This is a genomic window from Nocardia sp. NPDC058633, from assembly GCF_042717045.1.
Lineage (GTDB): Bacteria > Actinomycetota > Actinomycetes > Mycobacteriales > Mycobacteriaceae > Nocardia.
This window is the reverse complement of sequence record NZ_JBHXRA010000007.1, coordinates 249,523-307,193: the sequence shown is the minus strand read 5'-3', so window position 1 is coordinate 307,193 and position 57,671 is coordinate 249,523. Positions and strand designations below refer to the sequence as shown.

Genomic DNA, 57,671 nt, shown 5'->3' with positions numbered 1-57,671 from the left:
ATCACCAGCACGGCGCCGGTCGCGGTGAGGCCGATCGCGTTGATCACCCTCGACCGCATCATCTGTCGACGCTGCGTCGGGTCGGTCTCGGTGCGTAGCAACCGCGTCCAGTGCCGCAGCATGCCGGTCTGGCTCAGCACGAACGAGACGAACACGCCCACGATGTAGAGCTGGATGAGCTTGGTCACCTCGGCGCCGAAGAGCACCACGAACGCGATCGCCGCGCCCGACAGGAACAGGATGCCGTTGGAGAACGCGAGCCGGTCGCCGCGAGTGTGCAGCTGACGAGGCAGGTAGCGGTCCTGGGCCAGGATCGAACCGAGTACGGGGAACCCGTTGAACGCGGTGTTGGCGGCCAGCACCAGGATCAGCGCGGTGACGAGGGTGATGAAGAAGAAGCCGATCGGGAAGCCGTGGAACACCGCCTCGGCGATCTGCGCGATCAGCGTCTTCTGGTGGTAGTCGGCGGGCGCGCCGACCAGATTCGCCGGGTCGTGGGCATAGACGACACGAATCTTCTGGGCCAGGATGATGATGCCCATCAGCAGCACGATCGCGATGGTGCCCAGCAGCAGCAGGGTGGTCGCCGCGTTGCGCGACTTGGGCTTACGGAACGCGGGCACGCCGTTGCTGATAGCCTCGACACCGGTCAGCGCCGCACAGCCGGAGGAGAAGGCGCGCGCGATCAGGAAGGCGAACGCCAGGCCGTAGAGGTGCTCGTCTTCGGCGTTGAGCCCGAAACCGGCGGACTCTGCCTGGATGTCCTCGCCCATCACATAGGTGCGAAACAGGCCCCAGACCAGCATCGCGACCATGCCGAGAATGAAGGCGTAGGTCGGAATCGCGAAGGCGGTACCGGATTCGCGCACACCACGCAGATTGATCGCGGTCAGGATCGCGATCGCCACCACCGCGAACAACACCTTGTGCGTGGCGACGAACGGAATGGCCGAGCCGATGTTCGACGCCGCCGAGGAGATCGACACCGCGACGGTGAGCACATAGTCGACCAGCAGCGCGCTGCCGACCGTCAACCCAGCGTTGGGTCCGATGTTCTTGGTGGCGACCTCGTAATCACCGCCACCGGAGGGATAGGCGTGCACGTTCTGCCGGTAGCTGGCGACAACCACCGCCATCACCAAGGCGACAGCCACGCCGACCCACGGCGCGTACACATAGGCCGAGATGCCCGCCGCCGACAGCACCAGGAAGATCTCCTCCGGGGCATACGCCACCGACGACATCGCGTCGGAGGCGAAGACCGGAAGAGCGATACGCTTGGGCAACAACGTGTGGCCGAGCGAATCGCTACGGAACGGCCTGCCCAGCAGCACACGCTTGGCTGCCGTCGTCATCTTGGACACCGGGCTGAGCATAGAGCAGTTCACCAGCGCCTTCGCGCGCACGTTCGTCGGCTCCACGGCGGTGTCGGGATTGTTTGCCCCGCGTCGACGCGGGGAAAATGGGCGATGGGAGCATCCGGCGGGTACGGTCCTTGCCGGACGCCACGGGTAGGCCAGGAACGAGGGTGCACGGTGTACGTAGTGATCATGGGGTGCGGGCGGGTCGGCTCGTCACTGGCGCGTGCGCTGACCCGGGTGGGTCACGAGGTCACGGTCATCGACCGCGATCCCTCCGCGTTCCGCCGCCTCGGTGAGGGCTTCACCGGACAGCAGGTGATCGGCGTCGGATTCGACCGTGAGGTGCTGACCCGCGCGGGAATCGAGCGCGCCGACGCGTTCGCCGCGGTGAGCTCCGGTGACAACTCCAACATCATCTCGGCCAGGGTGGCCAGGGAGATGTTCGGCGTCGAACGTGTCGTCGCTCGCATCTACGACGCCAAGCGCGCCGAAGTGTACGAACGGCTCGGCATCCCGACCATCGCGACCGTGCCGTGGACCACCGACCGGTTCCTGCGCACCCTCATCGGCGACAACTCGACCACCACCTGGCGCGACCCCACCGGTGCGGTCGCGGTGACCCAGCTGACCCTGCACGAGGACTGGTCCGGACGCACCGTGCGCGATCTGGAACGCGATCTGAAGGTGCGAGTGGCGTTCGTCCTGCGCTTCGGCCAGGGCCTGCTTCCCGAATCCAAGACCATCGTCCAGGCCGACGATGTCGTCTATGTCGCGGCCACGTCCGGCACTGTCGGCGAGGCGATCGCCCTGGCCGCCAAGGCCCCACTGAGCGAGGACTGAACATCATGAAGGTCGCCATCGCCGGAGCGGGCGCGGTCGGGCGCTCGATCGCCAGGGAACTGCTGCGCGGCGGGCATCGCGTGATGCTGCTCGAACGCCAGCTCGACCACATCGACCCCGCCGCCATTCCCGACGCCGTGTGGGTGCACGCCGACGCCTGCGAGCTGTCGCTGCTGGAGAACGCCGACCTCGAGACCTACGAGGTGGTCATCGCGGCCACCGGTGACGACAAGGCGAATCTGGTCCACGCCCTGCTCGCCAAGACAGAGTTCGGCGTGCGCCGGGTGGTGGCGCGGGTCAACGATCCACGCAACGAATGGCTGTTCAACGAGTCGTGGGGCGTCGATGTCGCGGTGTCGACCCCGCGGCTGCTCGCCTCGCTCGTCGAGGAGGCCGTGTCGGTCGGTGATCTGGTGCGACTGATGACGCTGCGCCAGGGGCAGGCCAATCTGGTCGAGATCACCCTGCCCGCCGATACCCAGCTGGCGGGCAAGCCGGTGCGCACGCTGTCGATGCCGCGCGATACGGCACTGGTGACGATCCTGCGCGGCGGCCGGGTGATCGTGCCCCAACCCGACGATCCGTTCGAGGGCGACGACGAACTGTTGTTCGTCACCTCGGTCGAGGCCGAAGAGGATCTGCGGCTGACCCTGGCGACGCACGGCGTGCGACCGTAAGCCCTTACGCCACCTTCAGTTCCGCGCGCAGCTTGTTGAGCGCGCGATGCTGCATCACCCGGACCACGCCCGGGCTGGTGCCGATGGCTTCGGCGGTCTGCGCCGCACTCCAGCCGAGCACGATCCGCATCACCAGCACCTCGCGGTGATTCGGCGCGAGCACCTTCATCAGTTCGTGGGTGGCGGCGCGGCGTTCGAAGGCCAGTACCCAATCCTCCGGGCCCGCAGAGGTACTCGCGGTGTCGGGGAGCTCGGCCGTGGGGTAGGCGGTGTGCTTGCCGCGACGGAAGGCGTCGGACACCTTGTTGGCGGCGATGCCGTAGACGAAGGCCAGAAACGACTTGCCCTGATCGCGGTAGCGCGGAATCGCGGTGACCGTGGCGATCAGGACCTCCTGGGTGACATCGTCGGCGGTGACCGTGAGATGGCCGGTGGCGCCCATGCGCGCCGAGCAGTAGCGGCGCACCAGCGGGTGCACCAACCGCAGGATCTCGGCGACGGCGTCGCGGTCACCGCGCGCGGCCGGGCCGATCAGGGCGTCGAGTTCGGCGCCGATGCGCTTGCTCTCCGACAGCACCGGCGCCGGGGTCTTGGACGCTTCGCGGCGGGCTGTGGTGGCCGGTCGCTCATTTCGGTGCTCGGTTGCCATCATGGTCGCCGGTCCTCTCACGATCATCGCGTATTTTTCCTACGCATTGATCGTGCGACGAACGGCCGGTCGCAACCAGGCACCCCAGGGTGGGTACTTGCCCACCTCCGGCGGCGCGCCACCCACCCTATGCGGGCACGGATTCCGTTCCGGCCCCGGACTTGTCGGACTTGTCGGACTTGTCGACGGGCAGATGCCCCGCGCGGCGCACCGCCCACACGGTGACGACCAGGGCGACCGCGGTGAGCGGCCACCCCATACCGATCCGCGCCACCGCCAGCCAGGTGGTGTGGTCGGTGTCGTAGAGCTGCGACTGCACGAGGTAGCGGGCGCCGAAGACGACCACCCAGACGACGGTGGCCAGATCGTAGAGCTTGCGGATGCGCTTGTCGGTCCGCCAGCGATGGCCGTGACCGTTGAGCGCACCCCAGATCACCCCCACCAGCGGTCTGCGCACCAGGATCGACAGCGCGAACACGCCCGCGTACACCAGGCTGGTGTAGATGCCGAACAGGAAGAAGCCCTTGGCCTCACCCACCCGCGCGGCGATGAGCGCGCACAGGCCGACACCGAAGAAACCGGAGATCGCCGGCTGGATGGGGCTGTGCTGCACGAGCCGCCAGACGAGGATGGCCGCGGCGACGCCGAGGGCGGCCCAGATGGCCACGGTGAGGCCCGCGACGGTGTTCACCGGAACGAACACCAGGACGGGGAGGGTGGAATAGATCAGGCCGCTGAGACCGCCGAGCTGTTCGAGCAAGGTCTGTTCGGCCTTGTCGACCTCGGCATCGACCTGCGGGTCGACCGTGTCATCGGTGACCACGGGCAACGCCACGGTGGCTTCGGGGTCCGCGGCAGTGCGGTACTCGTCGCTGGAGGGCATACGTCAGCTGTTCCCGCGCAATTCGTAGTAGGGGTTGAAGATCACTTTGCGGCCGTCGCGGTCGCCCACCCGGCCACGGACCAGAATGCGCCTGCCCGGTTCGATACCGGGAATGCGCCTGCGCCCGATCCACACCAGGGTGATGGCGTCGGTGCCGTCGAAGAACTCGGCCTGCACGGTGGCGCCTGCCGCCTTCGGACACGCCTCGACACTGCGGAGCCTACCCAGAATCGTCGCCTCTTCGCCGCGACAGCAATCCTTCGCGCGCCGGGCACCGGAGGCGTCGGCCGTCTCCGCCAATTCCTCGGCGTCGAGCTGATCGATATCGGCGGTGAGTCGGCGGCCGAGTCGTCGAAAATATCCTGAATCCGGGCCCGATCCCGACTTGTGTCCGCCCGTGGATGACGACATGGCACGCTTCTCCCGCTAGTTGGCCGTACACCGCCACTGTAGATGGGCTGGGGCCCGGCCGCTACGCTCGGTCGGTGTTGCGCACCCCACCCCAGGTCACCGTGGTCGCCCTGCCCGGGACCGGCTCAGACGCCGATTTCGCCGCCCGTGCGTTCGGGCCTGCCGCCCAGGCACACGGACTGGCGTTCCACGCCGTCGAACCGGACCCGCAGGCCGTGATCGGCAGCTGCACCACGGCGTTGGACGCGGCCGCGCAGCGCGGTCCGGTCTTGGCCGCGGGCATCTCCCTCGGCGCCGCGATCGCACTCGACTGGGCAGCCGAGCACCGAAGCGCGGTGGTCGGTGTCATCACAGCATTACCCGCCTGGACCGGTGCCGAAACCGCCACGTGCCCAGCCGCATCGAGCGCCTCGGTTACCGCCGAGCAACTGCGAGCCGACGGCTTGGAGGCGGTGATCGCGCGCATGCGGGCGTCGAGTCCGCGATGGCTGGCCGAGGCGTTGACACAGTCGTGGCGTCGTCAGTGGCCACACCTGCCCGCGGCGCTGGACGAGGCCGCCCGGTACGCGTGGCCCTCGCTGGAAGCGTTGGCAGGCAACGACGTGCCGGTCGCGGTGATCGGGGCGAGCGACGATCCGGTGCACCCGATCGCCGTCGCCGAACAGTGGGCCCACACTTTGCCCTCGGCGCGGCTGCATCGGGTGACTCTCGCCGAGCTGGGCGCCGACCCCGCGGTGCTGGGACACACCGGGTTCGCCGAGCTCGCGGCACTGACCGGACCGATACGCGAACTGCCCGCTGCGAGATAGGCAGCGGGCAGCGTCGCGGGCGGCTAGTTCAGGCCCAGCTGTTGCATCGCCGAACCGTCGGCGCCGCGCCGCGGCTCGTCGGGCAGTTTCGGCGGAAGGGCCGACGGCGGCGGCGCGGCGGCCGCGGCCGCCTGGGCCTCGAGGGCTTCCTGCTGGGCCTGGACCTGCTGCTGATGGGCGGCGGCCAGCTGTTCGGCCAGTTCCTGGGGCAGGACCACCGGCAGCGGGTCGCGCACCGGGAGCGGGTCGGTGCCGCGGCGGACCACGGCGTCGGCCAGGACCGCGCGGGCCGCGGTGATCAGCGGGCTGCGGTCGTCGACAGCGCCCTTGGGGCCCGCGGCGACCAGACGGATCATCCAGCGCGGGCCGTCGACGCCGATGAAGCGCAGATCGGCGCCCTCGGTGATCGCCTTGACCTCGCGTCCCCACGGGCCCTTCTCGACGGCCACGCTCGCGCCGTCACCGCGCAGCGACTCGGCCAGATCCGCGGCCACGGTGCGCCACTGGCCCGCCGACTTCGGCGCGGCGTAGGCGGCGACGGTGAGCCTGCCGTGCTCGGTGGCCAGATGCACCGCCTGCGGGGTGCCGTCGGGGCTCATCTCCACCTGCAACTGCCCGCCGTCGGGCACCGGAATGAGAACCGAACCCAGATCGAGGCGCCGGGAGATGGCCTCGTCGGACACCTCGCTGACGTCGTAAGGGCCGGCGGCGGCATCAGGGGCGTGGTCGAAATTGCCGTAGATGCGCTCATCGGTCGGAGCGTCGTCGAAATCGAGGCGCGCGAAGTCGGGACGCGGGAACTCGTCGGTGTCGTACTCGTCGGAGTCCGCGTCCAAGTCGTAGTCCGCCTCGTCGTAGCCGACCTCGTCGTATTCGACGTAGTCGTCCTCGCGCGCGCGCTTCTTCTTACCGAACAGACCCATCACGCCTCCTTGTCGGCCAGGCTGGCATGCCCGCCGCTCGACCCGTACCCGCCGGTGCCGCGGGCGGTGTCGTCCAGATCCTCGACCTCGGCGAAATCGACCAACTCGACCCGCTGCACCAGCAACTGGGCGATGCGGTCGCCGCGTCGCAGCTCGATCGCGGTGCGCGGGTCGTGGTTGATCAGGCACACCTTGATCTCACCGCGGTAGCCCGCGTCGACCGTGCCGGGCGTGTTGACCACCGACAGGCCCGCTTTCGCGGCCAAGCCCGAACGGGGATGGATCAAGCCGACCGTGCCCATCGGCAGCGCGATCGCGATCCCGGTGCCGACCAGCACCCGCTCGCCCGGTTCGATGATCACATCCTCGGTGGTACAGAGGTCGACGCCCGCGTCACCCGGATGGGCACGCGTCGGCACAGGGATGCCGGGATCGAGCCGCCGCAGCGGAATCGGTGCAAGTGCGTTCACATCGGTCGAGACTACGCGGTCGAGGCCGGACCTTCTCGTCGCAGCCCTCGTGCCGTGACCTAGTGTTGAGGGGTGCCCGACCAGCCCCATTCACCGACGACCGCGACCACAGACACCGACCACCGCGCGCCGAGCGCGCAGGGTCCGTCGCCCTACTCCGAGCGCCTGTGGGTGCCGCTGTGGTGGTGGCCCGTCGGCTTCGGGATCGCGGGACTGCTCGCGGCCGAGATCCACATGGGCGCGCCGGGGCTACGAGCCTGGCTGCCGTATGCGTTGCTGGCGCCGGTCCCGATATGGATCCTGTTGTGGATGAGCAGGCATCGCCTGGACGTCACCGTGGCAGGCGACGGTACGGCGGAACTGCGCGTCGACCGCGCCCACCTGCCGGTGAGCTTCGTCGCGCGCGCGGCGGCCGTCGCGCCGACGGCCAAGAGCGCGGCGCTGGGTCGTCAACTCGACCCCGCCGCCTACGTGCAACACCGGGCCTGGATCGGCCCGATGGCATTGCTGGTTCTGAACGATCCGGACGACCCGACGCCGTACTGGTTGGTCAGTACGCGCAGGCCGGACCTGGTCTTGGCCGCGCTCGGACTCCCGAGCGCGGGCTGACCCTTCCTCGTCGATCCGCCCAGCGGATCAGAGTGCCCCGCTAGAGAGCGCAGTCCATGCAGATCAATTGACCACCCTTCTCGGTGGCCAGTCGGCTGCGGTGATGCACGAGGAAACAGCTCGAGCAGGTGAACTCGTCGGCCTGCTTCGGGACCACCCGAACGCTGAGTACCTCGTCGGACAAGTCCGCGCCGGGAAGCTCGAACGATTCCGCTGTATCGGATTCGTCGATGTCCACGACGGCGGACTGCGCCTCGTTGCGGCGGGCCTTCAGCTCCTCGAGCGAATCCTCCGACACCTCGTCGGATTCGGTGCGCCGCGGTGCGTCATAGTCGGTTGCCATGTCGTCTTCCCCTCAGTCCTTACTCCGTATATCCCGGATCAGTCGATTGCCGTAACCCCCGCAGGGGTCCGGCGTTCGTACCGCCCCGCCGGTGGTGCACCTCACACGTGCACCGGTCGTCTATCAGGTTCGATCGACCAGCGATCAACTCCGACAGCGTTCGGTAAACGCAGGACATGCCCTTGTTGTTCCCGCGACCGAGCACCGTTTCACCGGTAAATATTCGATCTGGGCGGGCAGACAATAGCGGACCTGCGGACGAAAGTCGCAATCAAACCCGCGCCGAGCCGAAACCGACGACGAATCGTCACCTGCCGGGAAACTCGCCGAGACCTCCCCGACTCGCGCGGCGCCGTCGGCCTCGTAGAGTGAGCGCGTGGTTTCACTGATCACCGAAGGCAGCGCGACTGATCGCGACGGCAAACCCTTTCCGCGGCGGCGGCCCGAGCTCTGGCTCGCGCTCGTCCTCGTGCTGGCTCTGGTGAGCCTGTTCGTCTGGATAACGGCGTTCCGTACCCGTGACGACAGCAACGAACCGATGGCGTGCAACGCGCCGAGCACGCCGACCGCCACCAACGCCCCGCAACCGGCGGCACTGGGCTCGCGGGTGGGTCCGACACGGCTCGAGGACGTCGACCCCGCCGCGCTCTCGGAGTCGAAGGTCCGGGTGTTCAACGCCAACGGCAAGAGCGGCCAAGCGGGCAACATCGCCTCGGCGCTGGCCGACCTCGGCTTCGCCGGCGCGCCGGGGACACAGGTCGGTAACGATCCGGTCTATGTCAGCGGCGACCTCACCTGCACCGGGCAGATCCGGTTCGGCGTGAACGGCCGACCGGCCGCCGCCTCGGTGCAGCTGGTCGCACCCTGCGCCGAGCTGATCGAGGACCCGCGCACCGACGACACGGTCGACCTCGTCCTCGGCCAGGCGTTCGGCGAATCGCTGCGCCCCGGCGCCGACGCCGAGGCCGTCCTGCGGTCGCTGAAGAACCTGGCCCCCGGAGCGAGCTCGTCGTCGATCGACCCCGCGTTGCTGGACGCCGCCCGCGAAGTGAAGTGCTGAGATATCGGCGGCTGGCGCCGCGGGTTTTCGGCCTGTTCCCTCGATCTTCCTGAATCTTCGGCGGCTGGCGCCGCGGGTTTTCGGCCTGTTCCCTCGATCTTCCCTCCCTACGGGCACTCCTTCGTCGCACCCTTCGGTCAGTCCAGATCGAGGCGGCCGAAAACCTGACTCAGTCCGGGAGGGCTGTCGGGGCTCCTACGCGGTCGAGTAGGTCGTTGAGGTCCTCGGCGATGCCGGGGGCCGCGACGACGGTCAGCTCGCCGGCGGCGCCGCCGACGGTGACCGGCGGGACGTGGACGACCGCGCCCGCTTCGGCGGCGATGAGGGCGCCCGCGGCCCAGTCCCAGGCGTTGAGGCCGTGTTCGTAGTAGGCCTCCAGCCTGCCCGCGGCGACATGGCACAGGTCCATCGCGGCGGCGCCGAGTCGGCGGATGTCGCGGATGCGCGGCAGGATCTCGGTGAGCAGTTGCGCCTGGCGGGCACGGCGCGCGCTCCCGTAGGCGAAGCCGGTGGCCACAAGGGCCACCGACAGCGAATCCTCGCTGCTGCAGCGCAGTGTCACCCGGGTGCCGTCGGGGCGCACAGCGTGCGATCCAGCGCCCAGTGCGGCGCTGTAGGTGGTCGCGGCGGCGACGTCGACCACCGCGCCCGCCACGGGCTTGCCGTCGATCACCGCACCGACCGAGACGGCGTAGCCGGGTAGCCCGTAGAGGAAGTTCACGGTGCCGTCGATCGGGTCAACGACCCAGGTGACGGTGCCGGGCGCGGTGGCGCCGACATCGCCGCCGCCCTCCTCGCCGAGAATCGCGTCGGCGGGTCTGCGCTCGGCGAGCAGTCCACGGATCAACTGTTCGGATTCGGTGTCGACGATCGTGACCGGATCGGTCTCGTGCCCCTTGGTGGCCACGGCGCCCGCCACCGGTCCGCCGTCGGCGAACACCTCGGGTCTGCGGGCGCGCACATGCGCGGCGGCCGCTTCGGCGAACTCCACGGCGAGACACCGCAGCTGCTCGTAGTCGGCGGATGTGTCGGGGGCGGTGACGGTCTCGGGCTCGGTGTATTCGGGCACCTCCCCATCGCATCACATGCGGTGGCTCGTCGCGCGCGGGATGACTACCGCTACTCTTCCTCGTGGTGTCTGTCAGGCACATCGACCGCGTCAGCAAGGGGTTGAACCATGTCCGATCGGGGGCACGCATTCGGTATCGATATCGGTGGCAGCGGGGTGAAGGGCGCCGAGGTCGACCTGGCCACCGGCCGACTCGCCCATGAGCGCATCAAGATCGCGACACCGCAGCCGGCGACGCCAGAGGCCGTCGCCGCCGCGGTGGCCGGGCTGGTGGCGCAGGCGGGCTGGGAGGGTCCCGTCGGCATCACCATGCCGTGCGTGGTGCTCGACGGTCACACCAGAACCGCGGCCAATATCGACAAGGCATGGATCGGCACCGACGCCCGCAAGCTGTTCGCGCAGGCGCTGGGCGGACGGGCCGTCACCGTGCTCAACGACGCCGACGCCGCGGGCTTGGCCGAGGACTTCTACGGCACCGCTCGCGGCCTCGACGGGTTGACCCTGCTGCTCACTTTCGGCACCGGCATCGGCTCCGCGCTGCTCTACAACCGCGTGCTGGTTCCCAACTCCGAACTCGGCCATCTCCAGATCGACGGGCGCGACGCCGAGGATCTGGCCGCGGCCTCGGTCAAGGACAACGAGAACCTCACCTACCCCGAGTGGGCGCAGCGGGTGAGTCACGTGCTGGGTCACATCGAGGATCTGTTCTGGCCGAAGGTGATCGTGGCGGGCGGCGGCATCAGCCGTGATCACGAACAATGGATACCCTTGCTCACCAACCGAACTCCCGTGATTCCGGCCGTACTGAAGAACACCGCGGGTATCGTCGGCGCGGCGATGGCCATCGATGCGGGCATCGCGCCGTAGCCCGGCGCGGCGGGTGACGCAACGCCTGGGTGGCATCGTGCCATGAGTACCCTGGTTGGATCGTTACAATGGAACACGTCCGGCGGTGAGCCGGTGAAACCTTCCGGCCGCGGCCGGTCGCGAGAAGGTCGGTGAACGAGCGCCGACTTCCCCCGGCCGACGCATCGCCGGTGCAACCCGACCGACCGCTCCGCCGGAAAACCACTCTGGCGTGACGCCGCACGAGACCGTCACGAAAGGGCGTACGTGGTAGCCACGAATACCCGTCAGACCGCCGACTCGGCCTCCGACGCCGATGCCGACGACGCCGTAACCCCGGCCAAGAAGGTGCCGGCCAAGAAGACCGCCGCCAAAAAGGCGCCGGCCAAGAAAGCCGTAGCGAAAAAGGCGCCGGCGAAGAAGGCTGCCGCCAAGAAGGCTCCGGCCAAGAAGACCGCCGCGAAGAAGGCGACCTCGGGCGAGGGCGGTGACGAGCAGCTCGACGACGAGTCGGTCGAAGTCGACGACCTCGGTGATCTCGAGGTCGCCGAAGACGAACTCGTCGGCGAGGAAGTCGTCGTCGAAGACGTCGCCGAGGAAACCGCTGAGGTCGCCGAAACCGCGGAGCCGTCCGAGAAGGACAAGGCTTCCGGCGATTTCGTCTGGGACGAGGAGGAGTCCGAAGCGCTGCGTCAAGCACGCAAGGACGCCGAACTCACCGCCTCCGCCGACTCGGTGCGCGCCTACCTCAAGCAGATCGGCAAGGTCGCGCTGCTCAACGCGGAAGAGGAGGTCGAACTCGCCAAACGGATCGAGGCCGGCCTGTTCGCCGCGGAGAAGATGCGCGAGTTCGCCGAAGCGGGCGAAAAGCTCTCGGTCACCACACGCCGCGATTTCAACTGGATCGTGCGCGACGGCAACCGGGCCAAGAACCACCTGCTCGAGGCCAACCTGCGACTGGTCGTCTCCCTGGCCAAGCGCTACACCGGCCGCGGCATGGCCTTCCTCGATCTCATCCAGGAAGGCAACCTGGGCCTGATCCGCGCGGTCGAGAAGTTCGACTACACCAAGGGTTACAAGTTCTCGACCTACGCCACGTGGTGGATCCGTCAGGCGATCACCCGCGCCATGGCCGATCAGGCCCGCACCATCCGTATCCCGGTGCACATGGTCGAAGTGATCAACAAGCTCGGGCGCATCCAGCGTGAGCTGCTCCAGGACCTGGGCCGTGAGCCCACGCCGGAGGAGCTCGCCAAGGAAATGGACATCACGCCGGAGAAGGTCCTCGAGATCCAGCAGTACGCGCGTGAGCCGATCTCGCTCGACCAGACCATCGGCGACGAGGGCGACAGCCAGCTCGGTGACTTCATCGAAGACTCCGAGGCGGTCGTCGCGGTCGACGCGGTGAGCTTCACCCTGCTGCAGGATCAGCTGCAGTCGGTGCTGGAGACGCTGTCCGAACGTGAGGCGGGCGTGGTGCGATTGCGCTTCGGTCTCACCGATGGTCAGCCGCGCACACTCGACGAGATCGGTCAGGTCTACGGCGTCACGCGTGAGCGCATCCGCCAGATCGAATCGAAGACGATGAGCAAGCTGCGACACCCGAGCCGTTCGCAGGTTCTGCGCGACTATCTCGACTAGTCGTCCTACGACGCGAGGCCCGTATCACCGAATCGGTGGTGCGGGCCTCGTCGTCGTTTTCGACCGCTACATCCCTAACGGTCTGTTTATTCGGCAAACCGGCGAGTAATCGTTTCGTGATCAACCCCACACTGGTGGATTGCACTGTGGAGGACACGGATTGGCGATCTTCACCGTATCGTCACGTTCAGCTTTTCGTTCTACCGCCTCAATTCGCGGTATCGGCATTGAGGGTTTTTCGCGCGTGCTCGACATCTATCACTTCAGCTACGGCTGGATCACCCCTGTTCTCGCCTATTTCATGTCCGTGACGGGCAGCTTGCTCGGGCTGCAGTGCGCGGCCCGCGGTCGCAACGCCGCCGAAGGACGAACCGGTTGGCTCATCGGCGCCGCGATCGCGATCGGCGGAACCGGTATCTGGGTCATGCATTTCATCGCGATGCTCGGCTTCACCATCCGCGGTGCCGACATTCGCTACGACATCCCGCTGACCCTGTTCAGCGCGATCACCGCGATGGTGGTGGTGGGGATCGGGCTGTTCATGGTGAACAAGCCGCAGCCGACTCTGCGCTCCCTGCTCTCCGGCGGCATCATCACCGGCCTCGGTGTCGGGACCATGCACTACACCGGCATGTTCGCGATGAAGTCCAGCGCCACCGTGCGGTACGACCCGGCGCTCGTGGCACTGTCGATGGTGATCGCGGTGGTGGCTTCGGTCGTGGCGCTGTGGTTCACATTGCGCGTCAAGGGTTTTCTGGCCACCGTGGGCGCGGCGCTGATCATGGGCGTGGCCGTGTGCGGCATGCACTACACCGGGATGGCGTCGATGCACGCCCATGCCGGGCATCAAGGCCCGCCCGCCTCCGGCGCCGAGGCGATGCAACTGCTGGCGCCGCTGATCGGAGTGAGCAGCATCGTCACCATGCTCGTGTTGATCAGCGTGAGCCTCACCGAGATCGAGAACGAGGAAGCGCTGCCGCGCATGTGGCTGACCTCGCGGCACCGCCCGCGCCCGCGGCCTGCCACCAAGACCGCACCGGGCGCGCAGGTCACACCGACCACCGCACCGACCGCACCGACCGCACAGCACGACTACCGCACCGAGGAACTGAGTTACGACGGTGTCGGCGCCTGGCCGCGCCGGGTCGTCGACTGATCAGCTCGTCGCGACACCGGAACGGCGCCGGACGAATTCGACCACCGGTTCGACGACCCGCGCCGCGATCGGCCCGAGGATCGCCATCAACAGCACGTAGGCCGAGGCCAGCGCGGCCAGATTCGCGTCGGCCTTGCCGTAGGCGACCGCCAATCCGGCGATGACGATGGAGAACTCGCCGCGCGCCACCAGCGCGGCGCCCGCCCGCGCGCGACCCATCCGCCGGATGCCCTGCTTGCTCGCCGCCCACCAGCCGACCGCGATCTTGGTGCCGGTGGTCACCACCGCCAACCCGACCGCCCAGGCGAAGACCGGCGGGATCGCGGCCGGGTCGATCGAGAGCCCGAAGGCGACGAAGAAGATCGCGGCGAACAGATCACGCAGCGGCTCCAGCAATTTCGCGGCTTCGTGCGCGGTGGAACCCGAGATCGCGATGCCGAGCAGGAACGCCCCCACCGCGGCCGAGACGTTGAGCGCCGAAGCCGCACCGGCCACGAGCAGGGCGGCGCCGAGCAGTTGGAGCAAGAACACCTCGCGATCGGCGCTGTCGAGCACCGCCGAGACCACCCGCCCGAAACGCAGTGCCACCACGAGCACCACGGTGATGGTCGCGAGCGCGACAGCGAGGGAGATCAGGCCGTTCAGCAGGCTCAACCCGGCCAGCATCATGGTCAGAATAGGCAGGTACACCGCCATCGCGAGGTCCTCGAACACCAGGATCGACAGGACCACCGGGGTCTCGCGGTTACCGAGGCGCCCCAGATCGTCGAGTACCTTGGCCACGATCCCCGACGACGAGATGTAGGTGACGCCGCCGAGCACGACGGCGCCGAGCACGCCCCAGCCCAGGATCAGCGCCACCGCCGCCCCGGGCAGCGCGTTGGCCACCAGATCGAGCACTCCGGCCCCCCAGGAGCGCCGCAGACCGGTCATCAGCTCGGGGGCGGTGTACTCGAGCCCGAGCAGCAACAGCAGCAGCACGACCCCGATCTCGCCGGCCAGGTGCCCGAACTCGGTGGCGGCGTGGACTTCGATGAAGCCGCCCTGGCCGAACGCGAGCCCGCCCAGCAGATACAGCGGAATCGGCGACATGCCGAACCTGCCCGCCACCCGCCCGCAGATCCCCAGCGCGAACAAGATCACGCCGAGCTCGAGCAGCGCCAAGGCCTGCGAGGTCACGGCGGGTCAGCCGTGCACGAGAATCTTCGCGGCCGCTTCCAGGCCGTCCGGGGTGCCGACGACCACGAGCAGATCACCCTCGGTGAAGGTGAAGTCCGGGCCCGGCGACGGGTGGAGCTGACCGGCGCGCATCACGGCGACGATCGAGGTCTTGGTGCGGGTCCGCATCCCGGTTTCGCCGAGAGTACGTCCCGCATAGGGTGATTCGTCGACGATGGCGAGCTGGCGGGTGGTGATGCCGGGCAGGTCGCGATGGTCGTCGTTGAGCTTGGCGACCAGTTGCGGCGCGCCGAGCAGATTCGCCAGCACCGACGCCTCGTCGGTGGACAGCGGCACCTGGGCGGCGATCGCGTCCGGGTCGTCGGATTTGGACACGATCAGGTCGATGTCGCCGTCGCGATGGGCGACCACTCCCACGCGACGCCCGGACCTGACTTCGAAATCCTTGCGCACTCCGATGCCCGGTAGCGCTGTGACGTCGACGTTCATCCCATCCACAGTAGACGCGCCCGGCTCCGATTGTGGCCTACGCCACTCCGTCTCGGCGCGGTGTGGTGAACACGCCGTCGGGGCCGGGCAGGTAGGGCTGCGCGGCCGACACCGCGGCGACCGGCAGCGGGGCGTAGAGGTGCGGGAACAGCATCGACGAGGGATCGCTCGGCACGCCAGGCTCCCACTTCACCTCACCGGTGAACGCGGACGGGTCCAGCCACAGCACGACCATGTCGACGCGCCCGGCGAAGAGGCGATTGGCGGGCAAGTGCACCTGCTCCGGGGTGGACAGGTGTACGAAGCCGGCGGCCGCCAGCGAGGGCGGTCTGCGCTCGCCCGTTTCGCGAGCCTGTTCCCATTCTTGGGAAGAACACAGGTGAACAAGGGTGTGAGTGTCGGATGTCACGGGTAATCTCCGGGTAGACAACAGGTTCGGACGGTCAAGACCCTGTCACAACTCGATCGTGTTCGGCTCGGTTCGGTGTTGCGTCCCATACGTAACGAGCAACACCGCAGCGAGCGACATATCGGTGAGCGACAGGATCGAGTGGGAGGTGGCATCAGCGCTTCGCGGGTGATCGGTGGGTGCTCGAAACCGACGACCGGCGGGTGTTCGCTTTCAGCGAAACCGCAGGTCTGTTATCGAAAACACAAAGATTCACTTCCGGGAACAAAGCCTGAACCCCGAACGTCTGACAGAGTAGTCGTACCACTGCTGGGAAGTAGCGGACGCGAGCCGCGTGGAGTGACCACGAGGCCCACACCTAGGCGAACGGCCACGCAGCGCCGGGAGCCGGGACGGAGGAGTCATGCCAGGAACCCTGACCAGCACCCCACTGACCGCACTCGATCGTTGCGATCGCTGCGGGGCGGCTGCCCGAGTGCGTGCCGTGCTTCCCGCGGGTGGCGAGTTGCTCTTCTGCCAGCACCACGCGAATGAACACATGGACCGCTTGCGCGAACTGGAAGCCGTGATCAACACGGACGAAGCTCCCGCGATCTGACTCCCCCTCGCGTCCGAAACAACCACATCTGACAACAGAAAACCCCGACAGCGGGCGACCCGGACAGGGCGCCCGCTGTCGCTGTCCGCGGGTATCGCCACTGGTCAGGCGTGCCTGCGCTGCGGGTCCGGTCGTTCGCGTGCGCCCATCAGGCGTCGGCGAGCAGGCCATCGACGAGGGTGGCCACCCCGTAGTCGAACGCGCCGTCCGGGTCGGCGGGGGCCTGGTAGTACTCGCCCACGGCGGTGCCAACGCGCCCGGCGAGCGGGAATTCGTCGGCGGGCATCACGCGAGCCAGCAAGGGGCCGTTGACCTCCCACCACTGCGCGTCACTGAGCTGGGCGGCGGCTGCCGCGGCCGCGACGGCGAGGCGAGCGTTGCCGGTGGCGAAGTCGGTGAGCACCGCGATGGCGCGGTCCATGGCCAGATCGCTCAGGCCCATGCCGTCGATCGCCGCCAGTTGACGTTCGTAGCGGCGCATCCTCGCCGGGCCGAGAACCTGGCGCCACGGCGACACCTCGAGCAGCCAGGGATGGTCGATCAGTTCCGCCCTGAGCTGGGTGGCGATGGCGATCATCCGTTCTCTGACCGGGAGGTCGGCCGGGATCGGGGCATCCGCGGCGGCGACAGCGTCGACCATGAGCACGATCAGGGCTTCTTTGCTGGGGACGTAGGTGTAGAGGCTCATCGCGCGCAGACCCAGTTCCGTGGCCACCGCGCGGATCGTGAGCTTGTCGAGGCCGTCTCGATCGGCCAGAGCGATGCCCGCCGCCACCACGTTGTCGACGGTGAGACCGGGCTTGGGCCCCCGGGCGCCGGGCTTAACGGGCAGGGCATGCCGCCACAGCAGCTCGAGGATCCGAGTGGCCTGCGCGGTCTTGTCGTCACCGTCGGTCGGCACGGGCCCTCCCACTTTCCGGCGCTCGGGAACAAACTCAGTACACTGTACGTTATTCGATTGCCCCTTGCCCGATCAATCGCCCATTGCCCGATCAGAGGAGAACGCTCTGCCCGCCATCCAGGCCACCTACCTGCCCGACCGTCACCTGTTCGCCCTGTGGACGTGGACCGGGCACGACGCCGGGCCCGCACCGACGGGAATCGGCGATCCGGAACAGCTCGCGCTCGCGCTGCCCGTCGGTGAACGCGGCGCGATCGAACCCGTCGAGGTGGCGACCGCCGTGGTCACCCCTGCCGAACTGGCCGACGTGGCCGTCGACGACCTCGCCCCGTCCGCTCTCGCCTGGCGCGCCTCGATGACCGGCGCGCGGCCCCGCGAGTGGCCCGCCGCCGCGCACGCGGTGCCCGATGCGGTCGGAACCGCGATCGTGTCCGCCGAGCGGGCGGCGCGAGTGTTGCGCGAGACCCAGGAGCTCGACGGGGAGCTCGCGGGGGTTCTCGACGCCACGCTGCGCCCGTATCAGGTGCGGGGGGTGGGGTGGTTGCGCGAGACCGTCTCGGCCTACGGAGGGGCGGTGCTGGCCGACGAGATGGGCCTCGGGAAAACAGTGCAGACGATCGGGTTCCTGCAGGGTCGCGCCGACGGGCCCCAGTTGGTGGTGTGTCCGACCTCGCTGGTCGGCAACTGGGTCCACGAGATCGAACGGTTCGCGCGGGGGATGAAGCCGGTCTCGTGGCGTGGCGGCGCGGTTCCCGCCGGGGCCGGGACGGTGATCGTCACCGGGTATCCGACCTTGCGGCTGCACGGGGCGGCGTTGATCGCCGAGCAGTGGTCCACCGTGGTGTTCGACGAGGCGCAGGCGTTGAAGAATCCGCGCACCCAGGTAGCGCGGGCGGCGCGGGCGTTGACCGCCGAGGCGAAGGTCGCGCTCACCGGCACGCCGGTGGAGAACCACCTCGACGAACTGTTCGCGCTGCTCAATCTCACCGTGCCGCGACTGTTCGCGCATCGCACACAGTTCCGGCGCCGGTTCGTGCGGCCGATCGAGGAGGGTTCGGCCACGGCGGCGGCTCGGCTGCGCGATGCCGTCGAGCCCGTGGTTCTTGCACGCAAGAAGATTCAGGTGGCGGCATCGCTGCCCGCCAAGATCCACAGCGATCTGCTGTGCGATCTCACCGCCGAACAGGAGCGGGTGTACGACGCCGTGCTCGCCGAGGCCCTCGACGAGGGATTCGGCTCGGGTCTGCAACGACAGGGACGGGTGCTGGCCGCGCTCACCCACCTCAAGCAGGTGTGCAACCACCCCGGATTGGTCTCCGGCGACCTGGGCGAACTCGCGGGCCGCTCCGGCAAACTCGACCTGTGCACCGACATCGTGGCCACCAACCTCGACACCGGTGATCCCACCCTGATCTTCACCCAGTACCGCAAGACCGGCGACCTGCTGGTGCGTCACCTGTCCGAACAGTTCGGGGTCGCGGCGCCGTTCTTCCACGGCGGGCTCGACGCCGCCCAGCGCGGCGAACTGGTCACCCGCTTCCAGGCACCGGACGGACCACCGGTGCTGATCCTGAGCCTGCGCGCCGCGGGCACCGGCCTCACCCTCACCCGTGCGGCCGATGTGATCCATTTCGATCGCTGGTGGAATCCGGCGGTGGAGGCGCAGGCATCGGACCGGGCACACCGGATCGGGCAGACCCGCACCGTCACCGTCACCACGCTCACCAGCGCCACGACGGTGGAGGAACACATCGCGGCGATGCACACCCGCAAATCCGCGCTGACGGATCTGTCCGATACCGCGGGCATCGCCGAGCTGGCCCGCCTCGACGACGACGCCCTCGTCGACATCCTGCGCCGGAAGCGAGAGAACTGATGGCCGACAACGAATTCGGGTACACGCCCTGGGGCATGGACTGGGTGCGGCTGGCCGAACCCCTGCGCCAGACCCGGCCGGAGCCACTGCTGCCCCGGGCGCGCAGCATCGCCCGCAACGACGGTGTGCGCATCGAGATCGAGGGGCGAACCGTGCGCGCGCATCTGCATCGCGGCGGTCAGGCCTCGATCGCGCACATCGAGGTGGTGCCGCTGTCGCGAGCGGCGGTGACCGCGATCGGTCACACGATCACCGACCCGACCGTCCTCACCGACGAGATGCACCGGGCCCTGCTCGACGCGGGTCACTCCCCCGCGCCGACCCTGGCGAGCACCGATTGTTCGTGCTCGGCACGGACCGCGCGCTGCGTGCACGTGTTCGCGACGCTGTACACGATCGCCCGCAGGGTCGACGAGAATCCGCGCCTCGCCTTGGAATTGCAGGGCTGTTTCGACGGCGGCGCCGATGCCGATCTCCCCGTCCAGGAGCCACGCTGGACCAGTATCAACGCTCTCGACCCGACCCGGTTCTTCCTCACGAATTCCTGATCCTTCGGTCGACGATCAACGCCCGGACCAGCCGCATCGCCGCGGCTGGTCCGCTCGAATTCCACACCGACGGCCGGTCTTTCGGTGGACGAGCGCCGTGTGCACGGGCCATCGACCCCACTCAGGCGTTGGTGCCACCGTCCACGGTGAGGATCGCACCGGTGATCGATCGACCGGACGGTCCCGCGAGGAAGACGACCAGTTCGGCGACGTCGGCGGCGGTACCGAACCGGCCGAGGGCGCTGAACTCTCGTTGGGTCGGCGCATGATCGCTGTCCGCCGGATTCATGTCGGTGTCGGTGGGGCCCGGCTGCACGAGGTTGACGGTGATGCCGCGCGGACCCAGCTCGCGCGCAAGGGCTTTGGTGAAGCCGTTGAGGGCCGACTTGCTCAGGTTGTAGAGCGACAATCCACCGAAGAGCGCGCGGTCGGACAGGTTGGAGCCGATGGAGATGATTCGGCCGCCGTCGCCGAGATGCGGTAGGGCGGCCTGGCCCGCGACGAAGGCGGCACGGGCGTGGATGTCGAGCGCGCGGTCGATCTCGTCGAGAGTGAACTCCGCGTAGGGCTTGGCCGGGAAGATGCCTGCGTTGTTCACCAGCACGTCGAGGCCGCCCAGTTCGCGGGCGGTCTGCTCGACGGCGGCGACGACCTGTGCCGCGTCGGCGCTGTCGGCCCGGATCGGCAGCGCGCGGCGCCCCAGCGCCTCGATCTCGGCGGCCACCGCCTTCGCGGCGACCTCGTCGCGCTGGTAGGTGAACGCCACATCGGTGCCCGCGGCAGCCAGTGCGCGGGCGATGGCCGCGCCGATCCCACGGCTCGCGCCGGTCACCAGGGCCACGGTGTCACTGCTCGTCATCAGGCTCGCTCCATTTCTGTAGTGGTCAGTACATAAATAGACAAGCGCATCCACCCCTCCCCGTCAAGAGTTTCTTATCGGTCAGCACAGAAAGTGCGGGCGCGGCCGCGACCACCCGCGAGGAGCGGTATATTTACTGATCGGCACAGAAAGGTTTCCGATGGCAGAACGTGGCCGCCCCCGAGGCTTCGACCGCGAGGTCGCGCTGCGCCGTGCGATGGAGGTGTTCTGGGAACGCGGCTACGACGGCGCCTCGATGAGCGACCTCACCACCGCCATGGGCATCAACTCCCCCAGCCTCTACGCCGCCTTCGGCGACAAGGAAGCCCTGTTCCGCGCCGCCGTCGAGCTCTACGGCCGCAGCGAGGGCTCCCACACGGCCAGGGCGCTGCGCGAGCAACCCACCGCCTACGCCGCGATCGAAGCGATGCTGCGCGACAACATCACCACCTACACCGATCCCGGCCTCCCGCACGGTTGCATGGTGGTTCTGGCCGGCGCGACCTACACCACCCGCAACGCCGCGGTCCGCGAATTCCTCGTCGACGCCCGCCGCCACACCACCGCCGACATCCACGCCCGCCTCGACCGCGGCGTCACCGAGGGCGACCTCGCCCCCGACACCGACACGGCATCACTGGCGATGCTGTACAGCACTGTGCTGTACGGACTGTCGATCCAGGCCAGAGACGGCGTCGGCCCCGACGAGCTGAGCGCCGCGGTCGACAGTGCGATGCGCACGCTCGCGGCCGCGACCCGCTAGCCGAGGCCGCGATCAGTGGCCTGTCCGGCCGTCAACGCCGAACGGGGGCCTCCCCGCAGCCGTCGTCGGCGGGATCTCAGAGACGACGCAGGGCCGCGATGCGCTCACCCAATTGATCGACACTCGCCAATGCCGTCGGCGGACCACCACATTCGCGACGGAGTTCGCCGTGGATCACGCCGTGGGGTTTGCCGGTGCGGTGATGATGCATCGCGACGAGGCTGTTGAGTTCGCGGCGCAGTTCGCCCAGTTTGTCGGAGGTGGCAACGCGTTCGGCGACGGCCGCGGGCTGGGGGGCGGACTCCTGGGCGGCGCTGCGGTCGGCGAGCTGGCGGGTCTGGCGGTCGCGCAGCAGCGCACGCATCTGGTCGGCGTCGAGCAGCCCGGGGATACCCAGGTAATCGGCCTCCTCGTCGCTGCCCGCGATGGTGGCGGTGCCGAAGGAGGAGCCGTCGTAGATCACCTGGTCGAGTTCGGCGTCGGCGGCCAGCGCGACGAAGGATTTCTCGTCCTCGCCGGGTTCGTCCTTGGCCTTGTTCGCGTCCATCAGCAGCTCGTCGTCGAGCCCGTCCTTCTCGCGATGCGGCTTGCCGATGACGTGATCGCGCTGCAATTCCAGCTGGGCGGCCAGATCGAGCAGCACCGGCACCGACGGCAGGAACACACTCGCGGTCTCACCCGGCTTACGGGCACGCACGAAACGGCCGATGGCCTGTGCGAAGTACAACGGCGTCGACGCGCTGGTGGCGTACACGCCCACGGCCAGACGCGGCACGTCGACGCCCTCGGACACCATCCGCACCGCCACCATCCACGGCTGGGTGCCCTTGCCGAACTCACCGATGCGCTGGGAGGACTGCGGATCGTCGGACAGCACCACCGAGGGCCGCTCACCACAGATGTGCTCGAGCAGTTCGGCGTAGTCGCGAGCCCGTTCCTGATCGGTGGCGATCACCAGACCGCCCGCGTCGGGCATACCGGAGGCGCGCAGCTGACGCAGGCGCATGTCGGCCGCGCGCAACACCGCCGAGATCCAGTCACCCGCCGGATCGAGCGCGGTGCGCCAGGCCCGCGCGGTGTGCTCGGCGCTCAGCGGTTCGCCGAGTCGGGCGGTGTGCTCCTCGCCCGCGCTGTCGCGCCAGTGCGCGTCACCGGAGTAGGCCAGGAACACCACCGGCCGCACGACGCCGTCGGCGAGCGCGTCGGCATAGCCGTAGGAATGGTCGGCGCGCGAGCGCGGGAAGCCGCCTTCGTCGGGTTCGTAGGTGACGAAGGGGATCTTCGAATCATCACTGCGAAACGGGGTTCCGGTCAGCGCGAGACGGCGCGTCGCGTCGCCGAACGCCTCTTCGGTCGCCTCGCCCCAGGTCTTGGCGTCGCCCGCGTGGTGGATCTCGTCGAGAATCACCAGCGTGCGCCGGTTCTCGGTGCGCACCCGGTGCCGCGTGGGGTGGGCGGCGACCTGGGCATAGGTCACCACCACACCGTGATAGTCGCCCGAGGTCGCGCCGGTGGAGTTGGAGAAGCGCGAGTCCAGCTGGATCCCGGTGCGCGCGGCCGCGGCCGACCACTGGTGCTTGAGGTGTTCGGTCGGGGCGACCACCGTGATCTGATCCACCGTGCGATCCGCCAGCAACTCCGCGGCAACCCGCAGCGCGAACGTGGTCTTGCCGGCGCCGGGTGTCGCGACAGCGAGGAAGTCGCGCGGCTTGGTGGCCAGGTACTTCGTCAGCGCCCGCCGCTGCCAGGCGCGCAACGACCCCGACGGCGCACCTCCCGCGGCAGTCTCGCCCGGTGTCCCCACTTGCCTCGCCGTAGCGGCGCCACCCGACCCAGTCACGCAGACGACCCTAGCCGCCCGATGCGGCGTGTCGCCAAACCGACGCGGGGTGGGCGACCGGCATCACAACCGCGCCCGTGGTCACCGCCCATTTACCTGTTACCCGCCGACACGATGCTCGGCCCGCACCACACAGACCCCCAACGTGCGGGATGCTTGACCACGAGATGACCAACGACCACGTCCCGAGCGCCGACGCGGCGCGCCCGTCACGGGCGCTCCCGTCCCGTGCCGCGCCCGCGCGCGCCACGGTCGGCACCCAGGCCGTTCCGCAACGTCGCAGCGATCACTCGCGATGGGTGCGATGGCTGGCGACGGCGTGGCGGCTGGTGGTCCGGGTGGCGCTCAAGTGCTGGGACAACTCGATCTTCGCCAAGTCCGCGGCCGCGGCGTTCTGGCAGACGCTGTCGCTGGCGCCGCTGCTGCTCGGCATACTCGGCAGTCTTGGCTACGTGGGCGGGTTGTTCGGCCCCGACACCGTCCTGATCGTGGAGAGCAAGATCATCGCGTTCAGTCGCGACTTCTTCAGCCCCTCGGTGGTCTCGGATCTGATCGAACCGACCGTCGACGACGTGCTCGGCAAAGGGCGCGGTGCGGTGGTGTCGGTGGGTTTCGTGCTCTCGCTGTGGGCCGGATCCTCGGCCATGGCCACCTTCGTCGACGCCATCGTGGAGGCGCACGGTCAGCAGGACGCTCGTCATCCGGTCTGGCAGCGGATCTTCGCGCTGCTGCTGTACGTGCAGTTCCTCGTAGCCGCGGTGCTGATCCTGCCGCTGATCGCGCTGGGCCCCACCCGGATCGGACGGGTGCTGCCGCAGGCGTGGCGTGAGCCGGGGCTGCGGCTGATCGACACCTTCTACTATCCGATCGTGGGGGTGCTGCTGATCGTCGGACTGACCACGCTCTACAAGCTGGCCCTGCACAAATCGCTGCCGTGGCATCGGCTCTTCGGCGGCGCACTGGTGGCCGGGGTGTTCTTCCTGGGGGCCAGCGACCTGCTGCGCCGGTACCTGTCGTGGATCACCCGAACCGGGGTCAGCTACGGCGCGCTGGCCACCCCGATCGCGTTCCTGCTGTTCACCTATTTCCTCGGCTTCGCGGTGATCCTCGGCGCGGAGTTCAACGCCGCCGTCCAGGAGTTCTGGCCGGCCAGGGCCACCCGGATGGAACAGGTCAAGGAGTGGATCACCAACCAGGTGCGTGGTGACGACGACGAGCACGACGAAACCGCCGGGGCCTACACCGAGGCACCGGCGTCACCTACCGAGCCGTCCGCTCAGTCGCCGTCCTTGCGCAAGCCCTCGTAGACCTTCTTGCAGTCCGGGCACACAGGCGAGCCGGGCTTGGCCGAACGCGTCACCGGGAAGACTTCGCCGCACAGGGCGACGACCATCGTGCCCATCACGGCACTCTCGGCGATCCGGTCCTTCTTCACGTAATGGAAGAATTTGGGGGTGTCGTCGCTGGTCGTCTCGTCGGTCGTGGTTTCCGGGCGTACCAGAGTGTCTGTACTCACGCCTTCCATGATGCCGCATCCGGTGCCCGGTCCGCTGACCAGCCGCGTGTGCGCTCGACGACGCCGAGTGGAAGACTCGGGGGTATGCAGTCCTACGGCGATGCCTCCAGCGCCGACGAACCGACGCCGGACCCGGAAGTGACCATGCCCACCGAGCCCAGGTCCTCGCGTGGGTTCTTCCGTCCCGCGCCCGTCGAACACGCCGTGCTGATCACCGAGGCCGCGCCCTCGCTCGACGACCAACACCGCGCCCGAGTGCGCCGCTACACGTTCATCATGGCCTTCCGGATCCCCTGCCTGATCCTGGCCGCGATCGCCTACAGCGCGTTCGAGAATCCGCTGCTGTCGATCTTGATCATCGCCGCCTCGGTGCCGTTGCCGTGGATCGCGGTGCTGGTCGCCAACGACCGGCCACCGCGCACCAAGGACGAGCCGAGCCGCTGGGACGGCCACTCGAGCCAGACCGCCCTCGAATCGGGGCAGCGAAAAGTCATCGAATGAGGCTCGGGCGGCTGTCGGTCGCCGGACCAGCATCGACCTGACTGCCACGATGCCGCACAGGCCGCCCGCGACGTACCAGGCGAGGTCGTAAGAGCCCACCTGCGGATGCCGAACCGGCCCATCAGCGCGGCGGCGAACGGCGAAATCAGGCCGTAGAGCAGCATATTCAGAAGTAGGCGATGGAGATCGACGCGGGCGACCAGCCCAATTCGGTGTGCAGCGCCTCGATGAGGACGCTCGGGATCCAGCGGAAGGCGGCCGCGCCGAGCAGCACGACAATCCACGCGCGGGATGGAGTCCAGCCAGGGGCACTGTTCTCGCGCACGCCGCGACAGCCCCCTCCTCGCGTTGTACAGACCGCACTGTCGACAGCGCGGCCCGTGCCGCATACCGTTCGGGCAGGACCACCCGCGCTGCCGATCGGATGCTCGCAACCGCCCGACCCGATCGTCGAGTGCCTCCTCTCGGAAGGGAGACAGCATGATTCGCTGGACCTGGGCGTTTCTCGACCGGCCCGTCGACACCTTCGCCGAGTGTGCGCGGTTCTGGGCGACGGTCACCGGTTCCACCCTGTCGCCACCGCGCGGCGAGCACGACGAGTTCCGCACACTGCTGCCCGCGAGCGGTCCCGCGTGGGTCAAGATGCAAGCGGTCGACGGCGACGGGGGCATCCACCTCGACCTCGATGTCGACGACATCGCGGCGGCGGTATCGACCGCGACCGGGCTCGGCGCCCGCGTCGTCGCCGAGCTGACCGACTACACCGTGTTGGAATCACCTGCGGGACAGACCTTCTGCCTCACCCCCGCCGATGAGAACGCCAGTACGGACCCGGCGCCGGTCACGGTCGTCACCGCGCCCGACGGGACGGTCACCCGGCTCGACCAGATCTGTCTCGATCTGTCCCCCAACGACATCGACGCCGACACCGCCTTCTGGCGCGCGCTCACCCGCTGGACATCCAAGCCGAGCTCCCGGCCGGAATACTCCCGCCTGCGTGGGCCCGACCAGCCGCTGCACTTGCTCCTCCAACGCCTCGACGACCCACGCCCCGCGGGCGCGCACGCCGATCTGGCGTCGTCGAACATCGCGGCCACCGCCACCTGGCACGAATCCCTCGGCGCCACCCGCATCACCGACGCCGACGAGTGGATCGTCTTGCGCGACCCCGGAAACGCCCTGTACTGCGTGACCTCCCGGGATCCGTACACCGGCTGAGGCGACCGCGCTGTCCCCACCACACTGTCATCGGCCCTGGGTGGTCACACACGATCGGTGACCCTCCCTCCAACGCACGACGCGCGACGGCCGACCCACATATGCCGCTTCGTGGCCCCCGACGCAGTCCGAGGCGCGACACGCACCGTCAGCTGGTCGTTCGACGCCCCCGGGGTCCTGGCAGAGTGGTCGGGTGCCTACGAACCCCACGATGACCGGTTCCCTGCTCACCGCGCTGTGCCCGGACCTGCGCACCGCGCTGCTGCGGGTCGGTTACGACGCCGACACGCTGGTGCAGGCTCTGGGGCCGGATGTGCATGCGGCGCTGAGCCGTTCGGAGCCGGTGCCGGTGCGCCGGGCCGCCAGGGCAGCGGGCGAGCTCGGCACGCTGGTTCGGTTGTTGCTGCTCGGCGACGCACTGCCCGAAGGTGCGGTGGCCGCGGCCCTGTCGCCGGTGCGCGTCGACGACGCCGTCGCGGCGGGTCTGCTCGCGCGCGACGGCGACGAGGTCAGGGCCGCGCTGGATCTGCGGCCGCTCGACGTCGGCGCGGGGACGCGGTGGATCCTGTCCGATCTCGACGACTCCATGCGGCGCCGCACGCTCACCGAGGATCACGTCCTCGGTGTCGGGCACGCGTCGCTGTCGTTGCTGCGGGCGACGCCGACCGAACCGGTCGGCACCCTGCTGGATCTGGGCACCGGCTGCGGCGTGCAGGCCGTGCACGCGGCCGGGTACGCGGGCCGGGTCACCGCCACCGACGTCAACGCGCGGGCCCTGTGGCTGGCGCAGGCCACCGCCGCGCTCAACGAACTCGACGTCGAACTGCTCGAGGGCTCCTGGTTCGACCCCGTGGCCGGGCGGCGCTTCGATCAGATTGTCGCCAATCCGCCGTTCGTGGTCGGTCCGGCACGCATCGAACACACCTATCGCGACTCCGGGCTCGCCCTGGACGGCGCCAGCGAACTGGTCATCGGGCGGGCACCGGAGCTACTGGCACCCGGCGGCACCGCGGCCATGCTCGCGGCCTGGGTGCACGTGGACGGACAGGACTGGCGGCAACGGGTGTCGAGCTGGTTGCCCGCCCACGGCGTCGACGCCTGGGTCGTGCAGCGCGATGTCGCCGATCCCGGCCTCTATGTGGGCACCTGGCTGCGCGACGCGGGCCTCGACCCGCGCGACCCGGCCGCCCAGGAACAGGCGGCGCGGTGGCTCGATGCCTTCGACGCCGCCGATGTCGAGGGCGTCGGCTTCGGATTCGTCTACCTGCGCGCGATCGACGGACCCACCGAACTGCTCGCCGAAGACCTCACCCACGGTTTCGACGACCCGCTCGGCACCGAGGTCGCCGACTATTTCGCCCGGTCCGCCTGGCTGCGCGCGGTGGCCACCGACGAGGACCTCGCGTGGCGATCACGCTTCGCGCCGAGCCCGGCGACCGCGCTGGAACGGGTGTACCTGCCCGGCGAAGTCGGCTGGACCGAGCAGGTGGCCCGCCTGCATCGCGGCGACGGACCACGCTGGCAGCACGAGATCGACGAGTCGACGGTCGCCCTGGTCGCGGGAATGCGGGCCGACGGACTGCCGTTGTACGAACTGATCGAACTACTCGCCCTCGCCGACGGAGCCGAGCACGTCACGCCGGAATTCGCCGCCCAGGCACTCGGTGTGGTCGCCGGACTCGTCCGCCACGGATTGGTGCGGCCCGTCTGAACCGCCCCTCGGTGGCAGCGAGTGTCCGACATCGGCGCTCTTCTCAGGAACTTCTCAGCCGTTGGGGTGGGAACCAGCAGCTCAGAGCGGTTTATCGACCGCGGGATCGGGAACTTTCTCTATGTCGGGTCCGTTGATCGGAGTGAGACACCACCGACAGGAGGCAAGTCATGACAAGCCCCGCCACCACTCGTTTGCGCCCCAGCGAGGCCGATATCGACGCCCAGAGCCCCGCGGCCGATCTGGTACGCGTGTACCTCAACGGAATCGGACGCACGGCACTGCTCACGGCGGCCGACGAGGTCGAGTTGGCCAAGCGCATCGAGGCGGGCCTGTATGCCCAGAACCTGCTATCGACCGGTAAGCGGTTGACGGCGGCTCGCAAGCGTGATCTGGCGATTCTGGTCCGCGAGGGCTCTGCCGCCCGCTCGCATCTGCTCGAGGCCAACCTGCGTCTGGTCGTATCCCTGGCCAAGCGCTACACCGGACGCGGCATGCCCCTGCTGGACCTGATCCAAGAGGGCAACCTCGGACTGATCCGCGCGATGGAGAAGTTCGACTACGCCAAGGGCTTCAAGTTCTCCACCTACGCCACCTGGTGGATCCGTCAGGCCATCACCCGCGGCATGGCAGATCAGAGCCGCACCATCCGGCTGCCCGTGCACCTGGTCGAACAGGTGAACAAGCTCGCCAGGATCAAGCGTGAACTGCATCAGCAGCTGGGCCGCGAGGCCACCGACGCCGAACTCGCCAACGAGTCGGGCATCCCGGTGGAGAAGATCGCCGACCTGCTCGACCACAGCCGCGATCCGGTGAGCCTGGACATGCCCGTCGGCAACGACGAGGAGGCTCCGCTCGGCGACTTCATCGAGGACTCCGAGGCCACCTCCGCGGAGAGCGCCGTGATCGCCGGGCTGCTGCACCACGACGTGCGCAGCGTCCTGGCCACGCTCGACGAGCGCGAGCAGCAGGTCATCCGCCTGCGCTTCGGGCTCGACGACGGCCAGCCGCGCACCCTGGACCAGATCGGCAAGCTGTTCGGCCTGTCCCGTGAGCGGGTTCGCCAGATCGAGCGCGAGGTCATGTCCAAGCTGCGCAAGGGTGACCGCGCCGACCGGTTGCGCGCCTACGCCAGCTGATCCCCACACTCGACGGCCCTCCGGGGTCGTCTTCCGAAACGCCGACCGGCGACCGCGAACCCCTCCCCTCCGGGTCGCGAGCCGGTCGGCGTTGTTCGTTGCACCGGGGTCGCCGCCGCCTCTCGCTCAGGCCAGCCGGCGTGGGCCGGTGTCGAAGCGGCTAGGTTCCGGGCCGATGCGGGCTCGCGCATAGATGATCTCGGCCGAGGCCGACGCGGCCAGCACCGGATCGCAGGAGAGCTCGCGCATCTGGGGAATGTCGTCGAACAGAGCCGAAATGCGTTGAGCCAGCTCCGCCAGGGCACCCTTGTCGACACCCGTTCGGCCAGGACCCTCGGAGAGCAAGGGCGCCGCGCGGGGTGCGTCGATCAGCGCGCTCGCTTCCTCCTGTGTGAGGGGGAGCGCGCGGTAGGCGCGGTCGCCGAGCAGGTCGATGATCATTCCCGAGAGGCCGAACTGGATCACCGACCCGAACGACGGGTCGTCGGTGACGCGCAGCACGCAGCCGACGCCCTTGGTGGCCATCTTCTGCAGGTGCAGCAGCGGATCACCGCAGATCGCCACCAAATCGGTGTAGGCCTGCCGCACCGCGTCGGGCCCCCACAGGTCCAGACGCACCCCGATCAGGTCGGGCCTGCGCCGCCACAGCTCCCCCGTGGCCTTGGCCGCGACCGGATAGCCGAGCTCCTCGGCCGCGGCGACCGCCTGATCGGCATCGCGCACCGCCCGGAACTCGACCACATCGATGCCGTAGCACCCGAGCAGCCGCGCCGCCTCCTCGTCGGTGAGCCACCGCCCGCCCGACTCCGCCAGCCACCCCTCCACCAGTGCCGCGGCGGCCGCCGTGTCGATCCCCGGCGGACGAACCACCGGCGAGATCGGCCGATCCCGCCACCGCGCGTACCGGTCGACCCTGGCCAGCGCGCGGGCGGCCCGCTCGGGATCGGGATAGGACGGGATGGAGCCCCGATCGGGCGCCCCCGCTGTGGTCCGCACCGCCAACTGCCGCGGTATCCCCGACTCCGCGACGAACGTCGTCAGCACCGGCTTGTCCGGCGCCGCCGACGCAGCCGCCCGCAAGGCATCCCCGAAGCCCTCCATCGGCACCGGAACCGGCGGGGCGACCACAACGATCACCGCGTCGACCGCGTCGCTGCGCAGCGCGGCCAGCACCGCCTCCCGGAAGTCCGCCGGAGTAGCCTCCGGACCCAAGTCCACCGGCCCGTCCACCGCTACGCCGTCGGCACGCGCTGCGCTGGACACCGCGTCGGCGGGCCTGCGTTCGGTGCGCCAGGCACTGCGCACACCCCATTTCGGTGGCCGCACACGCTGGGCCCCGTGCTCGGTCGGGCGAGCGCCGGGACCTCGGTCCACCACCGTCGCGGGGCGGTGCACGTGCAGGCCTTCGCTGCGGGCGGCGTCGATCGCCAGCCAGTTCAGGGCGGCGCTGTTGCCGACCACGGCGACGCGGGGTCCCCGGGGCAGGGGCTGGCAGGCCAGCAGAGCAGCGCAGTCGAAGAGTTCGGAGATGGAGTCGACCTGGATGATTCCTGCCTGGCCGAACAGGTCGCGCACCACGGTGCGGTCCATGTCGGTGCCCGCAGCGAGGCGTCCGCTGCTGACCGCGACGATCGGCTTGCCACGGGCGACCCTGCGGGCCAGGCGGGAGAACTTGCGCGGGTTACCGAAACTCTCCAGGTAGAGCAGGATCACTTCGGTGTCGGCGGCGGTGTCCCAGTACTGCAGCAGGTCGTTGCCCGAGACGTCGGCGCGATTTCCCGCTGACACAAAGGTGGACAGGCCGAGGTTGCGGGCCGCGGCCTCACCGAGGATCGCCGCGCCGAGCGGGCCGGATTGGCAGAAGAAGCCGATGCGGCCTCGTTGGGGCAGCACCGGCGCCAGGGTGGCGTTGAGGCCCACCGCTGGGTCGGTGTTGGCGATGCCGAGCGCGCTGGGGCCGACCACGCGCATCCCGTGTCCGCGGGCCGCGGCGACCAGGTCGTGTTCGGCGGCCAACCCGGTGTCGCCGGTCTCGCCGAAACCCGCGGTCAACACGACCAGGCCCTTGACTCCCTTGGCCATGCAGTCGTCGAGGACGGCCCCGATCGCCGCGGGAGGCACCGCCACGACCGCCAGATCGACCTCGTCGGGGATTTCGCGCACCGTGGCGTAGGCCCGGACCCCGCGCACCGACCGCCGGTGCAGATTCACCGGGAACACCGGCCCGCTGAAGCCGCCGGCGAGCAGATTCGCCAGTACCGCGCCGCCGACGCGGGTCCGTTCCGGTGACGCGCCGATCACCGCGACCGAGCCGGGCGCGAGCAGATTGCCGACGCTGCGCGCTTCCGAGGCCGCCTCGCGCGAATCCCGCACGGTGCGCAGCGCTTCGGTGGGGTCGATGGCGAATTCGAGATGCACTTCCGAACCGTCGCGACTGCGCTGCAGCTGATAGCCCGCCTCACGGAAGACCGTGATCATGGCCTCGTTCTCGGCCAGCACCTCGGCGACGAACGCCTCCACTTCGTTTTCGGCGGCGGCCCCGGCCAGGTGCTCGAGCAGCACCGATCCGAGCCCGCGTCCCTGGTGCTCGTCGGCGATCACGAAGGCCACCTCGGCCGCGCGCGGGCCCTGCCGGGCGAGCAGTTCGTAGCGGGCCACGCCGATGATGGCCGTGCCGAGTACCGCGACCAGGCCGACCCGATCGTGGTAGTCGACGTGGGTGGTGCGGTACATGTCCTTGGGCGAGATCTGCGGGTACGGACCGAAATAGCGCAGGTACCGGGTGCGATCGGACAGGCCGGTGTGAAAGGCGGCCAGCGCGTCGGCGTCGGCGGGCATGATCGGGCGTACCCGCACCACGCCGCCGTCGGCGGCGAGCACATCGCCGTACCAGTGTTGGGGTGGCGCAGGCGGATTCGCGGGCGTGTCGGAGGTATCGGGCAGCAGCGGCTCAGTCACGGGGGTCCTCCGGGTCGAGACCGAGCAGGCCGAAACTCGCCCGCCGGGTGGCCGTGATAGCGGTGTCGACCGCTCGTTGTGCGCGGATCTGGCCCGCGTCGCCGATCTCGGGTGTGCCGCCGGGGCCGTCCCAGGCGCGGTAGGCGATGTCGCCGCCGTCGCCCATGGTCGTCGGTGGTTGCACTCGCGGGGCGGCGAGTCGAATCTGCTCTATCCAGTCGGCGGGCACCGGCGTGTCGGGGGCGAGCGGCCGGTCCAGTGCCGCGGCCAGCAGGTGGGTCCAAGCGCGTGGCACCACGCGCACCACGCCGTATCCGCCGCCGCCGATGGCCAGCCACCGCCCTTCGGCGTATTCGTCGGCGAGGTCGCGCATCGCGAGGAACGCCGCACGCTGACCGTCGACGGTGAGTTCCAGATCGGCGAGCGGATCTTCGCGGTGGGTGTCGACACCGCACTGGCTGATGATGATCTGTGGCCGGAACGCGGCCACCGCGCCGGGCACCACCGCGTGAAACCCTCTCAGCCACTGGGCGTCCCGGGTGCCGGGCAGCAACGCAAGATTGATCGAGGTGCCTTCGGCCGCGCCGACCCCGGTCTCCTCCGGCCACCCGGTGTTGGGCCACAACGTCGCCGGATGCTGGTGCATCGACACGGTGAGCACCCGGGGATCGGCGTAGAACGCGCGTTGCACCCCGTCGCCGTGGTGAACGTCGACATCGAGGTAGGCGATGCGATCGAAGCCGTGGTCGAGCAGCCACGAGATGGCGATCGCGGCATCGTTGTAGACGCAGAAACCCGCCGCCGAATCCGGCATGGCGTGGTGCATTCCGCCGCCGATGCTCACCGCCCGCCGGGTACGGCCCGCCGCGATCTCGCGCGCCGCGGCCAGGGTGCCGCCGACGATCACCGACGCGGCCTCGTGCATGTGCGGGAACACCGGGTTGTCGGCGGTGCCGAGCCCGTGGAGGGCGTCCTCCGGGGTAGGCGGTCCTTGCCCCGCCCGGCACACCGCGTCGATATAGGAGCCGCTGTGGACCCGCATCAGGTCGGATCGGGTCGCCGCGTCGGGCGAGAGCGGCTCGACACCATCGAGAAGACCTAAGCTCTTGGCCAGCGACATGGTGTATTTCAGGCGGGCCGGCTTCATCGGATGCTCCGGACTCCAGGTGTAACCGAGGAATCGCTCGGTCCACACGACGGTCCCTGCGTGTTCGCTGCGCGGCGAAGTGACCATGCTCGCCACGCTAGCCGGAAGCAGCAGCCCCCGTGCGGCGTTGACATGCAGTAGAAATAGGGCCGCTGGTCCGACGGGCGGGCCCGCGTTCGCGCGTGGGTAGAATTCGTGCTGACGAAGGGGTATCAGGTGAAGGATCTGGTCGACACCACGGAGATGTATCTCCGTACCATCTACGACCTCGAGGAAGAGGGCGTGGTGCCGCTGCGTGCGCGCATCGCCGAACGCCTCGAGCAGAGTGGTCCGACGGTGAGCCAGACGGTCGCGCGAATGGAGCGCGACGGCCTGTTGCTCGTCGCCGGCGACCGCCATCTCGAGCTCACCGACAAAGGCAGATCCATGGCTGTGTCGGTGATGCGCAAGCACCGGCTCGCAGAGCGGTTGCTGGTCGACATCATCGGTTTGGACTGGGAGAACGTGCACGCCGAGGCGTGTCGCTGGGAACACGTGATGAGCGAGGAGGTGGAGCGTCGCCTGATCGAGGTGCTCAACCACCCGACCACCTCGCCCTACGGCAACCCCATTCCCGGTCTGGACGAGCTCGGCCTGGCCGACGCGGCCGCCGCCGAGGAGACGCTGATCCGGCTCTCCGATCTGCCCAACGGCGCCCTGCACGCGGTGGTCGTACGCAGGCTGGCCGAGCACATCCAGACCGACCCGGAGGTCATCGGGCGGTTGCGTGAGGCGGGCGTGGTGCCCGACGCACGCGTGACCGTCGAGACCAAACCGGGTGCGGTCCTGATCACGGTGCCCGGCCACAACGGTTTCGAACTGTCCGAAGAGATGGCGCATGCCGTCCAGGTGAGGCTGGTCTGATTCGTGAAACTTCTCGTCACCGGCGGCGCCGGCTATGTGGGCGGCGTCTGCGCCGCTGTACTGCTCGAATCCGGTCACGAGGTCGTCGTCGTCGACGACCTCTCGACCGGTAATGCCGACGGTGTCCCGGCCGGCGCGCGGTTCGTCGAGGGCGATATCGCCGTCGCGGCCCCCGAACTGCTGCGCGCCGAATCCTTCGACGGTGTGCTGCATTTCGCGGCACAGTCGTTGGTCGGCGAGTCGGTGGAGCAGCCGGAGAAGTACTGGCACGGCAATGTCGTGAAAACGCTGACATTGCTCGAGGCGATCCGCGAGACCGGTACCGCCCGGCTCGTGTTCTCCTCCACCGCCGCGGTGTACGGCGAGCCCGAGCAGGTCCCGATCACCGAGACCTCGCCCACTCGCCCCACCAATCCCTACGGTGCGAGCAAGCTGGCCATCGATCACGCCATCACCTCCTATGCGGCGGCGCACGGTCTGGCCGCGACCAGCCTGCGCTACTTCAATGTGGCGGGCGCCTACGCCGGACTCGGCGAGAACCGGTTGGTGGAAACGCATCTGATCCCCCTCGTGCTGCAGGTGGCGCTGGGTCACCGCAAGGCCATTTCGGTGTACGGCACCGACTGGCCGACGCCGGACGGTACGTGTGTGCGCGACTACATCCATATCCGCGATCTGGCGCAGGCACACCTGCTCGCGCTGTCGTCGTCGCAGCCCGGCACACACCGGATCTGCAACCTCGGCTCGGGTACGGGTTTCTCGGTGCGCGAAGTGATCTCGGCGTGCGAGCGGGTCACCGGTCTGGCGATCGAAACGATCGACGCGCCGCGGCGTGCGGGCGATCCGGCCGTCCTGATCGCCTCCAGTGATCGCGCGGTCGCCGAACTGGGATGGCGGCCCGAGCACAACGACCTCGACGAAATCGTCTCCGACGCCTGGACTTTCCTGCGTTCCCTGGGCGCGAACGCCCACAGCGCCCGCTGAATCGGCGAGGTCGACCGCCGAATCAATGGTCTGCGGGGGTGATCGGGCCGATGTCGACCCCGAGGTCGGCGGCGATCTGATGGCCACAGTGGGCGAGTTTGCGCAGCCGTTCGGGCCGCAACCCGGTTTGCAGCGAGGTCTCCAGCAGCACCGCCATCGAATGCTCGGCATCGGCCGCCACCGCGGCGGCGATCGCGACGCCGGCGAACGGTCCGTCACCGCGCAGGTAGGCGCTGAAACCGAGCAGGGCCGCGGCCTCGGCGCGGTCGCTGCCCGGCGTCGCCCGGGCCAGCTGCGCCCACAACCGCTCGGCGGCCTCGGCGTGGTCGCCCAGCGCCAGCCCGTACATGGCATCGCGGATCGGCCGGTCGCGCAGGGTCGCGGCCAGTCGCGCGAGTTCACGGTCGGCCCGCGGCGCGCCGGAGGCGGTGTCGGCGATCTGCCACAGCACCCATTCCAGCGCCCGCCGCTGGTAGGCCGCCGCGTTTCCGGCGCGTGTCGCCGCCATCAGCCCACCCCGGTACCGCGCGTGCGCCGCCCCGAGCTGAGCCCGCACCCGCGCGCTCAGCAGGTCGTCGGGAAGCATCAGTGCGGTCATCTCGTGCCGGGAGCCTCGAATCTGCTTACCCTGCAGCACATGTGACACCGCCACGATCGAGGACGACGGGTCGGCGACGACACCGGTCCCGAACGTGCCGAACACGCTGTGATACCGCTGACCCGCCGCGATCGCAGGCACCGACCAGGCGCCGCGAACCGCGAGCCCGTCCTCGGCCAGCACGTCGATCAACTCGGCCGCGCGCAAGACTTCCTCGCCCTCGAATTCGGCCCGGTCCTCGACGAACACGGCGAGAACCCCGGTGGCCTCCTCGCGCAGGCAGATCGATCCCAGACAGGCGATGAACTGGTCGAGCAGCCGCGTGTCGGTGGCCACGTCGAGATCGAAGCGCACCACCGCCTCGATCGCCTCGGCGGCCCCGCCCGCCACCTCGCGCAGAACGGCGACGACGAGGGATCGTTCGGGGACGAAGCCGAGCATCGCGGGCAGGGCGGCGATCAGTTCGCCGGGTTCGTCGACGCGCACCGGCGGACGTGGCAGCCCGCCGGGATAGCGAGGGGTGGATTCGGCACAGCCGAGTGCGCGAGGAAACGGTCCGGTGCGCACGGCCCGGCGGGTGGAGTTCGTCGATGGCGTCATGGCTCCACCGTGCCCGTCGCCTACCGCGGACCCGAGGCGCCGAACTGGGCTTTCATCCGCCCTGTGAGTAACGACGACGCTGTGGAGTAACCCCGGTCCCGGCAATGCGCCGCGGGCGAATGTGTCACTGCCTCGTGATAGGGGCTTCAGCCACCGCGCACGGCGGCGACGGTTGTCGCGAACATCTCGTCGACGGCAGCCGTATCCGGTTGCCCCGCACCGAAAGTCATCGATGTCACCGTGATGCGGACATCGCCGATCCGACCTATCGAGGTCTGCATCGTCTGGGTCAGTCCCGCACCACCGACATCGGGAACCACGGTGCGCCGCAACGCGATCGCTTCGTCGGCACCGGAAGGTACGGCCTGGTCGAGCACGGTGGTGACGGTCGAGCCCGCGCCCGCGCGCGAGACTTGCATCTGGACGCATCCGCGCAGCCGGTCGCGCAACTCGGCGACGAGTTCGGCGCTGCGCGACAACTCGACGGTCAGGGTCGCCCGGCTCGCGTCATCGGTTCCCACCGCCACCGCCGCCGGCTCGCCCCCTGGCTCCGGTTCAGCCGGAGTGCAGTGCACCGGGCGAACGGACGCGCCCGCCCCCACGCCGTCGAGATCACCCGCGGCCGCCGTCGCCGCCTGCACGGGCAGGACCACCGCCGGGTACCGCGCCGGGAACAGCGACGGTGTCGGCAGTAGCTCGGCCAACGAACCGTCGACCTGTCGCAGGGCCACCGCACTCTCGGCGACCGGCGTTCCGCTCACACTCTGTGCGCACCCCGTCAGCATGAACGACACCGCCGCCAACCCCAGCCACCAGCGGCGCGGGCCCGAATCACCCGCGCGGATCGGTGTCGCCCGCACCACGTTCACACCGCCCACTGTGCCCCACCGCGTCGATCGGCCCGCCAGCGCCACGCCGTGCGTGAATCCTCAGCACACCTTCGACCACGTCAGAAGCCCGGTCACCGCGCCGAGCGGGAATGCGGGCTGCGTCATCGACCACCGTCAGAAGCCCGGTCGGCGTGCTGGGCGGGAATGCGGGCTGCGTCCATACTGTTGCCTAACAGGACGAGCCGTCCCCGGCCGTGTGCCACGGCACAGCTCGCGTGGGGGACAATGGAGATCCGCTTCCCCACCCCGCGAGCGATGGTGGACCGCGCAGGAAGGAGAAACGCGATGGATGACCAGTCGCACATGTACGAACTGGAGTTCCCGGCGCCGCAGTTGTCCTCGGACGACGGGGCGGGCCCCGTGCTGGTGCACGGTCTGGAAGGTTTCACCGACGCCGGACACGCCGTGCGCCTGGCGACGACCCACCTGCGCGAGAGCCTGGAATCGGAACTGGTCGCGTCCTTCGACGTCGACGAATTGCTCGACTACCGGTCGCGCCGCCCGCTGATGACGTTCAAGACCGATCATTTCGCCGATTACGCCGAGCCGGAACTGAACCTGTGGGCGCTGCGCGACACCGCGGGCACTCCGTTCCTGTTGCTGTCCGGTTTGGAGCCGGACCTGCGCTGGGAGAAGTTCACCACCGCGGTGCGCCTGCTGGCCGAACAGCTGGGCGTGCGCCGCACGATCGGCCTTTCGGCGATCCCGATGGCGATCCCGCACACCCGCCCGCTCGGCGTCACCGCGCATTCCTCGGATCGTTCGCTGATCGGCGAGCACCAGCGCTGGCCGGGTGAGTTGCAAGTACCGGGCAGCGCGTCGTCGCTGCTCGAGTACCGAATGGCCCAGCACGGCCACGAATCGCTGGGGTTCTCGGTGCACGTGCCGCACTACCTGGCCCAAACCGACTACCCCGAGGCCGCGCAGACCCTGCTGGAGAATTTCGCCGAGAACGCGGGTCTGGATCTGCCGCTCTCGGCGCTGGGCGAGGCGGCCGCGCGCGTGCGCGAGCAGGTCGCCGAGCACATCGCGGGCAACGAAGAGGTGGAGACGGTCGTCACGGCGCTGGAGCGCCAGTACGACAGCTTCGTCACCGCCCAGGAAAGTCAGTCGAGCCTGTTGGCCGCCGACGGTGAACTGCCCAGCGGTGAGGAGCTCGGCGCGGAGTTCGAGCGCTTCCTGGCCGAGCAGGGCGGCTACGACGACACCGCCGACGGCAACAAGGACTGACCACCGGGCGCGTACCTGCGCCTTCGCTCCGGCGGTGCGCGGGCTCCACGAGAGCTGCGCCCGCTGGGCATACCTCAGCCGTCGCTCCCGCCGTGCGCAGGTCTGTGGCAGGCTTCGGGCGCTGGGCCCACTAGGGTGGTCGGAGTGGATCTGACCGACCTGCTGGAAATTCCCGGGACCGACGCCGACGCGCTCTACGAGTCGTTCGCGGCGTGGGCCGCCGAACAGGGCACACCCCTGTATCCAGCGCAGGACGAGGCGCTGATGGAGTTGGCGTCGGGGTCCAATGTCATCTTGGCGACGCCGACCGGCTCCGGTAAGTCGCTGGTGGCGGTCGGCGCGCACCTGTTCGCGATGGCCAATGGACAGCGCAGCTACTACACCGCACCGATCAAGGCACTGGTCAGCGAGAAGTTCTTCGCGCTGTGCGAGGTGTTCGGCGCGGACAACGTCGGCATGGTGACCGGCGACGCGGCGGTCAACGCCGACGCCCCGATCATCTGCGCCACCGCCGAGATCCTGGCGAACCTGGCGTTACGCGAGGGCGCGGCGGCCGAGGTCGGCCAGATCGTGATGGACGAGTTCCATTTCTACGCCGACCCCGATCGCGGCTGGGCGTGGCAGGTACCGATCATCGAACTCCCCCGCGCCCAATTCCTGCTGATGTCGGCGACCCTGGGCGAGGTCGACTTCTTCGCCGGTGACCTCGAGGCCCGCACCGGCCGCTCGACCACGGTGGTCGCGGGCACCGAACGCCCTGTCCCCCTGACGTTCTCGTATGTGCGCACCCCCATCACCGAGACCCTCGAAGAACTGGTGACCACCCATCAGGCGCCGGTCTATGTCGTGCACTTCACCCAGGCTGCCGCACTCGAACGCGCCCAGGCACTGACCAGTGTGAACTTCGCCTCCCGCGCGGAGAAAGACGCGATCGCCACCGCCATCGGCGATTTCCGGTTCGCCTCGGGCTTCGGCAAGACCCTGTCGCGCCTGATCCGCCACGGCATCGGCGTGCACCACGCGGGCATGCTGCCCAAATATCGCCGCCTGGTGGAGAAGCTCGCCCAGGACGGCTTACTGAAAGTGGTGTGTGGCACCGACACCCTCGGCGTCGGCATCAATGTGCCGATCCGCACGGTTCTGCTCACCGGCCTCACCAAGTACGACGGTGTACGCACCCGCAGGCTCAAGGCCCGTGAGTTCCATCAGATCGCCGGGCGGGCCGGCCGCGCGGGCTACGACACCATGGGCACCGTGGTGGTGCAGGCGCCCGAACACGAAGTGGAGAACACCCGCTTGCTCGCCAAAGCGGGCGACGATCCGAAGAAGCAACGAAAAGTGGTGCGCCGCAAGCCTCCCGAGGGTTTTGTGTCGTGGAGCGAAGAGACCTTCGACCGCCTCATCGCCGCCCCACCCGAGCCGATGGTGTCACGCTTCGCCGTGACGAACTCGATGCTGCTCAATGTGATCGCCCGCCCGGGCAATTGCTTCTCCGCGATGCGCCACCTGCTCGAGGACAATCACGAACCGCGCCCGGCACAGCGCAAACACATCCTGCGCGCCATCCGCCTCTACCGTTCGCTGCGCGATGCCGGTGTGGTGCAACAGCTTTCCGAGCCCGACGCGAAGGGCAGGATGGCGCGGCTCACCGTGGACCTGCAACGCGATTTCGCGCTCGACCAGCCGCTGTCGCCCTTCGCGCTGGCCGCATTCGAACTCCTCGATCGCGAAAGCCCCACCTACACACTCGATGTCGTGTCCCTGATCGAGGCGACCCTCGAGGACCCGCGCCAGCTCCTGATGGCCCAGCAGCACAAGGCCCGTGGCGCGGCGGTCGCCGAGATGAAGGGCGACGGGATCGAATACGAGGAGCGCATGGAGCTGCTCGAAGAGGTCACCTGGCCCAAGCCCCTGTCCGAGCTGATCGACCCGGCGTTCGAGACCTACCGGGCCGGACACCCCTGGGTGTCGGAATTCGCACCGTCACCGAAGTCGGTGGTGCGCGACATGATCGAACGCGCGATGACCTTCGCCGAACTGATCTCGCACTACGAACTGACCCGCTCCGAGGGTGTGGTGCTGCGCTATCTCGCCGACGCCTATCGCGCCCTGCGCCGGACGGTGCCCGACGCGGCCCGCTCCGAGGAACTCGACGACCTCACCGAATGGCTCGGCGAACTGATCCGCCAGGTCGATTCGAGCCTGCTCGACGAATGGGAACAGCTCACCAACCCCGGCGCCGAGAACGACGCCCAGCAGATCGCGTTCGGTGCCGAAACGGTGCGCCCGATCACGGCCAACGAACGCGCCTTCCGCATCATGGTGCGCAACGCCATGTTCCGCCGGGTGGAGCTGGCGTCGCGACGCCGCTGGTACGAACTCGACGAACTCGGCACCGGCCCCGACTGGGCCGAGGACTTCGCCCCCTATTTCGACGAGTACGCCACGATCGGCACCGGCCCGGACGCGCGCGGCCCGCAACTGTTCCGGGTGGAGCAGCGGCCCGGCTTCTGGCATGTGCGCCAGGTGATCGACGACCCGGCCGGCGACCATGGCTGGGCACTCACCGCGATCGTGGATCTCGAGGAGTCCGACGCCGCGGGCGAGGTCGTGTTCGACGAGGTCACAGTCATAGCGGGATGAGTAATACCGACCGCCTATGACGAATATGACGAATGTTTGACGGATTCGTTGTTGGGTAGGCGCCGCTGATAGTCTCTCCCGGCTGCCGACCGAAAGTTCACCGTGCCCGATTCTCCGTACCTTGTCATCGACCCCGAGCGGGTACGTGCCAACTACCGAACCCTCGACGCCGCCGTCCGCGCGGGCACCCGGATCAGGTACGCGGTCAAGGCGGCACCGGTGGCGCGGGTGATCCGCCTGCTCGACGACGAGGGCGCCGAATTCGATGTCGCCAGCATCGGTGAGATCGACCAGTGCCTCGAACTCGGTGTCGCGCCCGAACGGCTCTGCTACGGCAACCCGATCAAGAAGAGCGCCCACATCGCGCGCGCCTTCGCCCTCGGCGTGCGGCGCTACGCCTTCGACACCGAGGACGACCTCGATCGCATCGCCGAGTACGCGCCGGGCTCGGAGGTCGAATGCCGATTCCTGTCCTCGGCCCCCGAGTCGCGGACCCCGTTCGGCACCAAGTTCGGCTGCTCGCCCGCCGAAGCTCTGCGGTTGCTGGTGCGCGCCCGCGATCTCGGCCTGACGGTCGGCGGACCCTATTTCCATGTCGGCTCTCAGCAGCTCGACCCCGCCGCGTGGCGCATCGGCATCGAGCAGGCCGGCGAGATCGTCAACGCCTTGGCGGACAAGGACATTCATGTGGCCGCGGTCAATGTGGGCGGCGGCCTGCCGATCTCCTACGCCGAGGCCGCTCCCGAACTCGACGCGATCGCGGCCGCCATCACCGGCGCCGCCGCCGAGTTCCTGCCCGCGGCCACCGGCCTGATCGTGGAACCCGGCCGTGCGCTGGTGGGAAACGCGGGCACCGTACACGCCGAGGTCGTCGGCGTGCGTTTCGCGCCGGACGGCCGGCGCTGGGTGTATCTCGACATCGGCCGCTACAACGGTATGGCTGAGACCGAGAACGAGTACATCGCTTACCGTTTCGTCACCGATCGCGACGGCGATCCGGTGTCGGTGGCGGTGGTCGCGGGTCCGACCTGCGACGGCGACGATGTACTGTATCAACGCACGAAGGTCCTTCTGCCGACCACGTTGCGAGCCGGTGACCGGATTCAGATCCTGCACACCGGCGCCTATACCGCGAGTTATTCGTCGGTGTCCTTCAACGGTTTTCCGCCCTTGACCGTTCATGTCTCGGGCGTTGAACCTACCCTCCCCGCCGGCTCCGCCGGCTGCCATCCCCTTTAGCGAGAGTGAGTTTGCCCATGACGGCGGAATTCACCGGCTGGCACGTGCTGGCCGAGTTCGGTGGCGTCGACACAGACCTGTGTGACGATCTCGAACGACTCGAATCGGCGTTGCGTGAATCTCTGCTCGCGGCGGGCGTCACCATCTGCGAAGTCGTACACAAAAAGTTCGATCCGCAGGGGGTGACCGTCCTCGCGCTGTTGGCGGAGTCTCACGCCTCGATTCACACTTATCCGGAGTCCGGCGACATCTTCGTCGACGTCTTCACCTGCGGCAGCATCGGTGCGGGCGCGACCAAAGCAGTCGAACTGCTCCGAGACAAGTTGTCCCCCACCACAGTTCGGATGCAGACGGTCCAGCGTGGCCACGGCGCCGAGAAGATCTACGAACCGGTGGGCGACGGCCTGACCCGGATCTGGGATCTGCACGAGGTGATCGTGGACACCAACACCCCGTTCCAGCACATGGTGATCGCGCGGACCGATCAGGGCATCTCCCTGTTCTCCGACGACGACCGCCAGTCCACCGAGTTCTCCCAGGTCACCTATCACGAGGCCATGATGGTTCCGGCGTTCGTGCTCGCGGAGAAGCTCGATCGGGTGCTGATCATCGGTTCCGGCGAGGGCGTGGCCTCACAGATGTCGGTGGCGGCCGGGGCGACCCTGGTCGACCATGTCGACATCGATCAGCGCGAAGTGGAGCTGTGCGCCGAGCACCTGCCCTACGGCTACACCACCGCCGAGCTCACCGCCGCGGTGAAGCACGAGGGCCCTGTCCACGTGCACTACGCCGACGGTTGGGATTTCCTGGCGAAGGCGCAGGAAGCGGGCACCCGCTACGACGTGATCGTCATCGATCTGCCCGACGAGCGTGTCGAAGACGCCCAGCACAACCGCCTCTACGAGACGGAGTTCCTGTCCCGATGTAAGGCACTGCTCGCCCCCGGCGGCGTGCTGTCGGCCCAGGCGGGTTGTGCGACCATGTGGCGCAACGAAACGCTGAAGCGCTCGTGGGGGCGTTTCCGCGAGCAGTTCGCCACCGTGGTCCCCTACGGCAGCGACGAACACGAGTGGACCTTCCTGTTCGGCCTGAACGAGAAGATCGACGACCCGGTCCGTGGCATGCGCGACCGCCTCGCCCTGCTCCCCTACCGCGCCGAGACCATCGACGCGCGGGCACTGGAGCGCGGTGCGATCGAGCCGTACGCATTGCGCGGCTAGCGGAGATCGAAACCGACAGCGGGCCGGGACGCATCACGCGTCCCGGCCCGCTGTCCTCGCCTCCGGCGAAAACGGCACCGGCGCGCGCCGCCACTTGGCACCATGCGAGGACCGAGTTTCGACAGAATCGAGTCCGCCCATGAAGCCGACACCGTTGTCCGCGAACGGTCTGATGCCGGTCCGCTACCCGTCCGATCACCGACCCCGCCTCGACGCGCTGTCCGCGGCGGGACTCACCGAATTCCGCGGGCTGTTCGCCACGGCACCCGATGTGACGGTGGCCGACTTCGCGCGGCTCGACGGTGACGTGACGATGCGCTCGTTCCCCGGATCGGGCGAGCGACTGTTGGGGCCGGTCATGGCTCGACCGTCGTACTTCTGGGTGGCCAAGTCGTTTCGTCACGTGGACGAGGTGGCCTTCGGACACAATGTCTTCCGTCTACTCGGCGGCATGCGTGCGTTGAATTTCGTCGCCACGGTGGGCGATTCGGTGATCGACGGGCGAGCGGCGGTGCTTTTCGACTATGACGATCCCCGCGTCGGCTCCCGTAGACCGGCCCGGCGGATCTACGACGAACTGCGCGAGATCGAACCGGATCTGTGGCTGGGTCCGAGCTACTTCGCGACGCGGAGCAGACGAATCCCCATGGGCTGGTTCGCACTCGATGCCTCGGTGCCGTTCGACGGACCCTCCTGAGACGGTGAGCCGGGCCGAATCCCGGCTCACCGATCGACTCAGCCCTGGGCGGCGCGCTTCGCCCGGTACTCGGCGACGTTGAGCCCGCCCACACCCCAATCCGTCAGCGGCACTTCATCGATCACCACGAAGGTGAGGTTGGGATCCTTGCCGAGCACATCGAAGAGCAGATCGGTGACGCCCTTGATGAGCTGCGCCTTCTGCTCGGTGGTAACCCCTTCATCGGTGACCTTGATGTTCACGTACGGCATGAGCGTGTCCTTTCGATGGGTGCAGCTCTCTCAGGATGACCGGAGTTCGGGTCGCTGCGCACCCGAATCCGTTGCGTAGGAGATGTTTTCGCTGGTTCAGGCTGCTCGACCGGAAATGAGGCCGCCGTCGACGGGCAGGATGTGGCCGGTGACGAACTCGGCGTCGGCGAGATACAGCACGGCCGAGGTGGTTTCGGCGACGTCGCCGAGACGGTCGAGCAGGGCGAACCCGCCGAAGACGGTCTCGTCACCGCCCGCCAACAGCGGCGTGCGCACGAAGCCAGGGGCGACGGCGTTGACGCGAATACGATCGGCCGCCAGTTCGGCCGCCAAACTCGTGGTCAACGCGTGGATCGCACCCTTGCTGGCCAAGGGCGCGGAGGCGGGGATCTCGGCGATCGCGTGCGTGACGAGTACCGTGCCGATATTGACGATGCTGCCGCCCACACCCTGCTCACGGAGCCGTCGGACCACCGCCTGTGTGGTGAAGTAGGTGCCTTTCAGGTTGCCGTCGAGGTATCCGGTCAGCTCGTCGGCGGTGACCTCGGTGAACGGCTTCGCCGCGAACGTGCCCGCGTTGTTGACCAGCACATCCACCCCACCGAATCGCTCGACCGCGGCCGCGACCAGCGCCGAACCCGTTGCGGGCGAGCCGATATCGCCGACGACGACCGCCGTGCGCTCGGGCGCGCCCAACTCCTGGGCCACCGCCGCGAGCTTCGCACCATCGCGCCCGTTGAGCACGACATTGTCACCGCGCTGGACGAAGGCACGGGCGATGTCGCGTCCGATTCCGCTGGAGGATCCGGTCACAATGACCGTCTTGATGGTGGACATGATGTCTTCCCTTTCATAGATACGACCGGTCGTCTTGGAATAGACAAGCGGCAACCAGTCAGTCCGCCCGGCCCTGATCAGGGCCGGAAGTAGTCGTCCAGCAGACGTTTCAGGCACTTGTGCAGCGGCTCGACGGTGCGCTGCAGCTTCATCCGGATCACGGCGCCCTCCCACGATTCGAGGAGCAGGTCGGCGAGGTCGACCGCGTCGATATCGCCGCGCACCGTGCCGTCGGACTGTGCGGCGCGCAACGCGGTCGCGACACTGTCACGCCAGGCGATCCAGGCACTCGTCAGTTCTTCCCGCAGCACGTCACTACCCTCGAGCTCGGCCGCGAGGTTCGCGAGCAGGCAACCGCCGGTGAAGTCGGTGCGCACGAACTCGGCGGTCTGCCGCGCGAAGAAGACGCGCACGCCATCGAGGGGATCAGCGGTAGAGCCGAAGGCGTCGGCGAGATTGCGCTGGATGCACAGTGAATGATGTTCGATCACCGCTCGGGCGAACGCCTCTTTGCTGTCGAAGTAGTTGTAGAACGAGCCTTTCGGCACCCCGACCTTGTCGAGCACCTGCTTGATGCCGGTGCCGTGATAGCCGTTGGACAGCAGGTCGGCCGCGCCCTCCTCGATGAGAAGCGCTCTGGTGTCGTCGCTGCGCCGTGGTCGTGCCATGCGAAGAACTATACGACCGGTCGTCTAGGAATGGCAACCTCAGTCGTCATCGACACCGCGCGCGGCCAGGGCTTCCCCCATCGCGTCGGCGGTCCGCAATGCCCGCACCAGCACGGGCGTGACCAGTGCGGTCGCCGACCACGACACCCCTCGCGCCCGCCGGGCCTCGCCGACATCGTGGACGATCTGCGCCAGCAACGGAACACACCGAATGGCCAGCGCCAGAAGTAGACTCACGCGCTCCGGGTTCACTCCCACGCGACGCAGCGGGCCGAGCGCGCGAGTCAGCGCATCGAGCATGGCGGTCACCCGCGTGGTCACCGTGACCAGGGCCGCGAGGGCCACCGACACGAGCAATACGCCACACACCACCACGGCTCGCTGCGGTGAGGTGGTGAGCAACTGGAACACGCCGATGATCACGGTCATCCACAGCACCGGGCGCACCTGGGCGAAGGCCACCCGCCAGGAGACGCGGGCCAGCGCGAACAGGCCGGCCACCACCGCCACGGCGACCAGCACACCGAGCGGGCCGCGGACGAACACCGTCATCGCCAGGATCGACACCAGCAACAGCGCCAGCTTCGCCCCGGCGGGCATCCGGTGTAGCAGCGAGTCGCCGGGGCAATACAGGCCGATCATTCGATCAGTTGCCGATACGCGTCGATCGCCGCCACCGGGGGGCCGTCGAAAACGACGCGACCGTTGTCCAGCACCACGACTCGGTCGAATCCGTCGAGCAACCCGAGCTGGTGGGTGACCACGATCACCTGCTGATCGAGGGAGTTCAGCGCCTGCGACACCCGCCGCGCGTTGCGCAGATCGAGCAGCGTGGTCGGTTCGTCGGCGACGATCACCTCGGGCTCGCGGATCAGCGCGGACCCGATGGCCAGCAGCTGTTTCTGCCCGCCGGAGAGCAGGTGTGCCGGGTGGTCGGTGTGCGCGGCGAGCCCGAAGCGGTCGAGCATGCGCTGCACGCGGGCCGCGATCTCGGCCTTGCTCAGGCCGCTGCGGCGCAGCGAGAACGCGAGGTCTTCGGCGACCGTCGGCATCACGATCTGGGTGTCGGGATCGGTGAAGACGAAGCCGACCTTGCGCCGCACCTGCGCGCCCTTGCGGGCGACGTCGAGCCCGTCGACGGTCACCGTGCCGGTAGTCGGCTTCAGCAGTCCGTTGAGCATGCGAGCCAGCGTCGATTTGCCCGACCCGTTGGCACCGATGAAGCCGACCCGGCGTTCGGTGATCCGCAGGTCGATATCGCGCAGCACGGTCCGATCACCGAAACGGTGACCCACCGCGTCGACGATGATCTCGCTCACGACGCCCGACGATCAGGCACGGATCAGCCCGGGATAGGCGCGATGCACGCCCTTCGCGACGACCGTGGCGATCACGACCTTGGCCAGGTCACCGGGCACGAACGCGAAGTTGGTCGACACCGCCGCCCACGGGCTGAGATCGGTGCGCACCAGCAGTCCGGCGGTGCCGAACAGATAGATGATCACGATGCCGCCGAGGGCGTTGATCAGCAGGCCGAGCACGATCGGATACTTCGGCAGGATCATCGCGGTGAGCAGCCCGATGACCAGCGTCGCCGGAATCCAGCCGATCAGATAGCCGGCCGTCGGCGAAGCCAGCGCGGTGAGGCCGGTGCGGCCACCGGAGAGCAGTGGCAGCCCGATCATGGTCAGCGCGATGAACACCGCCACCGCGGCCGTGCCCTTGCGCGCGCCCAGGATCGCACCGGTGAGGATCACCCCGAGCGTCTGCAGCGTGATCGGCACCCCACTGAACCCGACGGTGATCGCACCGGGCAGGCCGAGGGCGGCGATCAGGGCCGCGAACACCGCGATCTGCGCCATGTCCCGTGCGGTGAATCCAGTTGCCCGCTTCGGGGATTTCTCGACTTCGGGCACGGCAGACATCCTTCGCGACAGAATTGAACGACGTTCAAAATAGCAGGCGACCAGGTCGGTGTCGCCACCGCAGGCACCGAACCGGTCCGCCGGGTTGGCCACCTCGCCGAGATGAAACGCGGTTAGCGATCCAGTCGCGCGTTGAGAATCCGGGCGACCTCCGCGATCGCCTCCGGTTGGGTCATGTCGAGGTGGGTCGCATCGATGTCGAAAATCGACATCTGCCCGCGAACCACCCCCGCCCACCCCTCGTGCCCCGTGGCATCGGAGCGCCGTTCGCGGGTCGCGGTGAAATAGAGCATGTCGCTGTCCACGACCGCGGGGCGCCACGCACCGGCTGCCCGGATCGCCAGGTTGTAGGCATCGGTCAGGCGTTGGATCCGGGCGGCGTCGATCCCGAGGGCGGCCCCCAGGTGCCGTTCGATCAGGTCGGCGGCCTCCTCGGCAGACGCATCGGGGCTGACGAAGTCGACGCCCATGACCGGGCCGAGATTACTGATCAGCTCGCCGGCCGTGACGGCGCGCAGCGTCGACTCGTCGACACCGCTCACTTCGGCGTCCAACAGCGCCAGCAGCGCGACGTGTTCACCGGCGGCGCGCATCTCGACGGCGATGGCATGGGCGATCGCACCACCCAATGACCAGCCGAGGAGGTGATAGGGGCCGTGTGGCTGAACCGCGCGAATCTCGTCGAAGTAGCGTGCGGCCATTTGCTCGATCGATGTCGGACCGGGGATCTCGCCGCCGATCTGTGGCGCCTGGAGGCCGTAGATCGGTCGATCGTCGGAGAGGTAGCGGTCGAGCGTGCGATAGCACCATGACAGGCCCAAGGCCGGGTGGATACAGAACAGTGGGGCTCGCTCACCGCCGGTCCGGATCGGCAGCAGCGTGTCGAAACCGGCATCGGTCCCGTCGACGGCGGGATCGGCGTGGATCCTGGATTCGATCCGCCTTGCCAGATCGGCGGGGCAGGGATCGGACAGCATCCAGCTGATCGGCACCTCGTAGTCGAGTTCCTTGCGCAACTCGGTCACCACTTGCACCGACTTCAGCGAGTTGCCACCCAATGCGTAGAAGTCGTCGTCCGCGCCCACCCGATCCACGCCGAGTACCGTTCCGAAAGCCCGTGCGACCTCGCCTTCCAGCCACGACGAGGGCTCCCTGAACTCCCCCACCGCGAGCACCGGCTCCGGCAGCCGCATACGGTCCAGCTTGCCCGACGTGTGGAGGGGCACCGTGTCGAGCACCGTCATCGTGGCGGGCACCATGTAGTCGGGCAATTTGGTCGCCGCGTGCGCCGACACCGCCGCGGTATCGACCGTGGCGCCCGCGGCGGGCACGAGATAGCCGACGAGGTGCTCCATCGCACCGATGGGGCGCACCACAGCGATCGCCCGCGCGATGCTGGGGTGCTCGGCGAGTACTGCCTCGATTTCGCCTAGTTCGATACGCAGGCCGCGCAGTTTCACCTGGAAATCGGTACGTCCCAGGTAATCCAATTCACCGGTCCGGCGCCAGCGCACCAAGTCACCGGTGCGGTACAGGCGGCGGCCCTCGCCGTACGGATCGGGCACGAACCGTTCCGCGGTGAGGCCCGGACGTGATTGGTAACCGCGCGCGAGCTGGGTGCCCGCCAGGTACAGCTCCCCGGCGACGCCGGGCGGTACCGGATGTAACCGGTTGTCGAGGACGTATGCCCGCGTGTTCCATACCGGTGAGCCCATCGGCAGGTTCCCGCTCTCGGCTTCGGTCACCCGATGCGCGCTCGCGCACACCGTGCACTCGGTCGGCCCGTACAGATTGTGCAACTCGGCCCCTGGCACTGTTCGCCGTGCCGCGGCCACCGTCTCGGGGCCGAATTCCTCACCGCCCACCAAAAGCGTCCGCACCGACTCGAGCGACTGCGCGGGCGCCATGTCCGCGAGCACCGCCAGCATCGACGGCACGAGCGCAGTGAACGTGACCCGCTGGGCGGCAATGATTTCGGCGAGATAGGCCGGGTCGGTGTGCCCGTAGGCTCGCGCGATCACCAGCCGCGCGCCCACTGTCAGTGGCGCAAACAGCTCCCACACCGACATGTCGAAGGTGGCCGGGGACTTCTGCAGCACGACGTCCTTCGGCGTCAGTGCGTAGTTCTCGCCGACCCACCGCACCTGGTTGACCACCGAACAGTGTGATATCGCAACACCTTTCGGTCGGCCGGTCGACCCCGAAGTGAAGATCACGTAGGCGACATTGTGCGACAGCAGCGGTGCGAGCCGATCGGCATCGGTGACCGGCCCCTCATCGAATCCGGACAACTCGAGCCCATCGAGGGACGACAGCTCCAGCGCCGGTGCGGCTATGGACAGCATGTAGGCGATGCGGTCCGCCGGCAGGTCCGGATCAACCGGCACGTATCCGCCGCCGGCGGCGTGCACCGCGTAGATGGCGACGACCTGGTCCAGTGAGCGCCGCATCCGCAGCGCCACCAACGACTCCGGACCCACTCCGCACGAGATCAACCACCGCGCCAACCGGTATACGCGGGACGCGAATTCGGCGTAGGTCAACGTCTGTTCGCCGACTGTCACCGCGGGCCGGTCCGCGTACACCTGCGCGGAGTGGGCGAAGACGGAGGCGAGCGTCTCGCCCGGACGGAGGCTGTGATCGGTCGCATTCCACTGCGTCAGAATGGTTTCCCGTTCATCGGTGGTGAGCAGGTCGACCTCGCGCACCGGCTGTGTCGAATCGGTCACCAGTGCGCCGAGCAATCGCAGCAGGCGATCGACGATCGATGTCGCTGTCGTGGCGTCGAAGAGGTCGCTCGCGTAGATCACCGCGCCGGTGATGCCGGCCGGCTCACCGACGGAATCATAGGAATCCGACATCGTGAACAGCAGATCGAACAACGCGATGTCGGTGTCGGCTGTCATGGCAGACGCCGAGAGCCCCGGAAGTTCGAACTGGGCCCCGGCGACGTTCTGGAATGCCAGCATCACCTGGAACAGTGGATGGTGGGCGTGCGACCGCACCGGATTCAACTCCTGCACCAGCCGCTCGAACGGCACATCGGCGTGCCCGAACGCGGCCAGATCGGTCCCACGCTGGTGTTCGAGTAGCTGGCTGAACGTCATCCCCGGCGTCAACCGGGTCCGCAGCACCAGGGTGTTGACGAACATCCCGACCAGATCGTCGAGTTCGGGCTCGCCGCGGCCCGCGAACGGAGTGCCGATCGCTATATCGTCGGTATCGGCCAGTCGGGCCAGCGTGGCCGCCAGCGCGGCATGGAAGACCATGAACAGCGTCGTGTTGTGCGCTCGCGCGACCTGCTGCAATCGCGCATGCAGGTCGGCACCGACGGTTATCGGTACGCTCGCGCCAGCATGGGTCTGCACGGGCGGGCGCGGTCGGTCGGTCGGCAGACCGAGCACAACCGGGAGCTGCGCCAATTCGTTTGTCCAGTAGTCGATCTGGGCACGGAGCAGCGACTCCGGATCGTCTTCGGCCCCCAGCACCGTGCGCTGCCAGATCGAGTAGTCGGCATACTGCACCGGCAGCGGCGGCCAACTCGGCGTCCTGCCGAGCAGGTGAGCTGTGTACGCGGCCATCATGTCCCGTGCCAGCGGACCGAGCGAGGACCCGTCGCAGGCAATGTGGTGCACCACCACGGCCAGGACCCACTCGTTCGGCCCGAGCTCGAACAACCGCACGCGCACCGGCGCCTCGACCGTCACATCGAACACCGTCGAGACGAACGCCGACAACGACTCGGCCAGTTCCGGTTCCGCCACCGAGGACACGGTGATCGGCGCACATGCCCGCGCGGCGGGAAGGACAACCTGCGACGGCTCACCCTCGGCATACGGGTATACGGTCCGCAGTACTTCGTGCCGGTTCAGCACATCGGCGATCGCCGAGCGCAGCGCGTCGAGATCCAGCTGTCCGGACAGCCGTAGCACGATCGGAATGCTGTAGGCGGCCGAGCCGGGCTCGAGCCGGTTCAGGAACCACATCCGCTGCTGTGCCGGCGACAGGGGAATTCGCCGCGGCCGCGGCTGCGCGGTCAGCGCTACCCGACCGGTGTCGCCCTCCGATTCGGCGCGCGCGGCCAACCTCGCTACCGTCGGCGCTTCGAAGATCATCGAGACCGGGATGGTCACGTCGAGCGCGGCACCGATCCGCGCGGCTACCCGGGTGGCCACCAGGCTGTTGCCACCGAGGTCGAAGAAGTCGTCGTCGGCGCCCACGGGACCGTCGATACCGAGGACGTCGGCGAATACGCCCGCCACTATTTCCTCCACCGGTGACGCCAGTGCCCGGAATCGCTTGGCCTGGACAACAGGTGCGGGCAGGGCCGCGCGGTCGAGCTTTCCATTCGGCGACAGGGGGATCGCGTCGAGGATCATCACCGCGGCGGGCACCAGGTAGGACGGCAGCACCTCGACCAACGCCGCGCGCAACTGTTCGCCCGACAGGCTCGCCCCGGTCTCGGGCACCGCATAGGACACCAACTGCGCCGGACCGGTACCCGCACGCCACGGCACCGTGACCGCGTATGCCACCTCCGCCCGCGCGCTCAGCACCGCGTCGATCTCGCCCAGCTCCACCCGGTATCCACGGATCTTCACCTGGAAATCGTTGCGCCCCACGAACTCCAGATCACCGTCGGTATTCCAGCGCACCACATCACCTGTTCGGTACATCCGGCGTCCCGGTTCCCCGAACGGATGCGCGACGAACCGCACCGCATCGGTAGCCGCCTTGTTCAGGTACCCGCGCGCCAGCGCCGGACCCGCCAGGTACAACTCCGCGGCCACCCCCACCGGCACCGGCTGCAGGCGGGCATCCAAGACCAGCGCGTGTATCCCCGGCAACGGGACACCGATCGTCGGCCGATCATCCGGTTGCAGCGCGCCCGTCGCCGTGGCGAGCATCGTGGCCTCGGTCGGCCCGTACAGAACCTGGAACTTCCGGGCGCCCGCGACATCGGTGCCCGCCCATCGGCTCACCAGATCCGCCGGGACCTCCTCACCACCGGACATCACCAGCCGCAGGTCGTCGAGCCCGGCCGGATCCACCGACGCGAGCGCGGCCGGGGTGATGAAGGCGTGGGTGACCCGCTGCGCCCGCAAGAACTCGGCCAGCTCACCGCCGCCGTAGATTCCCGTCGGCGCCACGATCAACGCACCGGCGCGGCTGACCGCGATCAGGATCTCCATCAGTGCGGCGTCGAACGACGGCGACGCGAAATGCAGCACCCTGGACGTGTGCTGGAGCTCACGGTCGCCACGCCGCCCCGAGACGAAGTCGGCGATGCCGGAATGTGTGATGGCCACACCCTTGGGCACTCCGGTGGATCCGGAGGTGAAGACCACGTAGGCGACATCGGAGGCCCGCAACGGCCGCGTTCGCTCGTCGTCGCCGATCGGGCCGCTCGCCGCCGCGTCGATCCGCGCGGCGACGGCCGGGTCGTCGAGCACGATCCAGTCCACCGAATCGGGCAGCTGGGCACGCACCGACGACACCGTAACCCCCAGCGTCGCACCAGAATCCGACACCATCTGCTCGATCCGGCCTTCGGGATAGCCGGGGTCTACCGGCACGTATGCCGCACCCGACTTCACCACCGCCCACCACGCGACGACGGACTCCGTCGACCGCGCTGCCGCCACCAGCACCGGGTTCTCCGGTCCGGCGCCACGGCGGATCAGCACCCTCGCCAGCCGGCTCGATCGTTCGTCCAGCCGCGTATACGACAGCGTGTCATCCCCCGCGACGACGGCGATACCGTCGCCGTTGGCCCGGACGGCCGAGGTGAACACCTCCGGCAGCAATCCGAGCGGCTCCAGCGCCGCTGAGGTGCGCGCCCCGACCCGCGACGTGAGCGCCGAACGCTCGTCGGCTTCCAGCCAGTCGATATCCCCGACCACCACGGACGGATTGTCGGCGACGGCTTCCAGTACCCGCACCAACCGCCGGACAATCGCCGCTGCCGTGGACTCGTCGAAGAGATCCCGAGCATAGGTCATCATTCCCGACATACCCTGCGCCGCAGCGGCATTGCCGGAGGAATCGGCCAGCACCAGTTGCAGGTCGAACTGGATCGCGCCGGTATCCACATCGGCCCTCCCGACCCGGACGTCGGGCAGCACCACGTCGAGCGTCGACACGTTCTGGAACGCCAAGGCCACCTGGAACAACGGATGCCGGGCCGCCGATCGCTCCGGGTTCAACTCCTCCACGACCCGCTCGAACGGCACGTCCGCGTGCTCGAACGCCAGCAGGTCCGTCTCCCTGGTTCGCATCAGCAACTCGGCGAAGGGCTCGCTCGGATCCACCCGGGTCCGTAATGCCAGCGTGTTCACGAACATCCCCACCAGATCGTCCAGACCGGGCTCGCCCCGCCCCGCGACCGGGGTGCCGATCACTACGTCATCGCTGGCGCTGAGCCGCCCCAATACCGTCGCCAGCGCCGCGTGCATCACCATGAACAGCGATGACCCCCGCGACCGCGCCAGCGTGACCAGCCGCTCGTGCAGCCTCGCACCGATCCGCACCGGCACCCGGCCTGCCGACAGCGACGCGACCGCCGGACGTGGGCGGTCCGCCGGTAGTTCCAGCCGGTCCGGCGCACCCGCGAGCGTCGAGCGCCAGAACTCCAACTGCCGCGACATCAACGACGCCGGATCGTCCTCGGCCCCCAACATCTGCCGTTGCCACCACGCGAAATCCGCGTACTGCACAGCGAGCGGCTCCCACAGCGGTGCCTGCCCGGCCAGTCGCGCGACATAGGCCACCATCACGTCACGGGCCAGTGGCCCCATCGACTGACCATCGCCGGCGATGTGATGGACCACGAGCACCAGCAGGAATTCTGCTGTGGCACTGTCACGCTCGGCGTCCAGCTCGAACAATCCCACTCGCATCGGCACTCGGGCGGTCACATCGAATCCACACCGCACGAACTCGCCCACCACATCCGGGACCGAGTCCGCCTGCACTCGCACCGGCCGCACCGGCACCGCGGGCTCGTCGAGAACGAGCTGCCTCGGCTCACCGGCGACTTCCGGATACATCGTCCGCAGCACTTCGTGGCGCGCGACCACATCGGCGAGCGCGGCAGCCAGCGCCTCGGTGTCCAGGCGTCCGGACAACCGCAGCATCACCGGAATGTTGTGCACCGCGGAGTCCGGCTCGAACCGGTTCAGGAACCACATCCGCTGCTGTGCCAGCGACAGCGGCACGGAGTCGGGGTGCACACCCGGCAACAGGGGCAACCGGCCCCCTCCCCTGACCGCCGCTGCCAGCCCGGCCAAACCGCCGACGGTCGGCGCCTCGAACACCGACCGCACCGGCACTCGCGCGTCCAGGACCGCGCCTAGTCGCGCCACCACCGTCGAGGCGCTCAGCGAATCACCGCCCAGCGCGAAGAAGTCGTCGTCGACTCCCACCCGGTCCACGTCGAGCACCTGCTCGAATGTCCGCGCGACCAACTCTTCCAACCCTGGCGACGGCGCCCGGAATTCTCGCGTGACGGCAACCGGCTCGGGCAACCGCTCGCGATCCAGCTTCCCGTTGACGGTGCGCGGCACCTCCTCCAGCACCATCACCGCGGACGGTACCGCGTACCGGGGTAACGCCGCAGCCAGTGCCGCACGCAACTCCTCGCCCGATACCTCTGTGCCTGTCGCTGGCACGACATAGGACACCAGCACCACCGGTCGCCCGCCATCGCGGCGCGGCACCGTGACCGCATATGCCACATCCGCACGCGCACCCAGCACCGCGTCGATCTCCCCCAGCTCAACCCTGGTGCCGTGCACCTTCACCTGAAAATCGTTGCGCCCCAAGAATTCCAGATCACCATCGGCGCCGCGGCGCACCACATCACCGGTGCGGTACATGCGCTGACCCGGCTCCGCGAACGGGCATGCGACGAACCGCGCCGCGGTCGACCCCGTCCTGGCGGCGTACCCCTCGGCCAGACCGGCGCCGAACAGGTACAGCTCGCCCGCGACACCGTGTGCCACGGGCCGCAACCAGGTGTCGAGGACGACGACCGCGACGGGGCCTACCGGCCTGCCGATCGTGATCGGGGCGCCGGGCGCCAGCGCGTCGCTGGCGGTAGCCCAGATAGTGCTTTCGCTCGGCCCATAGAGATTGACCATGGTGCGATGCGGTGCCCACCGATCGACCAGTTCCGGCCCGACCGGCTCACCGGCTGTTGCCAGCACACGCAGCTCGTCGAGACCGTCGCACGAGACTGTCGCCAGCGCCGAGGGAGTGATCACCGCATGCGAGATATGTTCGCGCCCGATCAGATCCGCCAATTCGGGTCCGGCGTAGACATCGGCGGGCGAGACGACCAGTCGCCCGCCCGAGCCGTGCGCCATCAACAACTCGAACACCGAGGCGTCGAAGCTGGGCGAGGCCACCTGCAGTACCACCGACGTCGGGCCGACGCCGAGTATCCGCCGCTGCGCCGCGACGATATCGGCCAAGCCGCGATGGCTGACGAGTACGCCCTTGGGCACACCGGTCGACCCGGAGGTGTAGCTCACGTACGCGGTCTGATCCCGACGAATCGGTGCGCCGCGTTCGGCGTCGCCGATCGGCCCAGCGGGAACGGAGTCCCCGATGTCGAGCGTCTGTTCCTGGTCGAGGACAAGCCAGTCGACGTCGTCGCGAAGATGCTTCCTGGCGGACGTATCGGTCAGCCCGAACGCGGTTTTCGAGTCCGACAGCAGAAATTCGATCCGCTCCGATGGCAGGGTCGGATCTATCGGAAGGAATGCGGCACCGGTTTTCGCCACGGCCCACAGCGCGACCGTGGCCGCCGGGGATCGCGGAAGTACGCAGGCGAGGACCTGTCCCCGTCGGACACCGTGGCGCAGCAGTAGGCGGGCCAGCCGTGCGGATCGCTCGTCGAGCTGCCGGTACGTCATGTCGGTCGCACCGCATCGCACGGCGATCGCGTCGGGTGTGGCGGCGGCTCGCGCGGCGAGTATCCGGTCCAGCGTGTCCGGGATCGCCGGTTCCGGCCCCGAAACCGGCCCCGACGGCCCTGGTTCCTCGTCGAGCGGCAGCTCGCCCAGCCGTACGTCGGCGTTTGTGGCGATCCGGCCCAGCAACTCGACGAAGCGGTCGAGGATTCGGCGCGCCGCCGCGGTGTCGAAGGCGCGGTCGTGGAATCGCAGGGTGATCCGCAGTCCCTGTGCCTCGCCGTGCTCGGACTGTTTCGGTTCCACGACCAGGCTCAGCGGGTACGGCGTCGCGTCGACACCGCTGAGTTCGTCCACCCGCAGGCCCGCCGAATCGATGAGTCGCTGCAGTGCCGTCCGGTCGACGGGGAACGACTGGAAAGTGACGGCGGTGTCGAAGAGTTCGGGCAGGCCGACACTGCGGTGAATCTCGGGTAGGCCGATATGGTGATGATCCAGCATGACGGCTTGCCGCGCTTGAATGTCGGTCAGCAACTCGCGCACCGTCATGGTGGGTTCGAGCGGGACTCGCACGGGAATCGTAGTCAGAAACATGCCGAGCGTCTGATCGACCAGCGGCAGCTCCGTGGGCCGTCCCGACACCGCGGAGCCGAAGATCACATCGGTCTCACC

At 68.6% G+C, this 57,671-nt stretch carries 51 protein-coding genes (2 of these 51 only partly in view); 24 read left to right on the top strand and 27 right to left on the bottom strand.

Features of this window, described 5'->3' with window-relative positions; translation table 11 throughout:
* On the bottom strand, nt 1–1,364 hold the 5' portion of the coding sequence (locus ACFWUR_RS11825; protein ID WP_378905742.1) for an APC family permease. 634 nt of this gene lie to the left of the window's left edge; only the first 1,364 of its 1,998 coding nucleotides appear in the window; it begins with the start codon at nt 1,362–1,364; the stop codon falls past the left edge of the window.
* Nucleotides 1,365–1,535: 171 nt separating this feature from the next.
* Between ACFWUR_RS11825 and ACFWUR_RS11820 the strand changes: the two genes are divergently transcribed.
* A complete protein-coding gene (locus ACFWUR_RS11820; protein ID WP_378905739.1) occupies nt 1,536–2,201 on the top strand; it encodes a potassium channel family protein in 666 nt (221 codons plus the stop codon).
* A gap of 5 nt (nt 2,202–2,206) precedes the next feature.
* A complete protein-coding gene (locus tag ACFWUR_RS11815; RefSeq protein WP_378905736.1) occupies nt 2,207–2,878 on the top strand; it encodes a potassium channel family protein in 672 nt (223 codons plus the stop codon).
* Between the two features lie 4 nt (nt 2,879–2,882).
* Here the strand turns inward: ACFWUR_RS11815 and ACFWUR_RS11810 are convergent, their stop codons facing one another.
* The 3 genes from ACFWUR_RS11810 to ACFWUR_RS11800 all read right to left on the bottom strand — a co-directional run bounded on the left by ACFWUR_RS11810 (nt 2,883) and on the right by ACFWUR_RS11800 (nt 4,821).
* A complete protein-coding gene (locus ACFWUR_RS11810) occupies nt 2,883–3,527 on the bottom strand; it encodes a sigma-70 family RNA polymerase sigma factor (protein WP_378905823.1) in 645 nt (214 codons plus the stop codon).
* A 127-nt stretch (nt 3,528–3,654) separates the two neighbouring features.
* Nucleotides 3,655–4,410 (bottom strand): DUF3159 domain-containing protein, encoded by a 756-nt coding sequence (locus tag ACFWUR_RS11805; protein ID WP_378905734.1) that lies wholly within the window; start codon nt 4,408–4,410, stop codon nt 3,655–3,657.
* A 3-nt stretch (nt 4,411–4,413) separates the two neighbouring features.
* Nucleotides 4,414–4,821, bottom strand: coding sequence for an OB-fold nucleic acid binding domain-containing protein (locus ACFWUR_RS11800; protein WP_067458744.1), 408 nt, complete (start codon nt 4,819–4,821; stop codon nt 4,414–4,416).
* 74 nt (nt 4,822–4,895) lie between these two features.
* On the opposite strand from ACFWUR_RS11800, the gene ACFWUR_RS11795 reads away from it, so the two are divergent.
* On the top strand, nt 4,896–5,630 hold the full coding sequence (locus tag ACFWUR_RS11795; RefSeq protein WP_378905731.1) for an alpha/beta fold hydrolase: 735 nt from the start codon (nt 4,896–4,898) through the stop codon (nt 5,628–5,630).
* A 23-nt stretch (nt 5,631–5,653) separates the two neighbouring features.
* On the opposite strand, the gene ACFWUR_RS11790 is transcribed toward ACFWUR_RS11795, so the two are convergent.
* Both ACFWUR_RS11790 and dut read right to left on the bottom strand, forming a co-directional pair.
* A complete protein-coding gene (locus ACFWUR_RS11790; RefSeq protein ID WP_378905728.1) occupies nt 5,654–6,553 on the bottom strand; it encodes a DUF3710 domain-containing protein in 900 nt (299 codons plus the stop codon).
* A complete protein-coding gene (gene dut / locus ACFWUR_RS11785) occupies nt 6,553–7,023 on the bottom strand; it encodes a dUTP diphosphatase (protein WP_378905725.1) in 471 nt (156 codons plus the stop codon). Before dut ends, ACFWUR_RS11790 begins: the two co-directional genes overlap by 1 nt.
* Nucleotides 7,024–7,095: 72 nt before the next feature.
* On the opposite strand from dut, the gene ACFWUR_RS11780 reads away from it, so the two are divergent.
* The gene (locus ACFWUR_RS11780) at nt 7,096–7,632 is read left to right on the top strand and encodes a DUF3093 domain-containing protein (RefSeq protein WP_378905722.1); all 537 of its coding nucleotides are present in this window, start codon (nt 7,096–7,098) and stop codon (nt 7,630–7,632) included.
* Between the two features lie 40 nt (nt 7,633–7,672).
* Here ACFWUR_RS11780 and ACFWUR_RS11775 read toward each other — a convergent pair whose 3' ends face one another.
* Nucleotides 7,673–7,975 (bottom strand): DUF4193 domain-containing protein, encoded by a 303-nt coding sequence (locus ACFWUR_RS11775; protein WP_056811237.1) that lies wholly within the window; start codon nt 7,973–7,975, stop codon nt 7,673–7,675.
* A gap of 376 nt (nt 7,976–8,351) precedes the next feature.
* On the opposite strand from ACFWUR_RS11775, the gene cei reads away from it, so the two are divergent.
* Nucleotides 8,352–9,035 (top strand): envelope integrity protein Cei, encoded by a 684-nt coding sequence (gene cei / locus ACFWUR_RS11770; RefSeq protein ID WP_378905719.1) that lies wholly within the window; start codon nt 8,352–8,354, stop codon nt 9,033–9,035.
* A gap of 169 nt (nt 9,036–9,204) precedes the next feature.
* Here cei and ACFWUR_RS11765 read toward each other — a convergent pair whose 3' ends face one another.
* Complete coding sequence (locus ACFWUR_RS11765) at nt 9,205–10,104, bottom strand: inositol monophosphatase family protein (RefSeq protein ID WP_378905716.1); 900 nt, start codon at nt 10,102–10,104, stop codon at nt 9,205–9,207.
* A gap of 108 nt (nt 10,105–10,212) precedes the next feature.
* On the opposite strand from ACFWUR_RS11765, the gene ppgK reads away from it, so the two are divergent.
* The 3 genes from ppgK (at nt 10,213) to ACFWUR_RS11750 (ending at nt 13,747) form a co-directional block, all read left to right on the top strand.
* The gene (ppgK, locus tag ACFWUR_RS11760; RefSeq protein ID WP_378905713.1) at nt 10,213–10,971 is read left to right on the top strand and encodes a polyphosphate--glucose phosphotransferase; all 759 of its coding nucleotides are present in this window, start codon (nt 10,213–10,215) and stop codon (nt 10,969–10,971) included.
* Between the two features lie 246 nt (nt 10,972–11,217).
* Entirely contained in the window at nt 11,218–12,591 is a 1,374-nt protein-coding gene (locus tag ACFWUR_RS11755; RefSeq protein WP_378905710.1) for an RNA polymerase sigma factor, read from the top strand.
* A 244-nt stretch (nt 12,592–12,835) separates the two neighbouring features.
* A complete protein-coding gene (locus ACFWUR_RS11750) occupies nt 12,836–13,747 on the top strand; it encodes an MHYT domain-containing protein (RefSeq protein ID WP_378905707.1) in 912 nt (303 codons plus the stop codon).
* On the opposite strand, the gene ACFWUR_RS11745 is transcribed toward ACFWUR_RS11750, so the two are convergent.
* Genes ACFWUR_RS11745 through ACFWUR_RS11735 form a run of 3 tightly spaced genes read right to left on the bottom strand, consistent with a single transcriptional unit; the run spans nt 13,748 to nt 15,824 of the window.
* Nucleotides 13,748–14,926 carry a cation:proton antiporter gene (locus ACFWUR_RS11745; protein ID WP_378905705.1) on the bottom strand — a complete coding sequence of 393 codons (1,179 nt, stop codon included), beginning with the start codon at nt 14,924–14,926 and terminating at the stop codon, nt 13,748–13,750.
* Nucleotides 14,927–14,932: 6 nt separating this feature from the next.
* A complete protein-coding gene (locus tag ACFWUR_RS11740; protein ID WP_378905702.1) occupies nt 14,933–15,415 on the bottom strand; it encodes a cation:proton antiporter regulatory subunit in 483 nt (160 codons plus the stop codon).
* A gap of 37 nt (nt 15,416–15,452) precedes the next feature.
* Nucleotides 15,453–15,824, bottom strand: a complete 372-nt coding sequence (locus tag ACFWUR_RS11735; RefSeq protein ID WP_378905699.1) for a DUF952 domain-containing protein — start codon at nt 15,822–15,824, stop codon at nt 15,453–15,455.
* 403 nt (nt 15,825–16,227) lie between these two features.
* Between ACFWUR_RS11735 and ACFWUR_RS11730 the strand changes: the two genes are divergently transcribed.
* Nucleotides 16,228–16,422, top strand: a complete 195-nt coding sequence (locus tag ACFWUR_RS11730) for a hypothetical protein (RefSeq protein WP_056811260.1) — start codon at nt 16,228–16,230, stop codon at nt 16,420–16,422.
* A 148-nt stretch (nt 16,423–16,570) separates the two neighbouring features.
* On the opposite strand, the gene ACFWUR_RS11725 is transcribed toward ACFWUR_RS11730, so the two are convergent.
* Entirely contained in the window at nt 16,571–17,323 is a 753-nt protein-coding gene (locus tag ACFWUR_RS11725) for a TetR/AcrR family transcriptional regulator (protein WP_378905697.1), read from the bottom strand.
* A gap of 145 nt (nt 17,324–17,468) precedes the next feature.
* Here ACFWUR_RS11725 and ACFWUR_RS11720 point away from each other — a divergent pair, with 145 nt between their 5' ends.
* Both ACFWUR_RS11720 and ACFWUR_RS11715 read left to right on the top strand, forming a co-directional pair.
* The gene (locus ACFWUR_RS11720; RefSeq protein ID WP_378905821.1) at nt 17,469–19,199 is read left to right on the top strand and encodes a DEAD/DEAH box helicase; all 1,731 of its coding nucleotides are present in this window, start codon (nt 17,469–17,471) and stop codon (nt 19,197–19,199) included.
* A complete protein-coding gene (locus tag ACFWUR_RS11715) occupies nt 19,199–19,747 on the top strand; it encodes a hypothetical protein (RefSeq protein ID WP_378905695.1) in 549 nt (182 codons plus the stop codon). The genes ACFWUR_RS11720 and ACFWUR_RS11715 overlap by 1 nt, the downstream gene beginning before the upstream one ends.
* Before the next feature lie 121 nt (nt 19,748–19,868).
* Here ACFWUR_RS11715 and ACFWUR_RS11710 read toward each other — a convergent pair whose 3' ends face one another.
* Nucleotides 19,869–20,606 (bottom strand): SDR family NAD(P)-dependent oxidoreductase, encoded by a 738-nt coding sequence (locus tag ACFWUR_RS11710; protein WP_378905692.1) that lies wholly within the window; start codon nt 20,604–20,606, stop codon nt 19,869–19,871.
* Nucleotides 20,607–20,766: 160 nt separating this feature from the next.
* Here ACFWUR_RS11710 and ACFWUR_RS11705 point away from each other — a divergent pair, with 160 nt between their 5' ends.
* The gene (locus ACFWUR_RS11705; protein ID WP_378905689.1) at nt 20,767–21,369 is read left to right on the top strand and encodes a TetR/AcrR family transcriptional regulator; all 603 of its coding nucleotides are present in this window, start codon (nt 20,767–20,769) and stop codon (nt 21,367–21,369) included.
* A 76-nt stretch (nt 21,370–21,445) separates the two neighbouring features.
* Here the strand turns inward: ACFWUR_RS11705 and ACFWUR_RS11700 are convergent, their stop codons facing one another.
* On the bottom strand, nt 21,446–23,173 hold the full coding sequence (locus tag ACFWUR_RS11700; RefSeq protein WP_378905819.1) for a DEAD/DEAH box helicase: 1,728 nt from the start codon (nt 23,171–23,173) through the stop codon (nt 21,446–21,448).
* Nucleotides 23,174–23,376: 203 nt separating this feature from the next.
* On the opposite strand from ACFWUR_RS11700, the gene ACFWUR_RS11695 reads away from it, so the two are divergent.
* Entirely contained in the window at nt 23,377–24,516 is a 1,140-nt protein-coding gene (locus ACFWUR_RS11695) for a YihY/virulence factor BrkB family protein (RefSeq protein WP_378905817.1), read from the top strand.
* Here ACFWUR_RS11695 and ACFWUR_RS11690 read toward each other — a convergent pair.
* A complete protein-coding gene (locus ACFWUR_RS11690; RefSeq protein WP_056815556.1) occupies nt 24,486–24,725 on the bottom strand; it encodes a DUF3039 domain-containing protein in 240 nt (79 codons plus the stop codon). The two genes, ACFWUR_RS11695 and ACFWUR_RS11690, sit on opposite strands and share 31 nt — an antisense overlap.
* 144 nt (nt 24,726–24,869) lie before the next feature.
* On the opposite strand from ACFWUR_RS11690, the gene ACFWUR_RS11685 reads away from it, so the two are divergent.
* Nucleotides 24,870–25,226, top strand: a complete 357-nt coding sequence (locus ACFWUR_RS11685; RefSeq protein ID WP_378905815.1) for a DUF3099 domain-containing protein — start codon at nt 24,870–24,872, stop codon at nt 25,224–25,226.
* A gap of 166 nt (nt 25,227–25,392) precedes the next feature.
* Here the strand turns inward: ACFWUR_RS11685 and ACFWUR_RS11680 are convergent, their stop codons facing one another.
* The gene (locus ACFWUR_RS11680) at nt 25,393–25,551 is read right to left on the bottom strand and encodes a hypothetical protein (protein ID WP_378905686.1); all 159 of its coding nucleotides are present in this window, start codon (nt 25,549–25,551) and stop codon (nt 25,393–25,395) included.
* A gap of 155 nt (nt 25,552–25,706) precedes the next feature.
* Between ACFWUR_RS11680 and ACFWUR_RS11675 the strand changes: the two genes are divergently transcribed.
* The 3 genes from ACFWUR_RS11675 (at nt 25,707) to ACFWUR_RS11665 (ending at nt 29,294) form a co-directional block, all read left to right on the top strand.
* The gene (locus ACFWUR_RS11675; protein ID WP_378905683.1) at nt 25,707–26,444 is read left to right on the top strand and encodes a VOC family protein; all 738 of its coding nucleotides are present in this window, start codon (nt 25,707–25,709) and stop codon (nt 26,442–26,444) included.
* A gap of 211 nt (nt 26,445–26,655) precedes the next feature.
* Complete coding sequence (locus ACFWUR_RS11670) at nt 26,656–28,155, top strand: methyltransferase (protein ID WP_378905680.1); 1,500 nt, start codon at nt 26,656–26,658, stop codon at nt 28,153–28,155.
* Between the two features lie 170 nt (nt 28,156–28,325).
* Complete coding sequence (locus ACFWUR_RS11665; RefSeq protein WP_056811283.1) at nt 28,326–29,294, top strand: sigma-70 family RNA polymerase sigma factor; 969 nt, start codon at nt 28,326–28,328, stop codon at nt 29,292–29,294.
* Between the two features lie 126 nt (nt 29,295–29,420).
* On the opposite strand, the gene ACFWUR_RS11660 is transcribed toward ACFWUR_RS11665, so the two are convergent.
* Together ACFWUR_RS11660 and ACFWUR_RS11655 are read right to left on the bottom strand one after the other, a co-directional pair.
* Nucleotides 29,421–32,252 carry a GNAT family N-acetyltransferase gene (locus tag ACFWUR_RS11660; RefSeq protein WP_378905677.1) on the bottom strand — a complete coding sequence of 944 codons (2,832 nt, stop codon included), beginning with the start codon at nt 32,250–32,252 and terminating at the stop codon, nt 29,421–29,423.
* Complete coding sequence (locus ACFWUR_RS11655; RefSeq protein ID WP_378905674.1) at nt 32,245–33,486, bottom strand: acetoin utilization protein AcuC; 1,242 nt, start codon at nt 33,484–33,486, stop codon at nt 32,245–32,247. The genes ACFWUR_RS11660 and ACFWUR_RS11655 overlap by 8 nt, the downstream gene beginning before the upstream one ends.
* Nucleotides 33,487–33,615: 129 nt before the next feature.
* On the opposite strand from ACFWUR_RS11655, the gene ACFWUR_RS11650 reads away from it, so the two are divergent.
* Both ACFWUR_RS11650 and galE read left to right on the top strand, forming a co-directional pair.
* The gene (locus ACFWUR_RS11650) at nt 33,616–34,302 is read left to right on the top strand and encodes a metal-dependent transcriptional regulator (RefSeq protein WP_378905813.1); all 687 of its coding nucleotides are present in this window, start codon (nt 33,616–33,618) and stop codon (nt 34,300–34,302) included.
* 3 nt (nt 34,303–34,305) lie between these two features.
* Nucleotides 34,306–35,286 carry a UDP-glucose 4-epimerase GalE gene (galE, locus tag ACFWUR_RS11645; protein WP_378905671.1) on the top strand — a complete coding sequence of 327 codons (981 nt, stop codon included), beginning with the start codon at nt 34,306–34,308 and terminating at the stop codon, nt 35,284–35,286.
* Between the two features lie 22 nt (nt 35,287–35,308).
* Here galE and ACFWUR_RS11640 read toward each other — a convergent pair whose 3' ends face one another.
* Both ACFWUR_RS11640 and ACFWUR_RS11635 read right to left on the bottom strand, forming a co-directional pair.
* A complete protein-coding gene (locus ACFWUR_RS11640) occupies nt 35,309–36,484 on the bottom strand; it encodes a DUF4192 domain-containing protein (protein WP_378905668.1) in 1,176 nt (391 codons plus the stop codon).
* Nucleotides 36,485–36,630: 146 nt separating this feature from the next.
* Nucleotides 36,631–37,353, bottom strand: a complete 723-nt coding sequence (locus ACFWUR_RS11635) for a sensor domain-containing protein (protein WP_378905666.1) — start codon at nt 37,351–37,353, stop codon at nt 36,631–36,633.
* A gap of 306 nt (nt 37,354–37,659) precedes the next feature.
* Between ACFWUR_RS11635 and ACFWUR_RS11630 the strand changes: the two genes are divergently transcribed.
* The 5 genes from ACFWUR_RS11630 to ACFWUR_RS11610 all read left to right on the top strand — a co-directional run bounded on the left by ACFWUR_RS11630 (nt 37,660) and on the right by ACFWUR_RS11610 (nt 44,403).
* Nucleotides 37,660–38,604: a PAC2 family protein gene (locus ACFWUR_RS11630; RefSeq protein ID WP_378905663.1), complete on the top strand. Its 945-nt coding sequence runs from the start codon at nt 37,660–37,662 to the stop codon at nt 38,602–38,604.
* A 144-nt stretch (nt 38,605–38,748) separates the two neighbouring features.
* Entirely contained in the window at nt 38,749–41,247 is a 2,499-nt protein-coding gene (locus tag ACFWUR_RS11625; RefSeq protein ID WP_378905660.1) for a DEAD/DEAH box helicase, read from the top strand.
* A 102-nt stretch (nt 41,248–41,349) separates the two neighbouring features.
* Nucleotides 41,350–42,486: a type III PLP-dependent enzyme gene (locus tag ACFWUR_RS11620; protein WP_378905657.1), complete on the top strand. Its 1,137-nt coding sequence runs from the start codon at nt 41,350–41,352 to the stop codon at nt 42,484–42,486.
* A 17-nt stretch (nt 42,487–42,503) separates the two neighbouring features.
* Nucleotides 42,504–43,706 carry an adenosylmethionine decarboxylase gene (speD, locus tag ACFWUR_RS11615; RefSeq protein ID WP_378905654.1) on the top strand — a complete coding sequence of 401 codons (1,203 nt, stop codon included), beginning with the start codon at nt 42,504–42,506 and terminating at the stop codon, nt 43,704–43,706.
* A gap of 139 nt (nt 43,707–43,845) precedes the next feature.
* Entirely contained in the window at nt 43,846–44,403 is a 558-nt protein-coding gene (locus ACFWUR_RS11610; RefSeq protein WP_378905651.1) for a hypothetical protein, read from the top strand.
* Nucleotides 44,404–44,441: 38 nt separating this feature from the next.
* Here ACFWUR_RS11610 and ACFWUR_RS11605 read toward each other — a convergent pair whose 3' ends face one another.
* The 7 genes from ACFWUR_RS11605 to ACFWUR_RS11575 all read right to left on the bottom strand — a co-directional run.
* Nucleotides 44,442–44,654: a 4-oxalocrotonate tautomerase family protein gene (locus tag ACFWUR_RS11605; protein WP_378905648.1), complete on the bottom strand. Its 213-nt coding sequence runs from the start codon at nt 44,652–44,654 to the stop codon at nt 44,442–44,444.
* Nucleotides 44,655–44,750: 96 nt separating this feature from the next.
* Nucleotides 44,751–45,491, bottom strand: coding sequence for an SDR family NAD(P)-dependent oxidoreductase (locus ACFWUR_RS11600; RefSeq protein ID WP_378905645.1), 741 nt, complete (start codon nt 45,489–45,491; stop codon nt 44,751–44,753).
* 77 nt (nt 45,492–45,568) lie between these two features.
* Nucleotides 45,569–46,159, bottom strand: coding sequence for a TetR family transcriptional regulator C-terminal domain-containing protein (locus ACFWUR_RS11595; protein ID WP_378905642.1), 591 nt, complete (start codon nt 46,157–46,159; stop codon nt 45,569–45,571).
* 39 nt (nt 46,160–46,198) lie between these two features.
* Complete coding sequence (locus ACFWUR_RS11590) at nt 46,199–46,801, bottom strand: energy-coupling factor transporter transmembrane component T family protein (RefSeq protein WP_378905635.1); 603 nt, start codon at nt 46,799–46,801, stop codon at nt 46,199–46,201.
* Complete coding sequence (locus tag ACFWUR_RS11585; RefSeq protein ID WP_378905632.1) at nt 46,798–47,478, bottom strand: energy-coupling factor ABC transporter ATP-binding protein; 681 nt, start codon at nt 47,476–47,478, stop codon at nt 46,798–46,800. Before ACFWUR_RS11585 ends, ACFWUR_RS11590 begins: the two co-directional genes overlap by 4 nt.
* Before the next feature lie 12 nt (nt 47,479–47,490).
* A complete protein-coding gene (locus tag ACFWUR_RS11580) occupies nt 47,491–48,084 on the bottom strand; it encodes a biotin transporter BioY (RefSeq protein WP_235569322.1) in 594 nt (197 codons plus the stop codon).
* A 113-nt stretch (nt 48,085–48,197) separates the two neighbouring features.
* Nucleotides 48,198–57,671, bottom strand: partial view of an amino acid adenylation domain-containing protein gene (locus ACFWUR_RS11575; protein WP_378905629.1) — the 3' portion only. It continues 8,700 nt past the right edge of the window; 9,474 of the gene's 18,174 nt are visible here — the last part of the coding sequence; the start codon falls outside the window, past its right edge; the stop codon is at nt 48,198–48,200.

What these genes read in the sequence shown, in the direction of transcription:
- ACFWUR_RS11590 (WP_378905635.1), bottom strand. Translation starts at nt 46,801, where the DNA reads ATGATCGGCCTGTATTGCCCCGGCGACTCGCTGCTACACCGGATGCCC.
- ppgK (WP_378905713.1), top strand. Translation starts at nt 10,213, where the DNA reads ATGTCCGATCGGGGGCACGCATTCGGTATCGATATCGGTGGCAGCGGG.
- ACFWUR_RS11715 (WP_378905695.1), top strand. Translation starts at nt 19,199, where the DNA reads ATGGCCGACAACGAATTCGGGTACACGCCCTGGGGCATGGACTGGGTG.
- ACFWUR_RS11710 (WP_378905692.1), bottom strand. Translation starts at nt 20,606, where the DNA reads ATGACGAGCAGTGACACCGTGGCCCTGGTGACCGGCGCGAGCCGTGGG.
- ACFWUR_RS11705 (WP_378905689.1), top strand. Translation starts at nt 20,767, where the DNA reads ATGGCAGAACGTGGCCGCCCCCGAGGCTTCGACCGCGAGGTCGCGCTG.
- ACFWUR_RS11595 (WP_378905642.1), bottom strand. Translation starts at nt 46,159, where the DNA reads ATGGCACGACCACGGCGCAGCGACGACACCAGAGCGCTTCTCATCGAG.
- ACFWUR_RS11695 (WP_378905817.1), top strand. Translation starts at nt 23,377, where the DNA reads ATGACCAACGACCACGTCCCGAGCGCCGACGCGGCGCGCCCGTCACGG.
- ACFWUR_RS11640 (WP_378905668.1), bottom strand. Translation starts at nt 36,484, where the DNA reads ATGACGCCATCGACGAACTCCACCCGCCGGGCCGTGCGCACCGGACCG.
- ACFWUR_RS11610 (WP_378905651.1), top strand. Translation starts at nt 43,846, where the DNA reads ATGAAGCCGACACCGTTGTCCGCGAACGGTCTGATGCCGGTCCGCTAC.
- ACFWUR_RS11670 (WP_378905680.1), top strand. Translation starts at nt 26,656, where the DNA reads ATGACCGGTTCCCTGCTCACCGCGCTGTGCCCGGACCTGCGCACCGCG.
- ACFWUR_RS11630 (WP_378905663.1), top strand. Translation starts at nt 37,660, where the DNA reads ATGGATGACCAGTCGCACATGTACGAACTGGAGTTCCCGGCGCCGCAG.
- ACFWUR_RS11805 (WP_378905734.1), bottom strand. Translation starts at nt 4,410, where the DNA reads ATGCCCTCCAGCGACGAGTACCGCACTGCCGCGGACCCCGAAGCCACC.
- ACFWUR_RS11665 (WP_056811283.1), top strand. Translation starts at nt 28,326, where the DNA reads ATGACAAGCCCCGCCACCACTCGTTTGCGCCCCAGCGAGGCCGATATC.
- ACFWUR_RS11740 (WP_378905702.1), bottom strand. Translation starts at nt 15,415, where the DNA reads ATGAACGTCGACGTCACAGCGCTACCGGGCATCGGAGTGCGCAAGGAT.
- ACFWUR_RS11580 (WP_235569322.1), bottom strand. Translation starts at nt 48,084, where the DNA reads ATGTCTGCCGTGCCCGAAGTCGAGAAATCCCCGAAGCGGGCAACTGGA.
- ACFWUR_RS11790 (WP_378905728.1), bottom strand. Translation starts at nt 6,553, where the DNA reads ATGGGTCTGTTCGGTAAGAAGAAGCGCGCGCGCGAGGACGACTACGTC.
- ACFWUR_RS11655 (WP_378905674.1), bottom strand. Translation starts at nt 33,486, where the DNA reads ATGGTCACTTCGCCGCGCAGCGAACACGCAGGGACCGTCGTGTGGACC.
- ACFWUR_RS11815 (WP_378905736.1), top strand. Translation starts at nt 2,207, where the DNA reads ATGAAGGTCGCCATCGCCGGAGCGGGCGCGGTCGGGCGCTCGATCGCC.
- ACFWUR_RS11685 (WP_378905815.1), top strand. Translation starts at nt 24,870, where the DNA reads ATGCCCACCGAGCCCAGGTCCTCGCGTGGGTTCTTCCGTCCCGCGCCC.
- speD (WP_378905654.1), top strand. Translation starts at nt 42,504, where the DNA reads ATGACGGCGGAATTCACCGGCTGGCACGTGCTGGCCGAGTTCGGTGGC.
- ACFWUR_RS11800 (WP_067458744.1), bottom strand. Translation starts at nt 4,821, where the DNA reads ATGTCGTCATCCACGGGCGGACACAAGTCGGGATCGGGCCCGGATTCA.
- ACFWUR_RS11600 (WP_378905645.1), bottom strand. Translation starts at nt 45,491, where the DNA reads ATGTCCACCATCAAGACGGTCATTGTGACCGGATCCTCCAGCGGAATC.
- ACFWUR_RS11730 (WP_056811260.1), top strand. Translation starts at nt 16,228, where the DNA reads ATGCCAGGAACCCTGACCAGCACCCCACTGACCGCACTCGATCGTTGC.
- ACFWUR_RS11775 (WP_056811237.1), bottom strand. Translation starts at nt 7,975, where the DNA reads ATGGCAACCGACTATGACGCACCGCGGCGCACCGAATCCGACGAGGTG.
- ACFWUR_RS11675 (WP_378905683.1), top strand. Translation starts at nt 25,707, where the DNA reads ATGATTCGCTGGACCTGGGCGTTTCTCGACCGGCCCGTCGACACCTTC.
- ACFWUR_RS11810 (WP_378905823.1), bottom strand. Translation starts at nt 3,527, where the DNA reads ATGGCAACCGAGCACCGAAATGAGCGACCGGCCACCACAGCCCGCCGC.
- ACFWUR_RS11605 (WP_378905648.1), bottom strand. Translation starts at nt 44,654, where the DNA reads ATGCCGTACGTGAACATCAAGGTCACCGATGAAGGGGTTACCACCGAG.